The sequence below is a fragment of the Streptomyces sp. NPDC048106 genome (assembly GCF_040706415.1).
GTDB lineage: Bacteria > Actinomycetota > Actinomycetes > Streptomycetales > Streptomycetaceae > Streptomyces.
The window spans coordinates 1-56,036 of sequence record NZ_JBEZND010000050.1; the positions used below are offsets into that span (position 1 = coordinate 1).

The 56,036-nt window shown below is 72.9% G+C and carries 52 protein-coding genes and 1 pseudogene (1 of these 53 running past the window's edge); 29 read left to right on the top strand and 24 right to left on the bottom strand.

The window, feature by feature from the left end; all coding sequences use genetic code 11:
- Nucleotides 1–174: adenosylhomocysteinase (locus AB0927_RS34895; RefSeq protein ID WP_366671888.1), on the top strand; the 174-nt coding region annotated here is incomplete at its 5' end.
- Nucleotides 175–193: 19 nt separating this feature from the next.
- The gene (locus AB0927_RS34900) at nt 194–874 is read left to right on the top strand and encodes a maleylpyruvate isomerase family mycothiol-dependent enzyme (RefSeq protein ID WP_366671832.1); all 681 of its coding nucleotides are present in this window, start codon (nt 194–196) and stop codon (nt 872–874) included.
- Between the two features lie 47 nt (nt 875–921).
- Here the strand turns inward: AB0927_RS34900 and AB0927_RS34905 are convergent, their stop codons facing one another.
- Complete coding sequence (locus AB0927_RS34905; protein WP_366671833.1) at nt 922–1,662, bottom strand: PIG-L deacetylase family protein; 741 nt, start codon at nt 1,660–1,662, stop codon at nt 922–924.
- A 154-nt stretch (nt 1,663–1,816) separates the two neighbouring features.
- On the opposite strand from AB0927_RS34905, the gene asnB reads away from it, so the two are divergent.
- The 4 genes from asnB (at nt 1,817) to AB0927_RS34925 (ending at nt 7,423) form a co-directional block, all read left to right on the top strand.
- Nucleotides 1,817–3,607 carry an asparagine synthase (glutamine-hydrolyzing) gene (gene asnB / locus AB0927_RS34910; protein WP_366671834.1) on the top strand — a complete coding sequence of 597 codons (1,791 nt, stop codon included), beginning with the start codon at nt 1,817–1,819 and terminating at the stop codon, nt 3,605–3,607.
- 160 nt (nt 3,608–3,767) lie between these two features.
- On the top strand, nt 3,768–5,339 hold the full coding sequence (locus AB0927_RS34915) for a class I tRNA ligase family protein (protein ID WP_366671835.1): 1,572 nt from the start codon (nt 3,768–3,770) through the stop codon (nt 5,337–5,339).
- A 121-nt stretch (nt 5,340–5,460) separates the two neighbouring features.
- Nucleotides 5,461–6,762, top strand: a complete 1,302-nt coding sequence (gene mshA, locus AB0927_RS34920; RefSeq protein ID WP_366671889.1) for a D-inositol-3-phosphate glycosyltransferase — start codon at nt 5,461–5,463, stop codon at nt 6,760–6,762.
- Nucleotides 6,763–7,033: 271 nt separating this feature from the next.
- Entirely contained in the window at nt 7,034–7,423 is a 390-nt protein-coding gene (locus AB0927_RS34925) for a hypothetical protein (protein ID WP_366671836.1), read from the top strand.
- 55 nt (nt 7,424–7,478) lie between these two features.
- On the opposite strand, the gene AB0927_RS34930 is transcribed toward AB0927_RS34925, so the two are convergent.
- From AB0927_RS34930 to AB0927_RS34950, 5 genes are all read right to left on the bottom strand, one after another.
- On the bottom strand, nt 7,479–7,922 hold the full coding sequence (locus AB0927_RS34930; protein WP_366671837.1) for a Fur family transcriptional regulator: 444 nt from the start codon (nt 7,920–7,922) through the stop codon (nt 7,479–7,481).
- A gap of 115 nt (nt 7,923–8,037) precedes the next feature.
- A complete protein-coding gene (locus AB0927_RS34935) occupies nt 8,038–8,979 on the bottom strand; it encodes a LuxR C-terminal-related transcriptional regulator (protein ID WP_366671838.1) in 942 nt (313 codons plus the stop codon).
- A 211-nt stretch (nt 8,980–9,190) separates the two neighbouring features.
- A complete protein-coding gene (locus tag AB0927_RS34940) occupies nt 9,191–10,051 on the bottom strand; it encodes a class I SAM-dependent methyltransferase (RefSeq protein WP_366671839.1) in 861 nt (286 codons plus the stop codon).
- 367 nt (nt 10,052–10,418) lie between these two features.
- Nucleotides 10,419–11,402 carry a M56 family metallopeptidase gene (locus AB0927_RS34945; protein ID WP_366671840.1) on the bottom strand — a complete coding sequence of 328 codons (984 nt, stop codon included), beginning with the start codon at nt 11,400–11,402 and terminating at the stop codon, nt 10,419–10,421.
- The gene (locus tag AB0927_RS34950; protein ID WP_366671890.1) at nt 11,399–11,791 is read right to left on the bottom strand and encodes a BlaI/MecI/CopY family transcriptional regulator; all 393 of its coding nucleotides are present in this window, start codon (nt 11,789–11,791) and stop codon (nt 11,399–11,401) included. The genes AB0927_RS34945 and AB0927_RS34950 overlap by 4 nt, the downstream gene beginning before the upstream one ends.
- 110 nt (nt 11,792–11,901) lie before the next feature.
- On the opposite strand from AB0927_RS34950, the gene AB0927_RS34955 reads away from it, so the two are divergent.
- Complete coding sequence (locus AB0927_RS34955) at nt 11,902–12,081, top strand: hypothetical protein (protein ID WP_366671841.1); 180 nt, start codon at nt 11,902–11,904, stop codon at nt 12,079–12,081.
- 59 nt (nt 12,082–12,140) lie between these two features.
- Here the strand turns inward: AB0927_RS34955 and AB0927_RS34960 are convergent, their stop codons facing one another.
- From AB0927_RS34960 to AB0927_RS34970, 3 genes are all read right to left on the bottom strand, one after another.
- Nucleotides 12,141–12,410 carry a metal-sensitive transcriptional regulator gene (locus AB0927_RS34960; protein WP_366671842.1) on the bottom strand — a complete coding sequence of 90 codons (270 nt, stop codon included), beginning with the start codon at nt 12,408–12,410 and terminating at the stop codon, nt 12,141–12,143.
- Between the two features lie 27 nt (nt 12,411–12,437).
- Nucleotides 12,438–14,702 carry a heavy metal translocating P-type ATPase gene (locus tag AB0927_RS34965; protein WP_366671843.1) on the bottom strand — a complete coding sequence of 755 codons (2,265 nt, stop codon included), beginning with the start codon at nt 14,700–14,702 and terminating at the stop codon, nt 12,438–12,440.
- Nucleotides 14,703–14,821: 119 nt separating this feature from the next.
- Nucleotides 14,822–15,082, bottom strand: coding sequence for a heavy-metal-associated domain-containing protein (locus AB0927_RS34970; RefSeq protein WP_366671844.1), 261 nt, complete (start codon nt 15,080–15,082; stop codon nt 14,822–14,824).
- A gap of 175 nt (nt 15,083–15,257) precedes the next feature.
- On the opposite strand from AB0927_RS34970, the gene AB0927_RS34975 reads away from it, so the two are divergent.
- From AB0927_RS34975 to AB0927_RS35000, 6 genes are all read left to right on the top strand, one after another.
- Nucleotides 15,258–16,205 carry a hypothetical protein gene (locus tag AB0927_RS34975; RefSeq protein ID WP_366671845.1) on the top strand — a complete coding sequence of 316 codons (948 nt, stop codon included), beginning with the start codon at nt 15,258–15,260 and terminating at the stop codon, nt 16,203–16,205.
- 48 nt (nt 16,206–16,253) lie between these two features.
- Nucleotides 16,254–16,808, top strand: a complete 555-nt coding sequence (locus tag AB0927_RS34980) for a GNAT family N-acetyltransferase (protein WP_366671846.1) — start codon at nt 16,254–16,256, stop codon at nt 16,806–16,808.
- A gap of 61 nt (nt 16,809–16,869) precedes the next feature.
- Nucleotides 16,870–18,150, top strand: coding sequence for a phosphonoacetate hydrolase (gene phnA / locus AB0927_RS34985; protein WP_366671847.1), 1,281 nt, complete (start codon nt 16,870–16,872; stop codon nt 18,148–18,150).
- Between the two features lie 88 nt (nt 18,151–18,238).
- A complete protein-coding gene (locus AB0927_RS34990; protein WP_366671848.1) occupies nt 18,239–18,430 on the top strand; it encodes a hypothetical protein in 192 nt (63 codons plus the stop codon).
- A gap of 100 nt (nt 18,431–18,530) precedes the next feature.
- Nucleotides 18,531–20,231 carry a GAF domain-containing SpoIIE family protein phosphatase gene (locus AB0927_RS34995; protein WP_366671849.1) on the top strand — a complete coding sequence of 567 codons (1,701 nt, stop codon included), beginning with the start codon at nt 18,531–18,533 and terminating at the stop codon, nt 20,229–20,231.
- A gap of 76 nt (nt 20,232–20,307) precedes the next feature.
- Complete coding sequence (locus AB0927_RS35000; RefSeq protein ID WP_366671850.1) at nt 20,308–20,478, top strand: DUF5670 family protein; 171 nt, start codon at nt 20,308–20,310, stop codon at nt 20,476–20,478.
- Nucleotides 20,479–20,719: 241 nt separating this feature from the next.
- Here AB0927_RS35000 and AB0927_RS35005 read toward each other — a convergent pair whose 3' ends face one another.
- Together AB0927_RS35005 and AB0927_RS35010 are read right to left on the bottom strand one after the other, a co-directional pair.
- Complete coding sequence (locus AB0927_RS35005) at nt 20,720–21,904, bottom strand: hypothetical protein (protein WP_366671851.1); 1,185 nt, start codon at nt 21,902–21,904, stop codon at nt 20,720–20,722.
- Nucleotides 21,905–22,130: 226 nt separating this feature from the next.
- Nucleotides 22,131–23,093 carry an SDR family NAD(P)-dependent oxidoreductase gene (locus AB0927_RS35010; RefSeq protein ID WP_366671852.1) on the bottom strand — a complete coding sequence of 321 codons (963 nt, stop codon included), beginning with the start codon at nt 23,091–23,093 and terminating at the stop codon, nt 22,131–22,133.
- Nucleotides 23,094–23,169: 76 nt separating this feature from the next.
- Between AB0927_RS35010 and AB0927_RS35015 the strand changes: the two genes are divergently transcribed.
- A complete protein-coding gene (locus AB0927_RS35015) occupies nt 23,170–23,853 on the top strand; it encodes a hypothetical protein (protein ID WP_366671853.1) in 684 nt (227 codons plus the stop codon).
- A gap of 98 nt (nt 23,854–23,951) precedes the next feature.
- Here AB0927_RS35015 and AB0927_RS35020 read toward each other — a convergent pair whose 3' ends face one another.
- Together AB0927_RS35020 and AB0927_RS35025 are read right to left on the bottom strand one after the other, a co-directional pair.
- Entirely contained in the window at nt 23,952–26,570 is a 2,619-nt protein-coding gene (locus AB0927_RS35020) for an MFS transporter (RefSeq protein WP_366671854.1), read from the bottom strand.
- Complete coding sequence (locus tag AB0927_RS35025) at nt 26,567–27,061, bottom strand: MarR family winged helix-turn-helix transcriptional regulator (RefSeq protein ID WP_366671891.1); 495 nt, start codon at nt 27,059–27,061, stop codon at nt 26,567–26,569. Before AB0927_RS35025 ends, AB0927_RS35020 begins: the two co-directional genes overlap by 4 nt.
- 549 nt (nt 27,062–27,610) lie before the next feature.
- Here AB0927_RS35025 and AB0927_RS35030 point away from each other — a divergent pair.
- The 5 genes and pseudogenes from AB0927_RS35030 (at nt 27,611) to AB0927_RS35050 (ending at nt 33,897) form a co-directional block, all read left to right on the top strand.
- Nucleotides 27,611–28,552, top strand: a complete 942-nt coding sequence (locus AB0927_RS35030) for an ABC transporter ATP-binding protein (RefSeq protein ID WP_366671855.1) — start codon at nt 27,611–27,613, stop codon at nt 28,550–28,552.
- A complete protein-coding gene (locus AB0927_RS35035) occupies nt 28,549–29,907 on the top strand; it encodes an ABC transporter permease (protein ID WP_366671856.1) in 1,359 nt (452 codons plus the stop codon). The genes AB0927_RS35030 and AB0927_RS35035 overlap by 4 nt, the downstream gene beginning before the upstream one ends.
- 4 nt (nt 29,908–29,911) lie before the next feature.
- Nucleotides 29,912–32,656 (top strand): bifunctional YncE family protein/alkaline phosphatase family protein, encoded by a 2,745-nt coding sequence (locus AB0927_RS35040; protein WP_366671857.1) that lies wholly within the window; start codon nt 29,912–29,914, stop codon nt 32,654–32,656.
- Nucleotides 32,657–32,748: 92 nt separating this feature from the next.
- Nucleotides 32,749–33,714 carry a GNAT family N-acetyltransferase gene (locus AB0927_RS35045; protein ID WP_366671858.1) on the top strand — a complete coding sequence of 322 codons (966 nt, stop codon included), beginning with the start codon at nt 32,749–32,751 and terminating at the stop codon, nt 33,712–33,714.
- Nucleotides 33,715–33,802: 88 nt separating this feature from the next.
- Nucleotides 33,803–33,897 (top strand): annotated as a pseudogene (locus AB0927_RS35050).
- Nucleotides 33,898–33,913: 16 nt separating this feature from the next.
- Here AB0927_RS35050 and AB0927_RS35055 read toward each other — a convergent pair.
- Nucleotides 33,914–34,336 (bottom strand): hypothetical protein, encoded by a 423-nt coding sequence (locus tag AB0927_RS35055; RefSeq protein ID WP_366671859.1) that lies wholly within the window; start codon nt 34,334–34,336, stop codon nt 33,914–33,916.
- A gap of 168 nt (nt 34,337–34,504) precedes the next feature.
- Here AB0927_RS35055 and AB0927_RS35060 point away from each other — a divergent pair, with 168 nt between their 5' ends.
- The 5 genes from AB0927_RS35060 (at nt 34,505) to AB0927_RS35080 (ending at nt 40,062) form a co-directional block, all read left to right on the top strand.
- Entirely contained in the window at nt 34,505–36,892 is a 2,388-nt protein-coding gene (locus AB0927_RS35060) for a glycosyl hydrolase family 65 protein (protein ID WP_366671860.1), read from the top strand.
- 157 nt (nt 36,893–37,049) lie between these two features.
- Nucleotides 37,050–37,796 (top strand): beta-glucanase, encoded by a 747-nt coding sequence (locus AB0927_RS35065; protein WP_366671861.1) that lies wholly within the window; start codon nt 37,050–37,052, stop codon nt 37,794–37,796.
- A 36-nt stretch (nt 37,797–37,832) separates the two neighbouring features.
- Nucleotides 37,833–38,591, top strand: a complete 759-nt coding sequence (locus AB0927_RS35070; protein ID WP_366671862.1) for a PIG-L family deacetylase — start codon at nt 37,833–37,835, stop codon at nt 38,589–38,591.
- Nucleotides 38,592–38,667: 76 nt separating this feature from the next.
- Nucleotides 38,668–38,883, top strand: coding sequence for a hypothetical protein (locus AB0927_RS35075; RefSeq protein WP_366671863.1), 216 nt, complete (start codon nt 38,668–38,670; stop codon nt 38,881–38,883).
- Nucleotides 38,884–39,024: 141 nt separating this feature from the next.
- Entirely contained in the window at nt 39,025–40,062 is a 1,038-nt protein-coding gene (locus AB0927_RS35080) for a cytochrome c oxidase assembly protein (RefSeq protein ID WP_366671864.1), read from the top strand.
- A 28-nt stretch (nt 40,063–40,090) separates the two neighbouring features.
- Here AB0927_RS35080 and AB0927_RS35085 read toward each other — a convergent pair whose 3' ends face one another.
- Nucleotides 40,091–40,693 (bottom strand): XRE family transcriptional regulator, encoded by a 603-nt coding sequence (locus AB0927_RS35085; protein ID WP_366671865.1) that lies wholly within the window; start codon nt 40,691–40,693, stop codon nt 40,091–40,093.
- Here AB0927_RS35085 and AB0927_RS35090 point away from each other — a divergent pair.
- Both AB0927_RS35090 and AB0927_RS35095 read left to right on the top strand, forming a co-directional pair.
- Complete coding sequence (locus AB0927_RS35090; protein ID WP_366671866.1) at nt 40,692–41,210, top strand: N-acetyltransferase family protein; 519 nt, start codon at nt 40,692–40,694, stop codon at nt 41,208–41,210. The genes AB0927_RS35085 and AB0927_RS35090 overlap by 2 nt on opposite strands.
- 137 nt (nt 41,211–41,347) lie before the next feature.
- Complete coding sequence (locus AB0927_RS35095) at nt 41,348–42,679, top strand: chloride channel protein (protein ID WP_366671867.1); 1,332 nt, start codon at nt 41,348–41,350, stop codon at nt 42,677–42,679.
- 3 nt (nt 42,680–42,682) lie between these two features.
- On the opposite strand, the gene AB0927_RS35100 is transcribed toward AB0927_RS35095, so the two are convergent.
- Nucleotides 42,683–43,237 (bottom strand): YciI family protein, encoded by a 555-nt coding sequence (locus AB0927_RS35100; RefSeq protein WP_366671868.1) that lies wholly within the window; start codon nt 43,235–43,237, stop codon nt 42,683–42,685.
- 118 nt (nt 43,238–43,355) lie between these two features.
- On the opposite strand from AB0927_RS35100, the gene AB0927_RS35105 reads away from it, so the two are divergent.
- A complete protein-coding gene (locus AB0927_RS35105) occupies nt 43,356–44,327 on the top strand; it encodes an alpha/beta hydrolase (RefSeq protein ID WP_366671869.1) in 972 nt (323 codons plus the stop codon).
- Nucleotides 44,328–44,338: 11 nt separating this feature from the next.
- Here AB0927_RS35105 and AB0927_RS35110 read toward each other — a convergent pair whose 3' ends face one another.
- The 5 genes from AB0927_RS35110 to AB0927_RS35130 form a co-directional block, all read right to left on the bottom strand.
- Nucleotides 44,339–46,840, bottom strand: coding sequence for an ATP-dependent Clp protease ATP-binding subunit (locus tag AB0927_RS35110; protein ID WP_366671870.1), 2,502 nt, complete (start codon nt 46,838–46,840; stop codon nt 44,339–44,341).
- 23 nt (nt 46,841–46,863) lie between these two features.
- On the bottom strand, nt 46,864–47,832 hold the full coding sequence (locus AB0927_RS35115) for a Dyp-type peroxidase (RefSeq protein ID WP_366671871.1): 969 nt from the start codon (nt 47,830–47,832) through the stop codon (nt 46,864–46,866).
- Nucleotides 47,833–47,925: 93 nt separating this feature from the next.
- A complete protein-coding gene (locus AB0927_RS35120) occupies nt 47,926–48,264 on the bottom strand; it encodes an NUDIX domain-containing protein (RefSeq protein WP_366671872.1) in 339 nt (112 codons plus the stop codon).
- A gap of 77 nt (nt 48,265–48,341) precedes the next feature.
- The gene (locus tag AB0927_RS35125; protein ID WP_366671873.1) at nt 48,342–49,241 is read right to left on the bottom strand and encodes a YegS/Rv2252/BmrU family lipid kinase; all 900 of its coding nucleotides are present in this window, start codon (nt 49,239–49,241) and stop codon (nt 48,342–48,344) included.
- Nucleotides 49,242–49,276: 35 nt separating this feature from the next.
- Complete coding sequence (locus AB0927_RS35130) at nt 49,277–50,869, bottom strand: FAD-binding oxidoreductase (protein ID WP_366671874.1); 1,593 nt, start codon at nt 50,867–50,869, stop codon at nt 49,277–49,279.
- A 111-nt stretch (nt 50,870–50,980) separates the two neighbouring features.
- On the opposite strand from AB0927_RS35130, the gene AB0927_RS35135 reads away from it, so the two are divergent.
- Nucleotides 50,981–51,589, top strand: coding sequence for a TetR/AcrR family transcriptional regulator (locus AB0927_RS35135; RefSeq protein ID WP_366671875.1), 609 nt, complete (start codon nt 50,981–50,983; stop codon nt 51,587–51,589).
- Complete coding sequence (locus tag AB0927_RS35140; protein WP_366671876.1) at nt 51,586–53,151, top strand: glycerol-3-phosphate dehydrogenase/oxidase; 1,566 nt, start codon at nt 51,586–51,588, stop codon at nt 53,149–53,151. The genes AB0927_RS35135 and AB0927_RS35140 overlap by 4 nt, the downstream gene beginning before the upstream one ends.
- A 92-nt stretch (nt 53,152–53,243) precedes the next feature.
- On the opposite strand, the gene AB0927_RS35145 is transcribed toward AB0927_RS35140, so the two are convergent.
- From AB0927_RS35145 to AB0927_RS35155, 3 genes are all read right to left on the bottom strand, one after another.
- Entirely contained in the window at nt 53,244–54,695 is a 1,452-nt protein-coding gene (locus AB0927_RS35145; RefSeq protein ID WP_366671877.1) for a WGR domain-containing protein, read from the bottom strand.
- Nucleotides 54,696–54,804: 109 nt separating this feature from the next.
- Nucleotides 54,805–55,776: a threo-3-hydroxy-L-aspartate ammonia-lyase gene (locus tag AB0927_RS35150; RefSeq protein ID WP_366671878.1), complete on the bottom strand. Its 972-nt coding sequence runs from the start codon at nt 55,774–55,776 to the stop codon at nt 54,805–54,807.
- Between the two features lie 19 nt (nt 55,777–55,795).
- A protein-coding gene (locus AB0927_RS35155; protein WP_366671879.1) for a PAS domain-containing protein crosses the window boundary here: on the bottom strand, nt 55,796–56,036 show its end. Its footprint extends 422 nt past the window's final position; 241 of the gene's 663 nt are visible here — the last part of the coding sequence; the start codon falls outside the window, past its right edge; its stop codon occupies nt 55,796–55,798.

Sequence of the window (56,036 nt, forward strand, 5' to 3'; positions counted from 1 at the left end):
CCCGACGAGTACCCGACCGGCGTGTACGTGCTGCCCAAGCACCTCGACGAGAAGGTCGCCCGCCTCCACCTCGACGCCCTCGGCGTCAAGCTGACCACGCTGCGCCCGGAGCAGGCCGCGTACATCGGCGTGGAGGTCGAAGGCCCGTACAAGCCGGACCACTACCGCTACTGAGCCGGCGGAGCAGACAGAGATGTCCGAGCACAACCCGTACGCGGCGACGGGCCGGGATCCCGGCCTGCCCGGCCGGCTGCTCCGCGCGGAGCGGGACGCGCTGATGCCGCTGTTGCGCGCCACCCCGCGGGAGCGGTTCGAGCTGCGCACCGCCTGCCCCGGCTGGACCGCGCGGCAGGTCATCGCCCACTGCGGCGCCGCGTTGGTCCGCATCGTCGAGGGCCGGCTCGAGGAGGGCGTGTTCCTGCCGGAGGCCAACGCCAGGGATGTGGCGGAGCGCGAGGACTGGCCGCTCGAGCGCGTGCTGGACGAGCTGGACCGGGGGCTCACGGAAGCCGGCCCGGTCATCGCCCGGCAGGACGACGACCGGCTGGACGCCGTCGCGCTGGGCGAATGGGTGCACGCCGGTGATGTGCGCGAGGCGTTCGGGGAGCGGGGGGCGTACGCCGGGGAGAGCGCGGAGCACGCCCTCCCCCTGCTCACGGCGACCAGCCGCCGGCGCGGGACGCCGGGCCTGTACGCCCATCTGCCGGACCTCCCGGTACCCCTGCCCCTGGGGAATCCCTGCCCGGAGCGTCCCGTCGCCGAGTTCCGCGGCGACATGCCCACCCTGATCCGCATCTACACCGGCCGCCCGCTCGTCGGCACCCGCTATCAGCTGTCGGGTGCCACGGAGAAGGAGCTGTGCATCTACCGGTGAGCCCCCTGCCGGTGACACCGGCTCTCACGCGGCCCTGACGATGGCTCTCACCCCGTCCTGACGATCTGGAAGGCCTCGGCGAGGCGGCCCTGGGGCAGGCCGCCCGCGCCGGCGTGCTCCGCGAGCCAGTCGCGCAGCAGCCCGGCGAGGTCCTCGAAGTGCGCCGTCTGCGAGGTGTGGATGCGCAGCGCCTCGACCTTGCGCTCGAAGACGGTGGTGACGTCGACGTACTGGTTGGGGGTCGGTCCGGTCATGAGCCACAGCTCGGGCACGATCCACGGGTCGAGGCCCTCGCTCTTGAGGAGCTCCGGGTGCGCGAAGGGGTTGCGCGCCTCCGGGTAGACGGCCCGCAGGGCCGCGTCCCCGACCGCCCGGTGGTCCGGGTGCAGGTCCGCGACCCGTTTCCAGTTGATCTCCGGGCTGGGGATGATCGCGCGCTGCGGCCGGACCTGGCGGATCACCCGGCACAGATCGCGGCGCAGTTCGGCGCTCGGCTCCACGAAGCTGTCCCGGTAGCCGAGGAAGCGCACGTCCTGCACCCCGCTGAGCCTGGCCGAATGGACCTGCTCGGCGCGGCGCAGATCGGCCATCGCCTGGCGGGGCAGCCGCTCGTCGTAGCCACCGGCGTCGCCGTCGGTCACGATGCAGTACGTCACGCGGGTGCCCTCGGCGATCCAGCGCATCACCGTGCCGCTGACGCAGAATTCGATGTCGTCCGGGTGGGCGGCCACGACGAGAAGACTCTCCGGCGCGCCGCGGTCTGGGGGCTCGGCCCTGAACTCATCCATGAGATCAACCCTGTTGGGCGGCCACCTGCGGGACAAGGCGGCCCCGGTGGCGCATCGACGCCATGACACCTACGCGCCAGGCCGATATTTGACGGTCCAACGATATTTTGTTGTCTCAAAACAACGTGGGAACCAAGTATCGGAGGCCATCAGCATGTGCAGGATCTTCGGCTCCTTCGCGGTCGCGGCCACCGGCGCCGAGCTGGCCACGGTGTCGGCCCGGCAACGGCACGGGGGGCCGGACGACCGCGGCGTCCTGACCGGCCGCGGCTGGTCGCTCGGCTGCGACCGGCTCGCCGTGACCGATCCGGCGGGCGGCGCCCAGCCCTTCACCCTGCCGACGGCGCCGGGCGTGCTGGCCGTACTGAACGGGGAGATCTACAACCACCGGGAGCTGCGCGGGCAGTTGACCGCGCGCGGCCACCGGTTCCCGGACCGCTGCGACGGCAGTCTGCTGCCCGCCCTGTACACCGAGTTCGGCCCCGGGTTCGCCGACCTGCTGGACGGGATGTTCGCGATCGCCGTCCTCGACCTGCGTGAGCGCCGGCCGCAACTCGTCCTGGCGGTCGACGGGATGGGCATGAAGCCCCTGCACTACCACCAGGGCCCCCGGGGCGCCGTACGGTTCGCCTCCGAGATCCCCGCACTGCTCGCGTTCGACGGGGTGCCCATCGCCCCGCGCGAGGACACCCTCGACACCGTCCTGTCCACCAGGACCCCCTTCGGCACCGAGACCGCCCTGCGCGAGATCCGCGTCCTGCCGCCCGGGAGCGTTGCGGTGGCCCGCGGGAGCGAGGGGCTGCGGATGCTGCGCTGCGGCCCCCGTGCCGCAGCGCCCCGGACCGGGCCGGCGCCCTCCGCCACCGACGTGCTGGACACCCTGCGCCACGAGGTGCACCGGCTCGCCGACATGGACCTGCCGCTGTGCGCCCTGACCAGCGGCGGCCTGGACTCCGCGCTGGTGACCGCCCTCGCCGCGGAACACGCCGAGCCCCTGCACACCTTCCACCTCGGCTACCGCGGCCGCTGGCCGGGAGCCGAGGACACCTACGCGAAGGCCGTCGCCAGGCGCGCCCGCACCCGCCACCACCAGGTCGCCGTCGATCCGGCCGAGCTGCCCTCGCTGCTGACCCGCACGGTGCGCCATCTGGGCCAGCCCAACGCCGATCCCATCACCGTCAGCACCTACGCGCTCTTCAGGGCCGTGCGCGAGGCCGGGTTCACCGCGGCGCTCACCGGGGACGGCGCGGACGAACTCTTCGGCGGCTACGACCGGATCGGCGCCGCGCTTGCCGCGCCCGCCGGGACCGACTGGACGGTGGCCTACGCCGACGCGCTGGCGGCCGCGCCCCGGCTGCTGCGGGAGTGGCTCTACACCGCCGAATACCGGGCGTTCATCGCCGAGCGGGGCTCCGCGGCCGACCGGATCACGGCCGAGCTGCGCGCCTGCGGCACCGAACGGGCCGATGCGCTCCAGCGGTTCGAGACGCGTCGCAGGCTGCCGGCGTACCACTTGCGGCGGGTGGACCATCTGAGCATGGCATGGGCGGTCGAGACCCGGATGCCGTTCTGCCAGCCGGATGTGGTGCGTCTGGCCCGGCGGCTGCCCATCGAACTGCGCACCGGGAAAAGGGCCTTGTACGAGGCCGGGCGGGAGCTGCTCCCGGCCGCCACGCTCCGCCGGCCCAAACAGCCCTTCACGCTGCCCCTGTCCGCGATGCTCGCCGTCGACGGGCCTCTGCTGTGGACCCTGCGCGAACTGCTGTCGCCCGCGCGGCTGAGGGGCACGGGGCAGTTGCGCGCCGACCGGGTGCAGGCGCTGTTCGCCCGGCACGCCGAACGGCCCTCCGAACAGGACGCCCTCGCCCTGTGGGCGCTCGGCGTACACGAGTTGTGGACCGACGTGGTGCAGGGGTTCCGGGTGTCGACGGGCCTCGCGGCGTGATCGGCTGGCGCATCCACGTCACGGCGTGAACGCGCACCGCTCGCGGCGCGATCGGGGTGCCGCCTTTCTGTCACTGTGGAGACAGCCCCCGGAGTGCCACGTCGAGCCCCGCTGACGCTCGCGGCTCAGCAGCGCTCCCCCACCGCCAAGGAGCTCGGCCATGAGCAGCCCACTCTGGATCACCGCCACCCCCCTTGCCAGTGACGGCGAACTGCACATCGGGCACCTCGCCGGACCGTATGTCGCCGCCGACGTCCTCAGCCGCTCCCTGCGCGCGGACGGCCACTGCGTGCTCTTCACCTCGGGCACCGCCGATCACGCCGAGTCCGTGGAACTGCGCGCGCTGCGCGGCGGGCGCAAGCCGCAGGAGGTGGCGGAGGGCTTCCGGACGGCGATCACCGCCGACTGGCTGCGCGCCGGCGTCCGGCTCGACCGTGTGGTCCGTCCGGAACGCGACCGCGGCTACCGCCGGTGGCTCCAGGAACTCTTCCTCGACCTCTACGCACAGGGCGTCATCGTGCCCCGCACCCGGCCTGCGTACTACTGCGAGCCCTGCCGGCAGTGGCTGCACGGCGCGTACGTCACCGGTGCGTGCGGCCACTGCGGGGCGCGCGCCGGGGGCGGGTTGTGCCAGGAGTGCGCCCGGCCCAACGACGGCGAGCTGGTCGATCCGGCGTGCGCGCGGTGCGGTGCGCCGGGCCGCCCGCGCCGCTGCCGCCGCCTCTACCTGCCCCTGGAACCGATGCGGGAGCTGCTCGCCGACCACTGGCGGAGCGCGGGGCTGCCGCCGCGGCTGGCGGTCCTGTGCGAAAGTCTCCTGGAAGACGGGCTGCCCGACGTCCCGGTGGGACAGCCGGGCGAGTGGGGTGTCCCGGTACCCGTGGACGGCTTCGACGGACACCGGGTCGACTCCTGCTTCGAGTCCGCCGCGATGCACCTCTTCGGCTATGGCCACGACCAGCAGCCCTTACCCGAACGGGCCCTGCACTTCTGCGGGTTCGGGCACGCCTTCTCCCATGTGGTCCTGCTGCCCGCGATGCTGGTCGCGCTCGGCCTGAAGCTGCCCCAGGAGTTCCGCGTCAACGAGACCTCCGGCACCGGCGCCGGGGAACAGGACGGCGCTCCCGCGCTGTGGGCGCTGGACCTGCTCACGGATTTCGGGGCGGACACCGTGCGCCGGCACGTCCTGACGGCGCGGCCGCAGGACCCCGGCGGCACCGTCGGGCGCGCGGACCTGGAGCGCACCCGCGCGCTCCTGGACGGCACCTGGAACAACTGGCTGAGCCGGCTGTTCGCCGCCGTCCGCGAAGACAGCGCGGGCCGGGTGCCGGACGCGGAGCCCGGGGGCGAGGGCTGGGCGGCGCTGCGCCACCGGCTGCACCGGGCCGCCGAGGATCTGCGCGAGGCGTACGCACCCGAGGCGTACGATCCCCGGCGCGTGGTCGCCGTACTGGACGAAGTGGTGTGCTGTGCCGCCGACTTCGGGCATGTCAACGCGTTCGAGCGGCACCGGCCGTCCGGTGCGGGGCATCATCTGCCCGCGCTGGCGGCGCAGTTGGCGGTGGCGTCGGCGCTCACCTCCTGGGCCTGGCCGGTGATGCCCGAGGGCGCGGCGCGGCTGGCCCAGGCACTGGACGTGTCGCCGGGCGGTCCGGTGACCCCCGAGGCCCTCGTCCCGCTGTCTCCCGGAACGCGGCTGGCCCCGCCGTCCGGCCCGGTGTTCGGTTTCTGACCCACTGCTCCCGCGCCCGCGGGAGACCAGGTGCCCACCCGTTCCCAGCGAGGAGCGGGTGGGCACCGCGGTTTGCGGTTCCGTCAGCGAAGGAGTCCCTCTCGTGTCCTTGCGTATCGCCATGCTCAGTGTCCACACCTCGCCGCTGCACCAGCCCGGTACGGGTGACGCGGGCGGCATGAACGTCTACATGGTCGAGTTGTCCCGCGCCCTCGCCCGCGAGGGCGCCCGGGTGGACCTGTTCACCCGCTGCCTCGGCGAGGGCCACCCGTCCCGCGTCGCACTCGCCCCCGGGGTCGACGTCCTGCACCTGCCGGCCGGCCCGCGCCGGCCGCTGCCGAAGGAGGCCATGCCGGACCTGGTGCCGGACTTCGCCCGCGCCCTGCTCGCCGCGACCGCCCGCGACCGCTACGACGTGATCCACTCCCACTACTGGCTCGCGGGACAGGCCGGCGCCCCCGCCGCCGAGCGCCGGAACATCCCGCTGGTGCACACGATGCACACCCTGGCCCTGGTGAAGAACGCCTCGCTCGCCCCGGGCGACCGCCCCGAGCCCGGACCGCGCATCCACGGCGAGGCGGCCCTCGCGGCGACCGCCGACCGGCTCATCGCCAACACCACCGACGAGGCACGGGCGTTGGGCGACCTGTACGGGGCCGACGCCGATCGCACCGATGTGGTCACGCCCGGGATCAACGTGCGGATCTTCCACCCGGCGGACGGACGGCGGGCGGCGCGCGCACGGCTCGGTCTGCCGCAGGACGCCTTCGTTCCGCTGTTCGCCGGGCGCATCCAGCCGCTGAAGGGCCCGGACATACTGGTCCGCTCGGTCGCCGCGCTGCTGCGGGAGTCACCCGGGCTGCGCCGGCGGCTGCTCGTGCCCGTCATCGGCGGACTCAGCGGGGCCGGAACGCGGGCGCCGGGCGAGCTGCGGGAGCTGTGCGCGCGGCTCGGCCTGCTGGATGTGGTGCGCTGCCAACCCGCCGCTCCGCAGGCGGAGCTGGCCGACTGGTACCGGGCCGCGGACGTGCTGGTGATGCCGTCGCGCAGCGAGTCCTTCGGGCTGGTGGCGCTGGAGGCACAGGCCTGTGGCACGCCGGTGCTGGCCTCGGCGGTCGGCGGGCTGCCCGCCGCCGTGCGGGACGGGCTGACCGGTCTCCTCGTACGGGGTCACGACCCGGACGACTACGCGCGCGCGTTGCGCTGGTTCGCGGAGCATCCCGCGCACGCGGCGGGCATGGGCCGCGCCGCCGCGGCGCATGCCCGCCGACTGGACTGGGGGTCGACGGCCCGTGCCACACTGGGCAGTTACACTCGTGCGCTGCGGGACCGGGCGACTCAGGTGGGGCAGGAACGGCGGCACGCCCCTGCCCCCGCGGCCGCTTCCTCCCGGAGGTACAAAAGGGCCGCGGTGCCAGCCTAGCATTTCATTTGAGCGGACCAAAGGTGTTGGCTCACCCAAAAAGGATGTCCGGCCTGATTTCTTCGATTGGCCGGATAAAGCCCCCTGTGGTGATTCAATACGGCACCACCAGTCACGGCGCTGTCATATCCGCGCCATGGCAGGTCCACGACTTGCGGAAACATGGACTCCCCGTCCAGGGAGGGCGATTATAGAAATGTCTTCGGAACAAGCCCGGCGGCACGGGCCCGAAGACGGAAATCATCGATCTCTTCCTGGAGGAAAAGTGTCCATGCCTTCCCGCACCGCCGGTTTCCGCACCACCGCCCGCCAGTTCGCCCTCGCCGCCCTTGTCTGTACCGCCGTGGCGGGAGGAACGGTCGCGGCCACCGCCACGGGAACGCACTCCGCGCACCACGCGGTGGCCGACAACAACTGGCCGACCGCGCCCAGCCCCACCCCGGCGGACAACAACTGGCCCAGCACGGCCACGGTCACTCCGGCGGACAACAACTGGCCCACCACCGACCCCACGCCCGCGGACAACAACTGGCCCACGGCCAGCGCCGTTCCGGCCGACAACAACTGGCCCGGCACCTCCGCCGTCCCGGCGGACAACAACTGGCCCACCACCCCCGAGCCGGCGGACAACAACTGGCCGACGCCGCCCGCGGCGGTGTGACGCGGCGCTTTTCCCCGGGCCGGGCGTGACGGGCGACCGTCCCCCGGCCCCTCTGTCAGCCCGCCGCGGAAACCAGGGAACGGCAGTCGGGGCACAGCCCCTTGAAAACAATATCCGCGTCGTTCACATCCCAGTCCGGCAGATCTTTTCGCGGTAGAGCCGGGGCGCTGTGAGCGACGTTTTCCACGCGCCCGCAATGTACACACAGCGCGTGCTGGTGGCGCGGTCCCGCGATTTCGAACACCGCCGGTCTGCCGGGGCGCTCGAATTTCGTCACCAGGCCCGCCTCCAGAAAATGCCGCAGCATTTCGTAGACGGCCTGTGACGTGAGAGTGCCCAGCCGTTCGCGCGCCGTCGCCGTCAGGCCCTCGACGTCGAGATGATCTCCCGACGCGAGCACCTGCAGCACCTCCAGGCGCGGGCTGGTGACCCGCAGCCCCGCATCGCGCAGTTGCTGGATCGCCGCCTCGCGTCCCTGAGCCACCGCTTCGCGTGCCATCTTCCCGCCATCTGGTGAGACCAAAAGTTTGAACGCATCGTACCTCTTGGTCCACCCGGTGCGCCGGGGGCGAGGGAGCCGATGGCCGAGAAGGCCCCGCGCCGGGCGGCGGCGGTCAGTCGAGCCAGCCGAGCCGCGCGGCCCGCACGCCCAGCTCGAAGCGGCTGGAGGCGCCGAGTTCCTGCATCAGCTCGGAGATCATCCGGCTCACCGTCCGCAGCGAGACGCCGAGGCTGCGCGCGACCTTCTCGTCCTTCATGCCCGAGGCCAGCATGCGCAGCGCCGCCCGCTGCTGCTCCGAGAGCCCGTCCCCGCCCCGCGCGGGCAGCACCTGCTCCCCGTACGGCGTCGCGGTGTGCCAGCAGTGCTCGAACAGTGTCTGGTACGAGCGCACGATCGCGGAGCCGTGGGCGAGGATGGCGCCGGCCGAGCCGTCCTCCGGGTCGACCGGAAGGATCGCGAACTGCTCGTCCGCGATGATCATGTTCATGGGGACGACGGGCGAGAGGCGCACCTGGACGCCCAGCTTCGCCTTCATCCGCAGATGCTCCGCGTCCTCGGGCACCGACGTCAGACGCTGGCTGAAAATGGAGCGGATCTGGACGCCCTTCTCGATCTGCCGCCGGTCCCGGTCGAGAGCCCGCTCGGGGATCTCCCGCCCGCGCGCGATCGGGTGCATCGAGGCGAGGCTGCCCTGGACGGTCACCGTGATGTCCTCCAGCACCTGCTGGATGCGCCGGTAGTCGGAGAGGATCTCGATCTCCACGCCGACCGTCTGGGCCAGCGTCTCGGTGCGCAGGAAGTTGCCGGCGAGCGTCTTGAGCGTGTGGTGCGCCCGGTCGGCCTGCTCCAGGTGGTTGCGCAGCCGGGTGCGCTCGCGCTCCAGCAGCCGCAGCAGGGCGATCTCGGGGGCGATGACGGTGACGACGTCGGTCTCCGCCTCGTCGGGCGCGTCCGGTTCGAGGCGGCTCGCGTGCAGTTGGCCGGTCCGGACGACCAGGCCGAGGTCGGTCAGTTCCTCACGACATCGGGCGAGGTCGTCCTCCGATAAGCCCATGTCCGACGCGACTCTGTGCAGGCTCGACGCTCCTTGGGCGCGAAGCTGCCGGTAGAAGGTGAGAGCCAGATCAGTGGATTGCGTCCCTGCCCCGCCACTGCCATTGATCACCGCGACGCGGCCCCCCTTGTGATTGCGTGAAGCTCTCCCATCACACCTTGTCACAGAGAAGGCCAGAGATCTCCGATGCTGCTTAGTAATGTGACACTCGTCACGCACCCGCGCGGCACACCAGCAGCACGCTTCGCGTCCGCTCGTCGAGCCAGTGCTGCCGCTCGTCGACGACGCACAGTCCGGCGGCGCGCAAGTCCCGGTGCAGCGCAAGGGAGTTGACGATCCACTTGTCGGTCGTCACCAGCGAGGCGCGGGTCCCGGCCGGTTCCGAGCGCTCGATGGTGTAGGTGATGTGTTCGCGCATGGCCACCGGGTCGAAGTCCTGTCGCGCCACGACCCATTCGGTGATCCCGTCGAACCGCGGCACCTCGAACGACCGGACGCGGCAGGGGTGTTCGGCCAGTTCCATGGCGTCGTGGGCGGTGTAGTCGAAGGCGAGCGCGCCGTGCGGTCCGAGGAGCCCGGCGATCTCCCGCAGCACACGGGGACGGGACCACGGGGGGACGGCGGCGATCATCGAACCGGCCATCAGGGCGAGCCGGCAGGGCCGGTGCGAGCGGAGGCGGAGCAGATCGGTGCGGGTGGCGGTGATCCGGTCGCGCACGTGGGGGCCGAGGCGGCGGGCCCAGTCGAGCAGCCGGTGCAGGCTGTGCCGGTCCAGGTCGACCGCGTCCACCGTGAAGCCGTGGCGCGCGAGGGGCACGGCGAGCCGGCCCGCGCCCGAGCCCAGGTCGAGCACCGGACCGCCGGTGGCCCTGGCCAGCGCCAGGTACTCCAGGATGTCGTCGCTGAACGGGCCGAGCAGGGCGTCCTGGAGCCACACGTCCTCCCCCGTGAGCGGGGCGAGGCACTCGAGGCCGGGAAGCCGGTCGGGGCGGAGCGGGGACGCGGTGGCGGTCCGGGACGACGGGTCCGGTACGAGCGCGGGCCTCACCGGTGTGCCGGTCTGTGTGTGCATCGCTCCTCCAGGTGGCCTCGGCCTTTCCCGGCCGTCCGGGCGGACCCCGTACCGCCGGGATCACGCCGCCCGACCATCGTGTCCGGGAGCGGCCTCGGCGGTCCAGCCAGGAGGAATGCGCGTTCACGCCAACGCGTGGGTACGCCAGCCCCGCGCCGCTGACCGACCGTGCGGGGCCGTCGTCGGCCTGGCGGGGCGCGGTCGATGAGCGCCGCCGGTGCCGCGGCGGTGGCCGGGTGCGGCGCGCGGGGTGCGGGGTACAAGGGGCGGGGTGCAAGGTGCGGGGCTTGCCCTCCCCGGCGCCGGGGACGCCACCGGTCATGGCGGACCGCACGTCCATGCCCGTCAGGGCAGGTCCTTCACCCGGTCACAGGCCGGGTCCCGGGACGGAGCAGCACACCGCCGCCAGGGCGGACAGGCCGACCGTCAGGGTGAGGACGAGCAGGGCGACACCCAGCACGGTGGGGCGCTCGGTGGGTGGTTGCAGGATGCGCCGCATGCGCAGCAACGCCGACGAGCCGCCCGCCGCCAGGGCGGCGTGCGGCGTCTGTCCGGCCGCGACCGCGTACAGGGCGACGGCGAGCGCCGGGCGCGAACACCGGCGCAACGCGCGGTCGTCGGCGGCCATTTCGAGCAGGAGGGGCACCTCGTCGCCGACGAACCGGGCCAGCGGAAGCCGCTGGGAGAGGACCCCGATGGCCGAGGCGGCGGCCGCGAGAAGGTGGTGGCGGCCCGCGATGTGCGCGCGTTCGTGCTCCAGCGCGGCGGTGAGCTGTTCCCCCGTCAGGGCGCTGACGGCGCCCTCGCTGACCACCACCTGGGGCGCGCGTCCAGGGAGGCAGTAGACGGCGGGGGTGGTGTGCGGCAGCACGGTGGCCCGCAGTTCGGAGCACCAGCTCCCTACCATGCCGAGGAGTTCGGCGTGCCGGTCCCGTCGGCACCGGAAGTCGAACACCTGCCGGGCGAAGGCCAGGGTGAGGGCGAGCGGCGGGCAGGCGGCCGCGGCGAACCCCGCCCACGCGCGGACGCTGGGCCGCCCCAGGCCGTTCAGCATGACGGAGACGCAGCGTCCGCCGCTGGCGAGGAAGCAGCCCTGGATCACCTCGGGCACCCGATGGTCCTCGGCGGCGGGGAAGAACAGTTGCAGGAGCGCGAGGGACAGGGAGGCGGTGAGGACGAGCACCAGCAGTCCCCATAACCCGAGCGCGAGCCGGGGCGTCCGGTGCGTCCAGGGACTGCGGACGAGGAACCGCGGCAGGATCACCCCGGCGGCGACGGCCAGCATCAGCGGCGGCAGGACGTGATGGAACCTGAGCAAGAACTCCCCGGCGTGGTACAGGGGTTCCCTCACGACGGGCTCTCCGGTGGCGCCTCGCCGGCGGGCCGGTGCCCGGCCGCGCGCAGGGCGGCCTCCAGGACGGACACGTCCTGCGGCGACATGCGCTCCACGAAGCGCTGGAGCGCGGCCTGCCGGTCCTCGGTGCTGCCGAGGGCCTCCTGCATCAGGCTCGCGGTGTACTCCTCGCGGCTGCGCAGCACGTCGTACAGCCAGGCGCGCCCGGCCTTCTCGCGCCGGAGCATGCCCTTGCGGTGCAGGATGTCCGCGACCGTCATGACCGTCGTGTAGGCGACCGGCCGAAACCGGTTGATGTCGTCGACGACCTCCCGGACCGTGGCGGGCCGTCCCCAGTTCCAGAGACGATCCATGATTTCGGCTTCCAGACCACCGAGCCGTCGCACCTGTTCCCCTCCGCCGCCCGTCACCGAGGCGCTCCACATCGTAGGACAAGCCTCCCGCGCGCAGAACCACACGGCCCCTCCCCCATACCGGGGAGGGGTATGGTCGACACATGGTGTCCTTCAGCAGACAAGTCGTCGTCGGACGTCCGAGGGCCGCGTGCGCCCGGTTCTGCGGAGTGAGCCTGGGCGAGACCGAACTGGTGCTGCTGCGCCAGGTGTTCGGCCTGTGCCTCGGTCTCGGTCTGCGGCTGCGCGCCGAGTGCGCGCCGGTCGGAACAAGGGAAGGGTGACGCACGAGGGCCCCGGACGGAGCGATCCGTCCGGGGCCCTTCGTCGCGGAGGCCGGCCATCAGGCCCGTACGAGCCGGGCGATGGCGGAGGAGGCCTCGCTGAGCTTGGTCCTGGCCTGTTCACCGCCCTCGACGATGGCCTCCGTGACACAGCAGTTGAGGTGCTCGTCCAGCAGGGCCAGCGCGCAGGACTGCAGCGCGGCGTTGGTGGCGGCGACCTGGGTGAGGACGTCGATGCAGTAGGCGCCCTCCTCGACCATGCGCTGTAGGCCACGGACCTGGCCTTCGATGCGGCGCAACCGTCTGACGATGTCGTCCTGGTGGGCCACGGCGGCCTCCTTGTCCTGGTCCGCGCCTCAGCGGTCCGCGGGCGTGAAGCCGCGCAGCCGGAGGCTGTTGCCGACCACGAAGACCGAGGAGAAGGCCATGGCGGCGCCGGCGATCATCGGGTTGAGCAGGCCACTGGCCGCGAGCGGCAGGGCTGCGACGTTGTAGGCGAAGGCCCAGAAGAGGTTGGACCGGATGGTGCCCAGCGTCTTGCGGGACAGCCGGATCGCGTCCGCCGCCACCCTGAGGTCCCCTCGCACGAGCGTCAGGTCGCCGGCCTCGATGGCCGCGTCCGTACCGGTGCCCATCGCGAGGCCGAGGTCGGCCTGGGCGAGCGCGGCGGCGTCGTTGACCCCGTCACCGACCATGGCGACGGAACGGCCTTCGCCCTGGAGGGACTTGACGACGTCGACCTTGTCCTGCGGCAGCACCTCGGCGTAGACGTGCTCGGGCGCGATCCCGACCTCCGCGGCGACCGATTCGGCGACCGCCCGGTTGTCACCGGTCAGCAGGATGGGCGTCAGGCCGAGCGCGCGCAGCCTGCGGATGGCCTCCGGGCTGGTCTCCTTGATGGCGTCGGCGACCTCCAGCACCGCGCGGGCCTCGCCGTCCCAGGCCACGGTGATGGCCGTACGACCGGCCGCCTCGGCCTGCGCCTTGGTGTGCGCGAGCTTCTCGGTCAGCCCGATCGTCCACTCGGCGAGCAGCTTCTCGCGCCCGACGAGCACGGCGTGCCCTTCCACGACGCCCTGCACGCCGAGTCCGGCGATGTTGGCGAAGTCCTCGGGGGCGGGCAGGGTGCCCACGCGGGCGGCGGCGCCGGCGGCGACGGCCTGGGCGATGGGGTGCTCGGAGGCGTGCTCCAACGCCCCTGCCAGACGCAGCACTTCGGTCTCGTCCGTGCCGTCGGCGGTGTGCACGGCGAGCAGGGTCATGCGGCCGGTGGTGACAGTGCCGGTCTTGTCCAGGACGATGGTGTCGACCTTGCGGGTGGTCTCCAGGACCTCGGGGCCCTTGATGAGGATGCCGAGCTGGGCGCCGCGGCCGGTGCCGACCATGAGCGCGGTGGGCGTGGCGAGGCCGAGGGCGCAGGGGCAGGCGATGATCAGCACGGCGACGGCCGCGGTGAAGGCCTCCGTGATGCCCGCGCCGTTGCCGAGCCAGAAGCCCAGCGTGGCGATGGCCAGCGCGATGACCACGGGGACGAAGACCGCCGAGATCTTGTCGGCGAGGCGCTGGGCCGCGGCCTTGCCGTTCTGCGCGTCCTCGACGAGCTTGGCCATGCGGGCCAGTTGGGTGTCGGCGCCGACGCGGGTGGCCTCGACGACGAGCCGGCCGCCCGCGTTCAGGGTGGCGCCGGTGACGCCGTCGCCGACACCGACCTCGACCGGCACGGACTCGCCGGTGAGCATGGAGGCGTCCACGGCGGACGAGCCCTCGACCACGGTGCCGTCGGTGGCGATCTTCTCGCCGGGGCGGACCAGGAAGCGGTCGCCGACCGTCAGTTCGGCGACGGGCACGAGTTCCTCGCGGCCGCCGCGCAGCACGGTGACTTCCTTGGCGCCCAGTTCGAGCAGGGCCTTCAGGGCGGCGCCTGCCTTGCGCTTGGAGCGGGCCTCGAAGTAGCGGCCGGCCAGGATGAAGGCGGTGACTCCGGCGGCGGCCTCCAGGTAGATGTTGCCGGCGCCGTCGCTGCGGGCGATGGTCAGTTCGAAGGGGTGCCGCATGCCGGGCATGCCGGCCGTGCCGAAGAACAGCGCCCACAGGGACCACAGGAAGGCCGCCGAGGTGCCGACGGAGATCAGGGTGTCCATGGTGGCGGCGCCGTGCCTGGCGTTGGTCCAGGCGGCCTTGTGGAACGGCCACGCGGAGTAGGTGACCACCGGTGCCGCCAGCGTGAGCGACAGCCACTGCCAGTTGTCGAACTGGAGGGCCGGGACCATGGCCATCGCGATGACGGGCACCGCGAGCACGACCGCGGCCGTCAACCGCTCGCGCAGCGGCCGTAGTTCGTCGGTCTCCGCCGCGGCGGCCGAGTCGCCGGAATCCGACCGGGCGCGCGGCGGCTCGGGCTCGCGCGCGGTGTAGCCGGTGGCCTCGACGGTCGCGATGAGGTCGGCGACCTCGATGTCCGCGCTGTAGCTGACCTTGGCCTTCTCGGTGGCGTAGTTGACGGTGGCCTCGACACCGTCCATACGGTTGAGCTTCTTCTCGATCCGGGCGGCGCACGAGGCGCAGGTCATGCCGCCGATGGCGAGTTCGACCTCGGCCGCGCCGGGCGTGGTGGTGGTCATGTCTCTGCTCCTCGGAGCTGGTGGACGTACAGAGCCGGGGCGGGGCACCGCGGGCGGGCAGGCCCCGCCCCGACGTGGGTGGGCCGGGCGGTCGCGCCCGGCACGGGAGGGCCGGCCGGTCAGCCGGCCACCCGGCCGGCGAAGTCGTAGCCGGCGTCGTCGACGGCCTTGGCGATCAGCGCGTCGAGCGCCTCGTCGGCCGCGGCGACGGGGGTCACGGTCACCAGGCCGGTGCCGATCTCCACCTCGACCGCGGCGACCTCGTCCAGACCGCCGACCGCGCGGGTGACGACACCCTGGCAGTGGGCGCTGCCGACACCGTCGACCTTGTACACGACCTTGGCCTGGGCACTGCCGTCAGGGATGCGGGGGTTCGACACGGGTTCCTCCTACGGTCCTGATACCCCCTCGGGGTATCTTGGAGCGGCTCCATGTATACCCCCCACCCGTATTCGGCGCAAGCCTGGATCCAGTTTGACTTCATACCCCCTGGGGGTATGGTGTGGTCACGGTCGGCCGCACACCCAAGCGACCGAGAAGGACGAGGAGTTGGCCATGAACACCGCACTGCGGATCACCGTTTTCGCCGCCGCGCTCGCCGCGACCTTCGGCGCCGCCTACGGGGTCGGCAACGCCGTGGACACCATCACCCCGCAGCAGAAGGGCGGCCACACCGTGCACCACGACAAGAGCGGCGGGCACGACGACATGGCGTCCATGCCGGGCATGCCCGGCATGGACCACGACACCGCGCCCGGCGGTCTGGAGATCTCCGAAGGCGGCTACACGCTCGCCCTGAACACCTCACAGGTGCCGGCGGGCGAGAAGACGGACCTGAGCTTCTCCATCGTGCGGGACGACACCGGCCGCAAGGTCACGGCCTACGAGCAACAGCACGGCAAGGAACTCCACTTCATCGTCGCCGCGCGCGATCTGACGGTCTACCGCCATCTGCATCCGACGCGTGCCGCCGACGGCACCTGGCACACCTCCGTGGATCTGCCCCACGCGGGCGGCTACCGCGTCTTCGCCGACTTCACGCCCAAGGGCGGGGACTCGCTCACGCTGGGCGCCGACCTCGCGGTCGCCGGCCGGTACCAGCCGGTGGAGCTGCCCGCCCCCAGCACGACCGCGAAGACCGACGGCTACGAGGTGCGGCTGGAGGGCACGCCCGTCTCCGGCAAGCCGGCCACGCTGACCCTCACCGTGAGCAAGGACGGTCACCCCGTGGGGAACCTCCAGCCCTACCTGGGCGCCTACGGCCACCTCGTCGCCCTGCGCTCCGGCGACCTCGCCTACCTCCACGTCCACCCGACGGGGGAGCCGGGCGACGGCACGACCAAGCCGGGCCCGAAGGTCTCCTTCATGGTGACGGCCCCGACGGCGGGCGCGTACCGGCTGTTCTTCGACTTCCAGCACGACGGGAAGGTCCGTACGGCGGCGTTCACGGTGCACGCGTCGGGTGCGACCGGGACGCACGGCGCCGGGGCCCACGAGCACTGACTGTCAGGTTGGGCCGGGCCGAGTGACCGATCATGAAGGGACGGACGGATGTTCCCCGAGACAGTGCTGCACACGGACCGCCTGGTCCTCCGCCCCTTCACCGACGCCGACGTCCAGGACACCCAGGCCAGTTGCGCCGACGGCCTCACCCAGCGCTGGCTCCCGCTCCCCCGGCCCTACACCCTGGACGACGCCGCCGCCTGGTGCACCTCCGTCTCCCACGCCCTCCGCGAGTCCGGTGACGGCATCCACTTCGCCGTCACCGATACCCGCACCGAGCGGCTGGTGGGCACCGTCGGCCTCAAGAAGACCGACTGGCGGGCGCTGACGAGCGAGGTCGGCTACTGGATCTCCCCCTGGGCCCGGGGCCACGGCATCGGCGCCGAGGCGACCCGTGCCCTGGCCCGGTGGCTTCTGACCGACCACCGCTTCGAACGCCTCGAACTCCGCGCCGCCACCGCCAACACCGCCTCCCTGAGGACCGCCGCCAAGTCCGGGTTCCACCGCGAGGGCATCCTGCGCAACGCGGGGTTCGTCCATGACGGCCGGGTCGATCTGGTCCTGTTCTCGCTGCTCGCGGACGATCTCACCGCGGGCGAGTGAAAGCGGCCCGCTCACGGACATTGTCGTGTCCGTGAGCCATCACCAGCGGAAGCGGACGTACATGAACACTGCCGACGGCATTACTTCACGGATCCCGGCCGACGGCCGGCTCACCGTCAACGGGCGAAGCTATCCGCGCCCGGGGCGCCCGGTCGTGGTCGTCTGCGTCGACGGCAGCGAGGACGCCTACCACGAACGGGCCATCGCCGACGGGCTGATGCCCTTCACCGAGACGATGCTGGAGCACGGCGGCGATCTGCGCGGCGAGTGCGCCATGCCGTCCTTCACCAACCCCAACAACCTCTCCATCGCGACCGGTGTCCCGCCCGCCGTGCACGGCATCTGCGGCAACTACTTCTACGACACCGCGTCCGGCGAAGAGGTGATGATGAACGCGCCCGAACTGCTGCGCGCGCCCACCCTCTTCGCGGCCTTCTCACAGGCCGGCGCCCGGGTCGCCGTCATCACCGCCAAGGACAAGCTGCGCCGGCTGCTCGGCAGCGGGCTCGCCGAGGGCGGCATCTGCTTCTCCGCGGAGAAGGCCGACCAGGTCACACTCGCCGCGAACGGCATCGAGGAGGTCCTCGAAACCACCGGCTTCGAACTGCCCTCCGTCTACAGCGCGGAGCTCAGCGAACTGGTGCTGGCCGCGGGCCGCGACGTGCTGGAGCGCGACCGGCCCGACCTGATGTACCTCTCGACCACCGACTACATCCAGCACAAACACGCGCCGGGCTCCCCCGTGGCCAACCGCTTCTACGCCATGCTGGACCGCTACTTCGCCCGGATCGACGCCCTCGGCGCGGTGCTCGTCGTCACCGCCGACCACGGGATGAACGCCAAGTCCGATGCCGGGGGAACGGCCCGGGTGGTCTACCTGTCCGACTGGTTCGACGCCCGCACCGGCCCGGGCGCGAGCCGCGTCGTCCTGCCGATCACCGATCCCTACACCGTCCACCACGGCGCCCTCGGCTCCTACGCCACCGTGTATCTGCCCGAGCTCGCGGACCGGACGGCGCTGCGCCGCCAACTCGCCGCCGTGGACGGCGTAAACACCGTCCTCACCCGTGAAGAGGCCTGCGCTCGCTTCGAGTTGCCCGCCGACCGGACCGGCGACCTCGTCGTCGTCGCGGAACGCGACACCGTGCTCGGCACCACCGCGGCCCGCCATGACCTCTCCTGCCTCACCGAGCCGCTGCGTTCCCACGGCGGCCTCAGCGAACAGCGGGTCCCGTTCCTCGTCAACCGGCCCGTCGAACTTCCGCCCGGACACCGGCTGCGGAACTTCGACGCCTTCTGGATCGGCTGCCATCTGGCGGCCGGGGAGCCGCTCACCGGCTGAGACACCATCCGCGACGGGCGCCTTTGGTGCCCTGCGACGCCCCCGTGCCGAGCTGCCGGCCCGGCGCGGGGGACGTACATTCGCACCTATGGAGGAGATGCCGCGGCGCATCGACCCGACCATGGACCGCACCGCCGCCGCGCACCTGCTGGACTGTCTGCCCGACGAGGTCGGCTACTGCCCGCGGTGCCAGGGGCTCACCCGCCGATACGGCCGCCACGCCCAGGTCGTCTGCCCCGCCTGCCGGGCGGCCGAGGCGGCCGAGTCCTCCCACGGCTGACCGGGGCGTCCGCCGGTCGCCCGGGTGACACGGGGCCGGAGGGGAACTCCGTAAGGAGGGACCGTGAAGGCATCCATCGGGTGTGTAAGGGGGCAAGACCATGCCTGGCCGAGGCAGCCCTCAGGAGACGGTGACCAAGGCGCTCGACGCCCTCGGCACGGGCGCCTATCTGGCCGACGAGCAGGGCCGCGTCATCGGCGTGAACCCACGCGCCGAGCGGCTCCTGGCCCGGTCGGCCGCCGCGCTGCTCGGCGGCGACGCCCACGACCTGCTGCACCGCAACGTCAACGGAGAGCTGGTACCCAGGGCCCAGTGCCGGATCCGGGAGGCCGTCCTCGCCGGGGTCCCCGCGCACGGCCGCGAGTGGATGGCACGCGGGGACGGCACCCTGCTGCCGGTGACCTGGCTGGCCACCCCTTGTGAGGTGGGGCTGCCGCGCCCGTCGGCCACCCTGGTGCTGTTCTATCCGGCGGGCCGGGGACAGGATCCCGTCACGCGGTCCCCGGCCCACGGGCAGCTCTCCGATCTGGAGCGGCTGGCGCTGCTCGCCGAGACGACCACCCTGCTCACCTCCACGCTGAACATCGAGGAGGCCCTGCACCGGCTGATCGCCCTGCTCGTGCCCCGGCTCGGCGACTGGGCGGTCATCGACCTGATCCACGAGCGGGACGAGGTACGGCGCTGGGCCGTGGCGCACGCCCGGGAAGGCGACGTACATCTGTGCGAGGACCTCCAGGGCCCCATGCCGCCGGTGACACGGGAGTCGACCATGCCGCTGTCCCGCGCCCTGCGCGGCGTGGGGTCCACCCTTCTGGGTCCCGAGACCTACGAGGGCCCGCCCGACTCCGGCATGGCGGCCGAGCAGCACCGGCTCTTCGAGGTGACCGGCATGCACTCGGCAGCCATCGCCCCCATCCGCAGCGTGCGCGCGGTGCTGGGCGCGGTCACCCTCGGCCGCGCCGACCAGCCCGGGGCATACACCGCCACCGAGCTGGCCCTCCTCGAGGACATCGCGCGCCGCGCGGGCCTCGCCCTGGAGAACGCCCGCCTCTACCAGCGCCAGCGCGTGGTCGCGGAGACCATGCAGCGCCATCTGCTGCCCCAGCTCCCGCGCGTGTCCGGGCTCGCCATGACCTCCCGCTATCTGCCCGCGCCGGACGCCTCGGAGGTCGGCGGCGACTGGTACGACGCGTTCTCCCTGGAAGACGGCGCGACCGCGCTCGCCGTCGGTGACGTCGTCGGCCATGACCTGGACGCGGCGGCCGGCATGGCCCAGATGCGCAACATCCTGCGCGCCTACGCCTGGTCCCGGCAGAAGCCGCCGAGCGAGATCGTGCAGGAGCTGGACCGCGCGACCGTGCGCATCGCGGAGGTGGCCATGGCCACGGCGGTCTTCGGGCGGATGACGGTGAACGACGCCGGCGGGTGCACGCTGGCCTGGACGAACGCGGGCCACCCGCCACCGCTGCTGGTCAGCGCCGACGGCCTCGCCGAGTACCTGACCGACGGACACGGCGCCCTCCTCGGCGTGGTGCCCGAGGAGGACCGCCCCGACGCGACCCGGGAGGTGCCGCCCGGTGCGACGCTGCTCCTGTACACCGACGGCCTGATCGAGTCCCCGGGCCACTCCCTGGACGAGGGCCTCGAACGGCTACGCCGGCACGCCGCGTCCCTCGCCCACCGCCCCCTGGAGTCCTTCACGGACCTGCTGCTGGCACGGACGCGGCCCTCGGACAACGATGACGACGTGGCCCTGCTCGCGGTCCGGGTGCCCGCCACGAACGTGCGCACTTCCCGCTGAGCCGTGGAAGTAACCAGTGATTTGTGTGCTTGCGGGGACGAAGCAAGGGCATTCGGTGGCCAGGAGGTTGATAACAATGGTTCCCCTGCTTCTGGTTCTTCTTCTGGCCCTGGTGCTGTTCGGCGCGGGTTTCGCGCTGAAGGCGCTGTGGTGGATCGCGGTGATCGTGCTGGTGCTGTGGCTGCTGGGCTTCCTCTTCCGGCCCGCGGGCAGCGGCGGCCGCCGGGGGCGCTGGTACCGGTGGTAGACGACACGAGACGGGTCGCGAGACGGTAGGCGACGCGGACGTCGCGGTACTCCCGGCTGGGCACGACCTTCTCCGGGAGGTTGGTCCGCTCGCTGCCGGAGGATGACTCCCGGTCACCGTCGCCGGGGAAGCCGACGGCGGTCCGGGGCTCCTCCGCGAAGCGAAGACGGTCACCGCGGACCGTCGCCTCGAACGAGATGTCCGCTTCCGGGGATCCACCGGATCCCCGGCGGGCGCCCGTTCACGGCGGCTCGTCCCGCCGCTCCCGGACACGGCGGCGGACGGGACGGGCCGACCGCTCGTCATCGCCGCCGCCGTCATCACCACCGTCTCCGTCAGCGGAACGACGGGTACTGCGGGCGGTCCGGCCGCGTTCGGCGCCACCGCTCCTGCCGGCGGCCCTCTTGGCCGACCGCGCCGTCCGCCGGGCCGCACCGCGATCGGCCGCCTTCTTCGCCGCGTCGACCGCTTCTTCCCCGGCGTCGACCGCTTCCCCGACTCTGTCGGCCGCTTCCCCCACCACGTCGACCGTCTCGCCCTCGGTGTCTCCCGCCTTCTTCGCGGTGCGCCCGGCGGCCCGGCCGGTCTCCGGTACCGCCCCGGCGACGTCACCCACGACCGCACCGGCCCGGTCACCGACGTCCGCCACCACGCGCCCGGCTCCGCCGCCGACATCCTCGACGGCACCGCCCGCGCCCCGGCCGACGTCCTCCACGGCGGACCCGGCACCCCGGCCGACATCCTCGACCGCGCCACCCGCGCCCTCGCCGACGGACCGCACGGCGGACCCGGCACCCCGGCCCACATCCCCCACCGCCGAACCCGCGCCCCGGCCCACGTCCTCGACCGCGCGACCCGCGCCCCGGCCGACGTCCTCCACCGCGGACCCGGCACCCCGGCCGACGTCCTCGACGGCTCTGCCCGCCCCGGTGCCGAGTTCGCCGACGGCCAGCCGGGCCCCGCCGCCGACATCGCGCACCGCCGACCCGACGCCCCGCGCCAGCTCCTCCAGGATCTGCGGGTTGCGATCGAGGGTGGTGAGCACCCGGTTGATGATCATCGCGACGTTGTCGAGCCGCACCCTGAGCTGCGCCTGCGCCTCCACGCCCGAGATCCCCAAGTGCACGCGCCCGAGGGAGACATCGGCGCCCACGTTCAGCTTCAGCAGGTCCAGCACCTCGGCCTGGAGCGAGACGCGGGCCCGCAGATCCTCCACCTCCAGGTCGATCTGGTCGACCCTCAGCTCCGGGACGTCGAGGAAGACGTCGGGCTCCGCATCGGCCCGGCCCCTCCGGGCCGCCGACGGCTCGACCTCGTCCTCCTCGTACGCCTCGGGGCCCTCGGACTCGGCCAAGCCCTCGTCGTACTCGTCGTACAGCTCGGGTTCCTCGACGGGCCCGTCGTCGTCCTCGACGTCGTCGCGCATCCTGGCACCTCCGCGAGCTAGGCGGTTTTTGCCCTGTTCGCACCAGTATGAGGGCCACCCCGGAGACCCCCCGCCGCGGAAGGCCCCCGGACGCGGCCGCGCCCCGCGGCGTGCCAACGGTGCACACGGGAGCGCGCGACCGGGAGGCGGCGGCCGGCCGGTGGGCCGGACGGGTGACGGCGGCGGGCGCCGCCTTCGCCGGGACGTGCCCGTCAGTGCGGGCCGGTCAGGACGCGAAGGCGTCCACGCCCGTCAGCTCGGCCGACAGCGCCCACAGCCGGGCCGCCTGCTCCGGGTCGATCGCCCAGCCCTTGACGCCGGCGCGGTCGCCGGTCTCCGGAGCGGGTTCGGCGATGTCGCAGTCCTCCAGGTAGAGGCCGCCGAGCCCGTCGAGCCGGGGCGAGGTCGCCGCCCAGACCTGGGTGGCCGCGCCCTGCTGCGGGGTCTTGAATGCCTCGGGGTGGAGCACCGTGCCGTGCTCGTCGATCCAGCCGCGCTCGATCATCTCCTCCTTGGCCAGGTGCCGTTGGAGCGGGGTGAGGATGCCGCCGGGGTGCAGGGCGAACGCGCGGACGCCGGCGTCCCGGCCGAGCTTGTCGAGGTGGACGGCGAACAGGACATTGGCGGTCTTGGCCTGGCCGTAGGCCTCCCACTTGTCGTAGCCGTGCCGCCAGTGGACGTCGTCCCAGCGGATGCCGGCGGCGTGATGGCCGCGCGAGGACACGGAGACGACCCGGGCACCGCCCGGAGCGATCGCGGGCCACAGCCGGTTGACGAGGGCGAAGTGGCCGAGGTGGTTGGTGGCGAACTGCGCCTCCCAGCCGTCCCCCACCCGCGTCTCCGGGCACGCCATGATCCCGGCGCTGTCGATCACGATGTCCAGGGTCCGCCCGGAGTCGAGGAACCGCTCGGCGAACCCCCGCACGCTCTCCAGGTCCCCGAGATCCAGCTCGTCCATCTCGACCCCGGACAGCCCGGCCAGCGCCTGTTCGGCGGTTTCCGGACGACGCGCCGGTACGACGACCTGGGCACCGGCCCTGACCAGCGAGCGCGTGGTCTCCAGCCCGATGCCCGAGTAACCCCCGGTGACCAGAGCCAGTTTGCCGCCGAGGTCGATGCCCGCCAGGACCTCGTCCGCGGTGCTGGTGGCGCCGAACCCGGACCCGATCTTGTGCTGTGCAGTACTCATGCCGGGAACGCTACGAATTGGAGTGCCCTCCAAGTCAAGCGGCGCACCGAGCCGGCCGGCAACCTAAGGTACCGGCATGCCGATACCCGTACATGCCCTCGTCCACCGGCCGTTGACCGCCGAGGCCGTCGCCGAGCTGGTCGCCCTGCCGTACGTGCCGCCCGTCGGCGAGGACGACGACGCCGTCGAGGAGGAGCTGCGCAGGCGCGGCTGGGCCTGGGAGGACCTGGTGTGCGACTCGTTCCGCACCGGGCACGGGCATGTGCTGTGCAGTGAGTACGTCAGCCCGTTCGGAGAGTGGGAGGCGCGCACCTTCCTCGTCTTCGGGGAGTTGTACCCCGTGGACCCGGACGACACGGCGATGGTCAACGCGACCTGGCTGAACGGGTACATGGAGGGGTGGGAGAAGGTGCCCGGATGGAGCGCCAGGCGGCCCGCCACCGACCTGGACTGCGAGGCCGTCCTCGCGCAGGCGGCGGGGGCGGTGGCCGAGGTGCTCGGCGCGGCCCCCGAGCGGCTCCTCGTGTCCGCGCACACCGTGGGCCCGGGCCCCGCGCTGACCCACCGTGTCTGGCGCACCGCCACCCACGCCCTGATCCTCGGCCCGGCGGCCGACGAGGGCCCCTACGGCTACCTCACCCACCTCCAGCTGTCCGCCACCCCCCTCTCCTGCGCCCCCGGCCTGCCGCCCGCCGCCGCACAGGGCACGGCCGGCGAACAGGCCCTGGCGGACTGGATCACCGCGCACATCGGCTGGTAGCCGCACACCGCCCGCCGGCCCCGGCCGGAATACGGAAGCAGGGCCTGCGATCCGGTGGATCGCAGGCCCTGGTCGGACGGCCCGGGGCGCTGGAAGCGCTACCGGTCGGTGTCCTCGTGGGACAGTTCGACGTCGAAGTCCGTGGTGCCACCGGCGTCCAGGCGTACGGAGGTGGCGACCGGGGCGTATCCGCCGGCGATGACGGTGTACTCGCCGAGGTCGAGGTCGGTGAATCCGTAGGCGCCGTCGGGGCCGGTGGTCGCGGTGCCGAGCACATTGCCGGCCGCGTCCAGCAGCGTCACCTTGGCGTCGCCGAGCGGCCCGCCGGTGGCGGCGCTGATGACACCGTGGAGCTGGGCACCGGCTTCGAGACGGATCTCGCAGGGCTCGGCCGTACCGGGGGCGACCTCGACGGCGACGGCGGCCGGACGGTAGCCCGGCGCGTTCACGGCGAGGGTGTAGCTGCCGGGGACCAGGTCCGTGAGCGAGAAGGCACCGTCATCGGCGGAGGTCGCGGAGGACACGACCTCACCGCGCAGGTCCGTCGCGACCAGCAAGGCACCCGGCAGCGGGTTCCCCCCGGCCGCGTCCTTCACGGAGCCGGCGAGCGCGGCGGCGCTGCCGCCGAGCACGAGGTCGCAGACCACCGGGTCCTCGCCGACCAGCACCGTGACGGCCTGCGGCTGACGGGAACCCGCGGCGCCGATCAGCACATAGGTGCCGGCGCCGGGCACCGACAGCGTGTAGGTGCCGTCCGCGCCGCTGACCGCGCGGTCGAGCTGCCGGCCGCGCACGTCGATCAGGGTGACCACCGCCTGCGCGACCGGGGCGTCCGCACCGTCCAGCACCCGGCCGCGTACGCCCTGCCGGGCGGCGGATCCGGACTCGACGGCCGCGAGGGCCTCCTCGACGGATGCGGGGACGTCCTCGACAGGTGCGGCGGCGGGCGCCGGCGCCGGGGCGTTGTCCGCCGTCACGGCGCTGACCTGGGCGTCCTTCGCCTCGGTGCCCTCGGCCTGCGCGGTGTTCGCCTCCGCGGCCCGTGCCTCCAGTCCGGAGACCTTGCGCAGCGGCACCTCCTTGGTCCACACCGCGACCAGGAAGCCGAGGACCATGATGGCCGCGGCGCACAGGAACACCACGTGCATCGCGTCGGTGAAGCCCTCCTTGAAGGGCTGGGCCAGACGCGGGTCGAGCCGCTGGATGAAGGAGGAGTCGTCCAGCACGCCGGAGCCGCCGCTCGCGGCGGGGTCCTTGAGCATCTTCAGCACGGGCGCGTTCGCCGGGTCGGCGCGCACGGCCGGATCGTGCAGGGCGGCCTGGAACGCGGGGCTCTGGTACGCCGCCCTGAACGCCGAGCTGATCTTGTCGCCGACGGTGCTGAACAGCACGGACAGGAAGATCGCCGTACCGGCGGTGCCGCCCATCTGCCGGAAGAAGGTGGCCGACGCGGTGGCGACGCCCATGTCCTTGGGCTCGACGGAGTTCTGCACGGCCAGGGTCAGGATCTGCATACAGCCGCTGAGGCCGACGCCGAACAGCGCCATGTAGGCCATGGTCTCCGGCAGCGGGCTGTCCCACTGCACCCGGTAGTGGAACAGCACCATGGCGGCGATCAGCAGGAGTGTGCCGACGATCGGGAAGATCTTGTACCGGCCGGTCTTGGAGATGATGCGGCCGACCACCATGGTGCCGGCGATCATGCCGACCATCAGCGGCAGCATCAGCAGGCCGGACTTGGTGGGGCTGACGCCCTTCACGATCTGGAGGTACAGCGGGACCATCATCATCCCGCCGAACATGCCCATACCGATGAGCACGGACAGCAGGCTCATCTTGCTGAACACCGAGCTGCGGAACAGGCGCATCGGGATCAGCGCCTCGTCGCCCATGGCCCGCTCCACGAAGACCCAGGCCACCAGGCCGATCACGCCGACGGCGTAGCAGATGTACGCGTTGGCGGAGGTCCAGCCCCAGCTCTGGCCCTGCTCGGCCACGAGCAGCAGCGGCACCACGCCGATGGTGATGGTGAGCGCGCCCCACCAGTCGATGCGGTGCTCGCGCCGGGTGTGCGGGAGGTTGAGCACCTTGGCGACGACGAAGAGCGCGACGATGCCGATCGGGACGTTGACGAGGAACACCCAGCGCCAGCCCGCGATGGCCAGGATGCTGCTGCGGCCGGCCAGGAAGCCGCCGATCAGCGGGCCGAGGACGCTGGAGGAGCCGAACATGGCGAGCATGTAGCCCTGGTACCGGGCGCGCTCGCGGGGCGGCACGATGTCACCGATGATCGCCAGCGCCAGCGACATCAGACCGCCGGCGCCAATGCCCTGGAAGGCGCGGAAGGCGGACAGCGCGTTCATCGAGGTGGCGAAGGAACAGGCCGCCGAGCCGACGACGAAGATCGTGATGGCCGCGAGGAAGAAGGGCTTGCGGCCGTAGAGGTCGGACAGCTTGCCGTACAGCGGGGTGCTGATGGTCGACGTGATCAGGTAGGCGGTGGTGACCCACGCCTGCGCGCTGAGTCCGTGCAGGTCGTCCGCGATGGTGCGGATCGAGGTACTGACGATGGTCTGGTCGAGGGCCGCGAGGAACATGCCCAGCATCAGGCCGCTGAGGATCGTCATGATCTGGCGGTGCGTCAGCCGGCCGGCCGGTGGTGGCGACGCGGATATCGCTGGGGTTCCCCCGCGAGCCGGGGACGCGGACGTGGTCATGCGTGCAGATCTCCTTGCCTCGCCTCGCCCACCGGGTGCTGCCCGGTCCCGAGGCTCGTGTACGTGCTGTCCACCAGGTCGCCGTTGAGGCGCTTCAGCAGACGGGTGAGAAGGGTGCGGTCCTCGGCCGGCCAGGGCTCCAGGAGGCGGGTCAGTTCCGCCTCGCGGCGGCGTACGGCGTTCTGGTACGCGGCGCGCCCGGCCTCGGTCGCGCCGAGCAGCGAGCCCCGGCGGTCCTCCGGGTCCGGGTGGCGTTCGACCAGCCCCCGGTCCACGAGCGAGCGGACCTGCCGGCTGACCGTCGACAGGTCGAGGAAGACATCCGCCGCCAGGTCGGTCGCGCGGCACCGGCCACAGGTCACCAGCCGGGCGAGCAGCACACGGTCGGCGGCCCCGCACTCGAAGCCGGCGCGCTGGGTCCAGGCGGCGAAGAGCCGCATCAGGCGCACCATCTCGGCGCCCAGGCCGGACGCGGCGGCTTCGGCGCTCATGGCCTCGGCGATCGCCGTCGCGCCGCGCGCCTCCCCGGCGCGGGGTACGTCGTCCGTGCGCACGGCGTTCACGCGTACGGCGTCCGTGCGCGAGGCGTCCTCGTGGCCTCTCCGGCTCTCCGTGCCGATCATCACTCACATTCCGTTGCTTGCGGCTACCAAGTGAGTGTAGGGCCTGGCCGACGCCACCTGTACGCCAGTGTCCGGTCACGCTTCGGCAATACGACGGCCGACGGGATGAGGGGAGCAGGCTACCCGGCCAGGCTGTGCGCCAGGACCGCGCGTCCGGCTGGCCGGGCGACGCGGTACGGCCCCCCGGCCGGGCGGAACGCGCTCTAGGGTGACCGCTGCGGCGCTCGGCCCGTTGGAGCCGGGGGCGCCGGGCACGCACACACGGAGGGGCGGGGGGCAGCGGCTCGGGCCGGTCCGTGTACCGGGCGCGGCAAATCGAACACCTGTCGCCTCCCGTTCCCGGAACGTTCAACTCCCCACCCTGTCAGGGTTCTTCGACATGGGCCTACGGTCCTTGTGATCTTGAAGGAGGAGTTCATGGACGCAGTGCTCGCGGTGCGGGCGCGCGGGATCACGAAGTACTTCGGTGATGTGGTCGCGCTCGACGGCGTGGACCTGGATGTGACCCAGGGTCAGATCCATGGTCTCGTCGGGCCGAACGGCGCCGGCAAGACGACACTGCTCGGCCTGCTGCTGGGGCTGGCCGTCGCGGACGGCGGCGGTCTGGAGATCCTCGGTGTGCCGGTGGGACAGATGCTTTCGGCCGTTGACGGAGTGGCTGGATTTGTCGACGGGCCGGGCCTGTACCCGTCGTTGACCGCCCGGCAGAACCTCGCGGCGCTCGCCTCCCTGCGCGGGCGCGGCGCGCGGACGGCGGGGATCGAGGAGGTCCTCGCGGAGGTGGGTCTGCGGGACGTCGCCGACGACCGGGTGCGCGGCTTCTCGCTCGGGATGCGGCAGCGGCTCGGGCTCGCCGCCGCCCTGCTCACCCGGCCCCGGCTGCTGGTCCTGGACGAACCCGCCAACGGCCTCGACCCGTCGGGCAAGCGGCAGGTGCACCGCGTCCTGAACCGGCTCGCCGCGGACGGGACCAGCGTGGTGCTCTCCAGTCACCGGATGGACGACGTCGAGGCGCTGTGTTCGGAGGTCACCCTCCTCGCCACCGGACGGGTCGTCTTCTCCGGCCCGCTGACCAAGCTGGCCGCCGAGAACCGTGAGCTGGACTACCGGTTGCTCACTTCCGAGCCGGAGGCCGCGCGCCGGCTGGCCGACGAGGCGGACGGCGTGCGGGTCGTCGAGGGCGGCGGGACACACCAGGTGGACCAGGTGCTCGTCGTCCGCGCGCTGGTCCCCGCGCTCGACGAGCTGGTGGCGCGAATCGTGCGATCGGACATCGCGGTGCGCGAACTGACGCCCACCGTATCGCCCTTGGAGGCCGCGTTCCTCGCCCTGACCGAACAGCAGGAGGCCGACCGATGACCGCGATCCTCACCGAGGACGATGTCGCCCCGGCCCCCCGCGTCTCGGTGCGGCGTGGCTACCGCTTCGAGTTGGTCAAGCTGGTCTCGCAATCGCGGGTCCGCCTGCTGGTCCTGGCCTGCTGGATCGCGCCGGCGCTCTTCGTCGCGGCGGTGAGCCGGCAGAGCACGCTTCCCGCGGACACCCTCTTCGGCCGCTGGATGCACGCCACGGGATGGGCCGGACCGCTGGTGGTGCTCGGCTTCTCGGGCACCTGGGCGCTCCCGCTGCTCACGTCGATGGTCGCCGGCGACGTGTTCGCCGCCGAGGACCGGCTCGGCACCTGGCGCCACCTGCTCGTGGCGGTCCGGTCGCCTCGGCGGATCTTCGCGGCGAAGGCACTGTCCAGCCTCACCGTCATCCTGCTGCTCGTTGCCGGACTGGTGTGTTCCAGCGTGGCCGGCGGACTCCTGGCGGTCGGCGGCCACCCACTGGTCGGCCTCGACGGCCGGCTGCTGGCACCGGGGGACGCCGCCGCCAAGGTCCTGCTCGCCTGGGCCTGCGTACTCGCCCCGACCCTGGCCCTCGCCGCGATCGGGCTCCTGGGATCCATCGCACTGGGGCGGTCCCCGATGGGACTGCTGCTGCCCGCCCTCGTCGCGCTGGTGATGCAGCTCGCGCAGATGCTGCCGCTCCCCGTCGCCGTACGCCTCGCCCTGCCCGGCTACGTCTTCATCGCCTGGAACGGTCTGTTCACCGGCCCGGCACAGCTCGGCCCGCTGCTGATCGGTATCGCGGTGAGCCTGGCATGGACCGTGACCGCGACAGTGCTGGCCTACCTGCTCTTCCTGCGGCGTGACTTCACCAACCTGGCGAACGACGGCTCCGCGCGCCGTGCCGTCACCGCCGGACTCCTGCCGCTGGCCGGGCTGCTCGGCGTGACGGTCGCGGTCATCGCCGCGGCGACCCCGTCCACGGGTTCCGGTATCGAGCAGGCCAAGGTGGAGCGGTCGGTCGCCACGGCGTTCGCGCACCTCTACCGCATGCAGACCGACGAACTCAACCGCCCCGCCGTCACCGAAGCGCAGCTGAAGGCCACGGCGACGTGCAGCAAGGGCAACGTCCAGGACCACGCCACGGGGCCGGGCAACGACTGGCACTGCGTCATCTCCTGGCATCTGCCCCACGTCCGGACGACTGGTCAGGCCATCTACCAGCTGGACGTCACCTCAGACGGGCGGTTCGTCGCCGATGGCGACGGACCGAAGGAAGTGAACGGCTACTTCCTGGTGCGGACCCCGACCGGGGACGCGCCGAACCCGATGTGGCAGTTCGACGGAAACGTCGAACTGCTGTCGACCACCCCGAAGGGATAGCTCCATGCAGGTCTCACGCCGCAGACGTGTCGGGAAGGACCAGTCCGGCCTTCTCGGTAACCGTATCCGTCGCATTCCCATGGTGACGGCGGGCATAACCGCTCTGGCCGTCACCGCGGCCGGCACCGCTTACGCGTCGACCCACCAGTTCGGCTTCGCCCAGGTCGGCCAGACCACGGCCAAGGGCCAGGTCATCTCCAGCGACCAGTACCTCGCCCCGTACGGTGACCGCCTGGTCATCAACGACGGCAAGATCATGTCGTCCACGGTCAGCCCCGACGGCGCCTACCTGGCGGCCTCGGTGACCGACGGTGACGCGGCGCTGGTCATCGTGGACCTGAAGTCCTCGAAGGTGGTCCAGCGCATCGGCACCAGCGCGGCCGACGACCTGAAGATCAGCGGCACCGACGTGGGCCAGGAAGGCCCCGTGTACTCGCCCGACGGCAAGCAGCTCTGGCTGGGCCGGTCCGGCGGCTACACCAAGTTCACCGTGAACGCGGACGGCACGCTGTCCAGCCCGCAGAACATCACGATCGCGGCGAGCGGCTCCAAGAACGCGCTGTCGGCCGCGGCCGTCTTCTCGGCCGACGGCTCCACCGTGTACGCCGCCGTCAACGGCCAGAACCGCGTGGTCGCGCTCGACGCCGCGACCGGTGCCGTCAAGCAGAGCTGGAGCACGGGCAACGCCCCGCGCGGCATGGTCCAGGTCGGCGACAAGCTGTACGTCAGCAACGAGGGCGGCCGTCCGGCGAAGTCGGGCGACACCACGATGAACTCGTACGGCACCCAGGTGCCGGCCGACCCGGACACCGGTGCGTCCACCTCGGGCACGGTCAGCGTCATCGACCTGGCCAACCCGACCGCCGCCCCGGCGAGCATCGACGTCGGTCTGCATCCGACCGCCGTGTACGCCAAGAACGGCGTGGTGTTCGTCACCAACACCGCCGACAACAGCGTGTCGGTCATCGACACCAAGAAGGACAAGGTCGTCCAGACCATCGCCACCCAGCCGTGGCCGCAGGCGTCCGTCGGCTACGAGCCCGACGCGGTGACGCTGACCGACGACGGTCGCCTGCTCGTGACGCTCGGCCGTGCCAACGCGATCGCCGTCTACAAGTACTCCTCCGCCCAGGAGCCGGTCTCCTACGTCGGCCTGCTCCCGACGGACTACTTCCCGTCGGAGATCGCCACCGTCGGCGACCAGATCGTCGTCTCCAACACCCGTGGTATCGACGCCCTGCGCAAGAGCTCCAACCACGGCACCCACGACACCACGTCGAGCCTGACCCGGTTCGAGCTGCCGTCCGACGAGGTCGTCAAGAGCCAGACGCACAAGGTCTTCGAGCAGAACGGCTGGACCGCCAACTCGGTCAAGCGGGCCGAGAACAAGGGCAAGGTTAAGCCGGTGGCGGTCCCCGCCCGGCTCGGCAACCCCTCGACGATCAAGCACGTCTTCATGATCGTCAAGGAGAACCGGACCTACGACCAGGTCCTCGGCGACCTGCCGCAGGGCAACGGCGACCCGTCGCTGACGTCGTTCGGCGAGAACGTGACGCCGAACCAGCACGCGATGGCCGAGCAGTTCGGGCTGTACGACAACACGTACGACATCGGCACGAACTCCGCCGAGGGCCACAACTGGCTGATGCAGGCCGACGACCCGGAGTACACCGAGTCCTCGGCCGGTGAGTACACGCGCAGCTACGACACCGAGAACGACGTTCTGGGCCACCAGAAGTCCGGATTCCTGTGGACCGGCGCGCAGGCCGCCGGCAAGAGCGTCAAGGACTTCGGCGAGTTCCAGTCCTCCGAGACCAAGCCGTCCGGCGCGTCCTGGCAGAACCTGTTCTGCGACGCCAAGAACATGCAGTCGACCGGCGCGCAGACCGCCTACCCCATCCAGGTGGGTTCGGCGATCCCGTCGCTCAACAAGGTGTCGGTGCAGGGCTTCCCGATGTTCGACACCAGCGTGCCGGACGTCTACAAGGAGCAGGTCTGGAAGCAGGACTTCGAGAAGAACGGTCCTGCCGACCTGAACATGTTCTGGCTGTCCAACGACCACACCGGTGGTCCGGCGAACTCGGCCGCTCAGGTCGCGGACAACGACCTCGCGGTCGGCCGGATGGTTGACGAGATCTCGCACAGCAAGTACTGGAAGGACTCGGCGATCTTCGTCGTCGAGGACGACTCCCAGGCGGGTACCGACCACGTCGACGGCCACCGTGCCCCGGTCCAGATCATCAGCCCCTGGGCCCAGCACGGCACGGTCGACAGCCACTACTACTCGCAGATCACGATGATCCGCACCATCGAGCAGATCCTCGGGATCGACCCGATGAACCAGAAGGACGCCGCGGCCACCCCGATGACCGCCGCGTTCACCGACAAGCCGGACTACACCCCGTTCACCGCGCTGCCCAACCGCACCTCGCTGACCACGGGCCTGGCGACCACGCCGTCCTGCGGTCCGGACGTCCCGGCCCCGGCGGACCCGGCCGCGGCGCCCGCGCCGACGGGGAAGGTGCCGGCGTCGGAGAAGACCGTCGCGGCGAAGTGGAACACCTGGAAGTCGCAGCAGCGGCTGACCGGCTCCAAGGCCGTGCCTGACTTCGCCAACCCCGAGCAGATGAACCGCTTCACCTGGTACGAGGCCCACGACTGGGCCAAGCCGTACCCGGGCGACAAGAAGATATACGCGCCCAGCGAGGTGCCGGGTGCCTCCATCCCGTCGTCGGAGAACGACGGCTGACGCACCTGACGGTGTGCGGGGCCCCTGGCCGGCGTGACAGCCGGCCAGGGGCCCGCTGTTTCCCGGGCCGCCTCCCGGTGCAGGTTCCCCCCATGTCCGAAGCTTCCTCGGGACAGTGGCCGTCCGGCTACCTCGGCCGCTCCGCCACCGCCGCCGACACCGCCGCGGTGCACCGTCTGGTCAGCGCGTACGAGCACGAACTGCATGGCCGTGTCACGACCGGCGCCGAGCGTGTCACCGCCGATCTCGGTCTGTCCGGGCGGGAATCGTCCGGTGCCGCGGTCCTGGTCCTCGACCGCGCCGGGGACGCCGCGGCCTGGGGCCGGGTGCGGGGGCGGCGGGCCACCGTCCATGTGCATCCCGGCCACCGGGGGCGGGGGCTCGGCGCCTCCCTCCTCGCCTGGACCGAGGCACGGGCCCGGGAGCTGGGAGGCGACCGGCTGGCCCAGACGGTCGCCGACGCCGATCTCGCGGCGACGGCCCTGCTGCGCTCCGGCGGGTACGCCGGGCTGGTCACCGAATGGCTGCTGGAGATGGCGATGCCCGTCGAGCCGGAGGTGCCCGAGCCGCCTGCGGGGATCACCGTGCGGGCGTTTCGCGCGGGCGACGAGGAGGCGGCGTACCGGCTCACCGAGGACGCGTTCGACGAGTGGCAGCAGCGGCGCAAGTCGTACGCCGAGTGGGCGCGGCACACGGTCGGGCGGGCGACGTTCGCGCCGGCGGCGTCACCGGTCGCCTTCGCGGGCGGACGGATGGTCGGTGCGGTGCTGTCGCTGGACCCGGGGGCCGGCGGGCGGCCGGGGGCGGCTCTGGTGCCGGGCGCGCCGGGTGGCGACGAAGGGTACGTCGAGCGGGTCGCGGTCCGTCGCGACCAGCGCGACCGGGGCATCGCCCGGCTGCTGCTGCGACAGACGTTCCGTGCCTTCTACCTGCGGGGGAAGCGGAGCTGCACCCTGTGGACGCATTCGGACACGGGGGCGCTGCCGCTGTACGAGCGGCTCGGGATGACGGTCCGGCGCAGCTCCACGGTGTACGTCAAGGCGCTCGTCGCGGACTAGTGGTCAGGCGCGCGTCAGCGCCGTGTCAGGGGCCGCTGTCATTCTCTTCTTGTGAACGGAACGGGGCGCCGCCCCGGACCGGGAACAAGGAGAGGTGCCCGGAGCGGTTGATCGGGGACCAGCGAGTTCGCCTCAAGGTCGGACCCCCAGGGGTCCACGCAGGTTCGAATCCTGCCCTCTCCGCCGACACGGTCCACCCTCAATCCGCCGCCGGCGGGGACCAGGGCTTGGGCGGGGGCGGCGGCCCCTCCCACGCGCCGCGGAACTTCTCCCTGAGGCTCTTCGACGGTGCCTCCTTCTCCTCCCGTACGTGCATGAGCCGGGCGGTGCTCACGCGTATGTGGTACTGGTGTCCGCGCAGCCCGACGAGGACCACCCACGACCCGTCCTGGGCGAGAAAGGCGTGCCGGGACGGCCGGTCCCCCAGGCTGAGGTACCCGGTCAGGGGTGTCGGCACGTAGTGCAGGGCGGCGTCCTCGGCCACCGCGGCGACCCTGGCCTCGTCCCCCTCGACCCGGTGCGCGGCCGCCAGTCTCCAGTGGTGCAGTTCGAACTCGACGGCGTGCAGGTGTTTCGTCTCCCGTATGTCCTCCTCGATGAGGACGTACCAGTCAGCGCTCATGATCCGCGCATCCTGTCACGGGCCCTCGGTCCGCGTCTCGTCCGAGCGGGTGCCTTCCGGCGTGCCGGGCCGGTGTCCCCCGCCGTCGCTCGCCGGTGGCTCCTAGCCTCGACCCATGCCCCGGCTTCCCGCACGCCTACGCCTGTCTGCGGAACTCCTGGAGTCGCCGTGATCACGCACCCCAGTTACACCGTCGAGCCGTGGTCCCTGCGCGAGACCGAGCTGAACCTGGAGGTGCTCGCCCAGAGCGAGTCGGTGTTCGCGCTGTCGAACGGGCACATCGGCTGGCGCGGCAACCTGGACGAGGGTGAGCCCCACGGGCTGCCGGGCGCCTATCTCAACGGAGTCCACGAGCGGCATCCGCTGCCGTACGCGGAGGCCGGTTACGGCTACCCCGAGTCCGGCCAGACGGCGATCAACGTCACGGACGGCAAGGTCGTCCGGCTGCTCGTGGACGACCACCCGTACGACCTGCGCTACGGTCGGCTGCTGTCCCACGAGCGGGTGCTCGACTTCCGCACCGGTGTGCTCAGCCGCACCGCCCGCTGGACCTCGCCCGGCGGCCGCACGGTCCGCATCACCTCACGGCGGCTGGTGTCCTTCGCCCAGCGCGCGGTGGCCGCCGTCGTCTACGAGGTGGAGCCGGAGGACGGACCGGCCTCGGTGGCCATCCAGTCCGAGCTGGTCGCCAACGAGCAACTCCCCCGTCTCCAGGGCGATCCGCGCGTCGCCGCCGCGACCGAGTCCCCGCTGACGGCGGAGGAGCACTACGCCGAGGAGACCCGGCTGCGCCTGGTGCACCGCACCGAGCGCAGCGGGCTGCGGGTGGGCGCGGCGGCCGACCACCTCGTGGAGGGGCCCGGGGGCACCCACTGGACGGCGCAGTGCGAGCCCGACGTCAGCCGGCTGACGGTGACCGCCGACCTGGTGCCCGGACAGCCGCTGCGGCTGGTCAAGTTCGTGGCCTACGGCTGGTCCGGGGAGCGTTCGCTGCCGAGCATGCACGACCAGGTGGACGGGGCGGTGGCGGTCGCCGTCAGCACCGGCTGGGACGGCCTGGTCGCCGCCCAGCGGGAGTACCTGGACCGGTTCTGGGCCGGTGCGGACGTCGAGGTGGAGGGGGACGCGCAGATCCAGCAGGCGGTGCGGTTCGCCCTGTTCCACGTGTTGCAGGCGGCGGCCCGCGGCGAGGACCGGGCGATCCCGGCGAAGGGGCTGACCGGGACCGGGTACGACGGGCACTCGTTCTGGGACACCGAGTCGTACGTGCTGCCGGTCCTGACGTTCACCGCCCCCGAAGCCGTGGCGTCCGCCCTGCGCTGGCGGCACAGCACCCTGCCCGCGGCCCGTGAGCGCGCGCGTCAACTGGGGCTCGCCGGCGCGGTGTTCCCCTGGCGGACGATCGACGGCGCCGAGTGCTCCGCCTACTGGCCGGCCGGCACCGCCGCCTTCCACATCAACGCGGACATCGCGCTGGCCACGGTCCGGTACATCGCGGCGACCGGGGACGAGGACTTCGAGCGCGGGGTGGGGACCGACCTGCTGGTGGAGACCGCCCGGCTGTGGCGTTCCGTCGGCCACCACGACCCGGAGGGCGTCTTCCACATCGACGGGGTCACCGGGCCCGACGAGTACAGCGCGATCGCCCGGGACAACCTCTACACCAACCTGATGGCACGTCAGAACCTGCTGGCGGCCGCGGACGTGGCCACCCGGCACCCGGACCGGGCCGACGAGCTCGGCGTGGACGACGAGGAGGCGGCGGCCTGGCGGGACGCCGCGGCCCGGATGGCCATCCCGTACAACGGGGCCCTGGGCGTGCACGAACAGTCCGCCGGGTACACGCACTTCCAGCGCTGGGACTTCGAGGCCACCCCGCCCGAGAACTACCCGCTCATGCTCAACTACCCCTATTTCGACCTGTATCGCAAGCAGGTGGTGAAGCAGGCCGACGTGGTGCTGGCGATGCTGGAGTGCCCGTACGCGTTCACCGAGGAGGAGAAGGCACGCAACTTCGCCTACTACGAATCGCTGACGGTGCGCGACTCCTCCCTGTCGGCGTGCTGCCAGGCGGTGCTCGCCGCCCAGACCGGGCACCTCAGGCTGGCGTACGCCTATCTCGCCGAGGCCGCGCTGATGGACCTGGACGACCTGGAGCACAACACCCGCGACGGACTGCACATCGCCTCCCTCGCCGGGACGTGGATCGCCCTCGTCGGCGGCTTCGGGGGCCTGCGCTGGCACCTCGGCAAGGGCGAGCGGCCGGATGTCCTCGGCTTCGCGCCGCGCCTGCCGGAGGCGCTGTCCCGGGTGGTGTTCACGGTGCAGTTGCGCGGGCGCCGGCTGAAGGTGGACATCGGTCCGGCGCAGGTGCGCTACCGGCTGGTGGAGGGCGACCCGGTGACGGTCCTCCACTGCGGCGAACCGCTCACCGTGACCACCGACGCGCCGCAGGACCGCCCGGTCCCGCCTCCGCCGGTGCGCCTGGAGCCGCAGCAGCCCCGGGGGCGGCGCCCGCAGGGGCTGGCCGAGCCGGACGAGACGCCGGAGCAATAGCCGTACGGGCGGCGCGGATCCGTCCCGCGCCGCCCGCGGGAGGGCCGGTGGGAGGGGCCCCGGCCGTTCACCCGGACGGGTGGATGCCGCCAGGAGTCACGGCTCGCACGCATGACCGGCCCCCAGGCGGTGAGACATCGGTCATGGAGACGAACAGATGAACACGGACGAACCGCTGCGGGGTGAGCCGTTACCGGCCGCCGCGCGCTTCCCGGCCGCGTCCGACGTGGTGTTCACGGCGGACTTCACCTCCACGGCCCAGTGGGTCGCGGGCCGTTCGCGGGCGTTCCCGGGCGGCGGCCCGGCGCATCCGGACGACGACAGGCTGGACCGGCTGGTGTCCGACCCCGGCTACTGCCGCTCGGGCGTCTTCCGGGCCACCCGCCGCACGGACGGCCGCTGGGACACCGGGCTGCTGACCACCGAGGGCAGCCGGGAGGGGTTCACCGTGCGGCCGGGCGACGTGCTGGAGACCCGGGTCCGGCTGCCCCGGGAGACCGGCGCCTGGCCGGCGATCCGGACCTGGCGGGACGGCGGCCAGGGGGTGGACGTGTTCGAGTATCACGTGGACATCCCCGGCCACCTGGAGTTCAACAACGGTGTGCGCAGCGCCAGTTGCCACGTCCGGGACGACGCGGTCCGCCCCGGCGCCTGGGTGGACCTGCGCACCGAGTTCGGGCCCCGCTGTGTGATCTGGTCGCTGAACGGCGCCTCGGTCTTCGCGGACCACCGGGGGGTGGGGCAGGCCTGGCGGGCCCATCTCGTCGTCGGCCTCTCGGTGTGCGCCGGGCGCTACCACCCGCCGCTGGATCCCGCGACGAACGAGATATCGTTCGAGGTCAGCTCCCTGACCGTGCGCCGTCCGGCCGGTGGCGGGCGTACCGGGTACGCGCGACCGGTATGAGCTGTCCCCCAGATCCCCGTGCCGAGGTGGTCCGTCGTGTCCGTGCCGAGTCTGCTCGCGGTGTTCGCCCACCCGGACGACGAGTCGCTGTCGGCGGGCGGGGTGCTGGCCCGGCACGCGGCGGCGGGCGCCCGTACCGCGGTCGTCACGGCCACCTGGGCCGCGGGCACCGGGCGGGCGGCCGAGCTGGCCGAGGCGGTGCGGATCCTCGGCGCCGGCGAGCCCCGGCTGCTGGGGTACGCCGACGCGCGGGTGCCGTGGTCGGCGCCGGGCCGCCCACGGTTCCGCGACGCGCCGCTGGACGAGGCCGTACGCCGACTGGTGGCGCACATCCGCGAGTTCCGCCCGGAGATCATCGTCACCCACGACGCGTACGGCGGGCTGACGGGGCACCCGGATCATGTGCACACCCACCGGGTGACCGTGCTCGCCGCCCAGGCGGCCGGGCTCGCGCGGTTCCACCCGGACGCCGGTGACCCCTGGCAGCCGCGCGCCCTGTACCTGGCCACCCATCCGGAGTCGGCCGTCCCGGCGCTGCGGGAGGTGCTCGGTGAGCGCAAGACGGTGTACAGCGTTCCGGACGAACAGGTCACCGCGACGGTCGATGTCGTCCCCTGGCCGGACCGGAAGACCGCGGCCGTCCTCGCGCACCGCTCCGAGGTGGAGCGCGGGGCCGTACCGGGGCTGCTCGCCGGTCTCTCCGCGGCCGAGCGGCGGCGGCTGATGGGCACCGAGTGGTTCATCCGGCACGGCCTCGGCACGAGGGCGCGGGCGCGGACGGAGCTGACCGGCTGACCGCCGAGAGGCGGGCGCACGCCCGATTGGCCATGCTGGGCTGAGAGTGGCAGTTCTGCGCGACAAGGAGCACGGCATGCCGACGGACACGATCGGACGATTCATGGCGGCTCTGGACCGCGATCAGCGGGAGGCCGTCGGCGCGAAGCCGCGCGCCGAGCAGGAGCAGCTGGCCGCGGCCTGGGAGCGGGAGCTGGAGGCGGACGACGAGCTGGACACGCTGGACGAGCTGTCCCCGCCGGCGGCGGAGGCGGAGGCGGCACGCCGGGTCCTGCACCGCGAGGCCGGGTAGCGGGCGCCTCTTTCGCCGGATCCGGCCCGGCGTGGCCGGCGCGCGCCGAGGACGACCCTGCCGACGGGTCCCGCGGCGCCGGCGGCTACTGTCACCTGTCGTCCGGTGTGCTCCCTATAGGCAGGTGGAGGCAGCTTTTCCATGTCTGGTCCCGCGACGGCCGTCCTGGCGGCCGGAAGCCTGCCGGAGCTGACACCCGCACGCGCGCTCGGGTCGTGGCAGCTCGACGTGCCCGCGCTGATCCTGATCGCGCTCCTGGGCGGCCTGTACGGCTGGGGTGTGCTGCGGGTGCGCCGGGCGGGCGGTGCCTGGTCGCCGGGCCGGATCCTGGCCTTCGCGCTGCTGGGGCTCGGCGGACTCGCGGTGGCCACCATGTCGAGTCTCGCGGTCTACGACCATGTGCTGTTCTGGCCGGCCGCGGTGCAGAACGTCCTGCTGGACCTCATCACCCCGCTGGGCCTGGCCCTGGGCGATCCGCTGCGCCTCGCCGTCGAGGCGCTGCCCGGCGACGGCGCCTCCGCGCGGGTGCGGCGGGTGATGACCGGGCGGGTCGTACGGCTGCTCACCTTCCCCCTGGTCAGTACCGCCCTGGTGCTGGGGACCGAGCTGACGGTCTACTTCACGCCGTACTTCTCCACCGCCCTGCGCGTGGGCTGGCTGCACGAGCTGATGTACCTGCACCTGCTGGCGGCCGGCTGTCTCTTCGTGGTGCCGGTCCTCACCCGCGAGGAGGCGCTGCCCAAGTGGTGCAGCCACCCGGTGCGCGCGGCGCTGGTGTTCCTGGACGGCGTCATCGACGCGGTGCCCGGTCTCGTGGTGATGACCCACGGCACGCTGATCGCCGGGGCCTGGTACCTGCACCACGCGCCGGCCTGGTCGCCGGACGTCCAGCACGACCAGCAGATCGGCGGCGGCGCCATGCTGAGCATCGCCGAGCTGGTCGCGCTGCCGTTCCTGCTGGCGATCCTGGTGCAGTGGGCGCGCGCCGAGCGCGTCCAGGCCGCGGCGCTCGACCGGCGTCTGGACCGGGACCTCACGCCGGTGGTGTCCCCGGCGCCCGAGCCCGGCCGGGCCCCGGGCGGGTCCGACGGGGCCGGTGCGGTGCGGGTGCGGCCGTGGTGGGAGACGGAGCAGAACGAGGTGGCGGCGCGGATCCGCCGCCAGCGCGGCGAGGACTGACCTCCGTGGAAGCGTCCCCCACCACGGATCAGGGCCGGGCGCCCCGGGCCAGGATGACGGCGTACCGGCACTCGGCGCCGGTGGTGTTGGCGAAGACGCGCGGGGCGGGGTCGCCGAGTTCGAGAGTGTCCCCCGGGCCGAGTTCGTGGTCCTCCTCGCCGTCGTGGAAGGTCAGCCGGCCGTCGAGGACCCAGACGACCTGTTGCACGAAGGCGAAGGCCGCGGCCGGGTACGGCACCCGGGCCCCGGCGGGCAGCCGGATCTCCGCGACCTCCGCGGGGAAGCGCGGGCCGGTGATCTGACGGCGCCGGTAGCCGGTGGCCGGGTCCTGCCACTCGGGCGCTCCGGTACGACGGCACACGCCCGCTTCCCCCTCCGGGCCTTGGACCGGCCCCGGCTGCGTGCCTTCCGCGAGGGCGAGCAGCGAGGCGACGCTGAGCTGGAAGGCGGCGGACAGCTTGCCGAGGACGACGGCGGTGGGGCTGCTCTCCCCGCGCTCGATCCGGTTGATCATGGCCCGGGAGACCCCGGACGCCTCCGCCAGCCGGGCCAGGGTCCAGCCGCGCCGTTCCCGTTCGGCACGGATCCGGGCCGCGATGCGCCCCACCAGGGGATCTACCATGTTGGACATGCTTCCAATATATGAGAGAGACCGGACGGTGACCGTTCGCCCGGCGTGCGCCGGTGACGCGGAGGCGGTGCGCGAGATCCGCAACCACGCGATCGAGCACTCGACGGCCCTGTGGACCGAGACCGGGCAGTCGCCCGCCGAGGGCGCGGCCTGGCTGGCCCGGCACCTGGAGCGCGGCTCGGCGTTCGTGGCCGAGGCGGACGGCGAGGTGGTGGGGTTCGCCGTGTTCGCGCCGTGGCGGGAGCTGGAGGGATACCGGCACACGGTGGAGGACTCGGTCTACGTCCGCGAGGGCCGGCACGGGCTCGGCATCGGCTCCGCGCTGCTCACCACCCTCATCGAGGCCGCGCGCACGGCGGGCCATCACCTCGTGATCGCCGGTATCGAGGCGGGCAACGGCGCCTCGATCCGGCTCCATGAACGCTTCGGGTTCGAGCACGCCGGCACGGTGCGGGAGGCCGGGATCAAGTTCGGCCGCCGGCTCGATCTGACGCTCATGCGGCTGGCGCTGGACTGAACCGCGGCACCGGACTCCTGGACTCGTCGGGCGTATCCCGAGATGCGGTGCGGGCCGGGCGGCCGTTTACTGAAGCCCGCCCGGTGCGTTGCCGAACGCCACCCATGGGCGCCGTGGGCGGTGGAGGTGGAGCGGGCGTGAGCGGCACGGTCGGGCGGTCCCCCGCGGCCGGCGACCCCGGGCGGGTGCTGCTGAGCCGCGGCTATCTCCGGCTCCTTCCCCTCTCGCTGTGCCTCGGCGTGCCCATCGCGCTCGCCAGCTTCTTCTTCGTCGGCCTCCAGCACTGGCTCCAGCACCAGGTGTGGCAGGAGCTGCCGCACGCGCTCGGGTTCGGGCGCGCCCCCTGGTGGTGGCCGCTGCCCGCGCTGACGCCGGCCGGACTGATCCTCGCCCCCGTCGTCACCCGGCTGCCCGGGGCCGGCGGGCATGTCCCGGTGCACGGTCTGGGCGGCGATCCCATCGGCCCCCGGGCGCTGCCGGGCGTGGCGCTGGCCGCCGTACTCACCCTTCCGCTGGGCGTGACCCTCGGTCCCGAGGCGCCGCTGATGGCGGTCGGGTCCGCGCTCGCCCTGCTCGGGGTGCGCGCGCTGCGGCGGCATCCGGCCGATCCCGCCTCGGTCGCGGTCGTGGCCACCGCGGGGTCCACGGCGGCCATCTCCACCATTCTGGGCGGTCCGGTGGTGGCCGCCATCATGGTCGTGGAAGCCGCCGGTCTCGCCGGGCCCCGGCTCGCCGTGCTGTTGCTGCCGTGTCTGACCGCGAGCGGGGCCGGCGCGCTCGTGTTCACCGGGTTCGGCCACTGGACCGGCCTGTCGATCGGCGCCCTCGCGCTGCCGACGGTGCCGCCGAACACCGTCCCGGACGCGGGCGACTTCCTGTGGGGGCTGCCGGCGGCCGCGCTGATCGCCGTACTCGTCTCGGCGGCCCACGGGCTCGGCGAGCACACCCACCGGTGGACCTCCGCGCGCGGTACGGCGGTGCGCACCGTGGCGTGCGCCATGGCCGTGGGGGTCTGTCTGACGGCGTACGCCCTGCTGACCGGCCGCTCGCCCGAGGAGGCGGCGCTGTCGGGACAGGCGACGCTCGGGCGACTGGCCGAGAACCCGCACGGCTGGTCCGTGCTCGCGCTGGTGGCCCTGGTCGGCTGCAAGGCGCTCGCCTGGGGCGTCAGCCTGGGCAGCCTGCGCGGCGGCCCGATCTTCCCGGCCGTGCTGATCGGGGCGGCGACCGGCCTTGCCTGCGCGGGCCTGCCCGGCCTCGGGGCCACCCCTGCGTTCGCGCTCGGCATCACGGCGGCGACGACGGTCGTCACCGGGCAGCCCCTCACCAGCTGCGTCCTGGCCGTACTGCTGCTCGGCCGCGACGCGTACAACCAGATGCCGCTCATCGTCCTCGCGGCGGTGACCGCCCTCCTCGTCAGCCGTCTGCGGGGCCACCGCCGGTCGGCGCCCACGCCGGCCGACGCATAGGGTTCACTCCGCCCGACCGCCGAACTGCCAGGGGTGGACCTCCACGTCGGCGTAACGGTCCCGGGTCAGCAGGGCACGGGCGGCGGCCGGGTCGGGGGCCCTGAGCAGGGCCGCCGTGCCCAGCCAGGCGGTGGCGTCGTCGGAGAGCAGGGGACCGTAGGCGATGAGATCGTCGCCGCGCCCGGCCGGAACCGTGAGGTCGGCGGCCTCGCCCGCGCCGAGGCCGAGCACCAGGTAGCGGTTACCGCCGGTACGGCCGCCGGGGAAGTCCCACATGGTGCGCCCGAGCAGATTGCGCCAGCGCCGCAGCAGCACGTCCCGGTAGACGCCCGCCTGCCAGCCGGGCTCCTCGAAGGCGAACGCCCGGGCGGTCGCGGCATCCGGCAGGTCCAGGATGTGCACGCTGCCGGTGGGCGCCGAACCGTCCTCCGCGAGCGTCGGACCGCGGGCGATCATCTCCTTGTCGAACCGGTCCATGTAGGCCCAGTGCTCCTCTAGCAACTCCATGCGGAGCGGGAGGGAGCCGGACCGGTCGCGGTGGTGGCAGAGGAATTCCATGGGCACACCCTCTCGCACCGGGGGCGCTCCGCGTGCGGCGCCGGGAGAAAGCGGGCAGGGTGGGGACGGCGGCCGTCCGCCCGCAGGTCCGGTCGCCGGAAGATGCCGAGGAGAAGCGATGTCCGACGCCGTAGCGCCCGCACAGCCGGTACTGGAACCCGCGGCGGCCGAGTTCGCCGCGGCGACCGCGAACCCGCCGTTCCTGTTCGAACTGCCACCCGCGGAGGGCCGCAAGGCGGTCGACGAGGTGCAGTCCGGGGACGTCGGGAAACCGGCGGTCGACGAGGAGTGGATCACCGTCTCGGGCGGGCCGACCGGCAGCGTCCGGGCGCGGATCGTCAGGCCACCCGGGGTCTCCGGCAGCCTCCCGGTCATCCTCTACCTGCACGGCGCCGGCTGGGTGTTCGGCAACGCCCACACCCATGACCGGCTGGTGCGCGAACTGGCCGTCGGGGCGCGGGCCGCGGTGGTCTTCCCCGAGTACGACCTCTCGCCCGAGTCCCGCTACCCCGTCGCCATCGAGCAGAACCACACCGTCGCCCGCTGGGTGGTGGAGCAGGGCGCGACCAAGGACCTGGACGGCTCCCGGCTGGCCGTGGCCGGGGACTCGGTCGGCGGCAACATGAGCGCCGCCCTCACCCTGATGGCCAAGGAGCGCGGCGGCCCCGCGCTGGTCCAGCAGGTGCTGTTCTACCCGGTCACCGACGCGAACTTCGACACGCCGTCGTACCACCAGTTCGCCACCGGCTACTTCCTGCGCCGCGACGGGATGCGGTGGTTCTGGGACCAGTACACGCCCGACGCCTCCGACCGCGCCCAGATCACCGCCTCGCCGCTGCGCGCCACCACCGAGCAGCTCAGCGGCCTGCCGCCCGCGCTGGTCATCACCGGCGAGGCGGACGTGCTGCGCGACGAGGGCGAGGCCTACGCGGCCAAGCTCCGCGCGGCCGGCGTCCCGGTGACCGCCGTGCGGTTCCAGGGCATCATCCACGACTTCGTCATGCTCGACGCCCTGCGCGACACCCACGCGGCACGGACGGCCGTCGACCTGGCGGTCCGCACCCTGCGCCAGGCGCTGCACGCGGGCTGAGGCGGGACGCTTCAGGCGTTCTCGTCGGTCTTGCCGGCCTTGTCGACCGTGCAGTGCAGGGAGTCCTTCACCACGTCGGCGACGATGGTGTCCCCGGGCTCGGCCTCGCCGCTGAGCAGCAGCGTGGCGATGCGGTTGTCGAGCTCCGTCTGGATGGTGCGGCGCAGCGGGCGGGCGCCGAACTCCGGCTGGTGGCCGTGCGCGATGAGCAGCTTCTTCGCGGAGTCCGTGACGTCCAGCGTCATTCCCTGGGCGTGCACCCGGTGTTTGCTCCGGTCCAGCAGATGGTCCACGATCTCCGACAGATCGTCCGCGGTGAGCCCGTGGAAGATGATGATGTCGTCGATGCGGTTGAGGAACTCCGGCAGGAAGCGGTCCCGCAGGTCCTCCATCAACTCGTCCTTCAGTTCCGACACGTCGCCCTTGTGGTCGAGGATGCGGTGCGCGCCGATGTTGGACGTCATGATGACGACGCAGTGCCGGAAGTCGACGGTACGGCCCTGGGAGTCGGTGAGGCGCCCGTCGTCCAGGATCTGGAGCAGGGTGTTGAAGACGTCGGGGTGCGCCTTCTCCACCTCGTCGAACAGCACGACGCTGTACGGCTGCCGGCGCACCTTCTCGGTGAGCTGGCCGGCCTCCTCGTAGCCGACGTATCCGGGCGGGGCGCCGACGAGGCGGGCGACGGTGTGCTTCTCCTGGAACTCGCTCATGTCGAAGCGGACCATGTGGTCCTCCTCGCCGAACAGCAACTCGGCGAGTGTCTTGGCGAGTTCGGTCTTGCCGACACCGGTGGGGCCGAGGAACAGGAAGGAGCCGACCGGCCGGTCGGGGTCGCCCATGCCCGCGCGGTTGCGGCGTACGGCCTGGGAGACCGCGGTGACCGCCTCGTCCTGGCCGACGATGCGGGCGTGCATCGCCTCCTCCAGCTTGAGGAGTTTCTCCTTCTCGCTCGCGGTGAGCTGGGAGACGGGGATCCCGGTGCGCCGGGAGACGACGTCCGCGATGTCGGAGGCGGTGACGGAGACGACGCCCTCCCGGCGCTCCTCGATACCGGCGAGTTCGGCCTCGGTCTCGAAGACCTCCCGCTTCAGTTCCGAGGCCCGCTCGAAGTCCTCGGCGGCCACGGCCTGTTCGAGTTCACGGCGCAGCTTGGCGATACGGTCCTCGCGGCTGACGACCTCGGTGGAGCGGCCGGCGCTGCGCAGCCGTACCCGGGCGCCCGCCTGGTCCATGACGTCGATGGCCTTGTCGGGCAGGAAGCGGTCGGTGACGTACCGGTCGGACATTTCCGCGGCGGCGGCCAACGCGTCGTCGTCGAAGCGGACCTGGTGGTGCGCCTCGTAGACGTCCCGCAGTCCTTCGAGGATCTGCACCGTCTCCTCGACGGTCGGCTCGGGCACCATCACCGGCTGGAACCGGCGCTCCAGGGCGGCGTCCTTCTCCACGTACTTGCGGTACTCGTCGATGGTGGTGGCGCCGACGACGTGCAACTCGCCGCGTGCCAGGGCGGGTTTGAGCATGTTGCCCGCGTCCATGGAGCCCTCGCCGGTGGCCCCGGCGCCGACCACCGTGTGCAACTCGTCGATGAAGAGGATGATCCCGCCGCTCGCGGCCTGGACGTCCTCGATGACGTTCTTCAGCCGCTCCTCGAACTGGCCCCGGTACTGGGCGCCGGCCACCATGCCCGACAGGTCGAGCGCGACGACCCGCTTGTCCTTCAGGATGGCGGGGACCTCGCCGGCCACGATGCGCTGGGCGAGGCCCTCCACGATGGCGGTCTTGCCCACGCCGGGTTCGCCGATCAGCACGGGGTTGTTCTTCGAGCGCCGGGACAGGATCTCGACGGTCTGCTCGATCTCCTCGGCGCGGCCCACCACCGGGTCCAGCCGGCCGGCCCTGGCCTCGTCGGTCAGGTCGCGGCCGAACTCGTCCAGTGCGGTGGCCGGCTCCCTGCGCTCGGCGGGCGCGTTCTCGGTGCGGGCGGCCTGTTCGGCGAGGCCCACCAGCTTCCGGGTGTCCAGGCCCTCGGCCCGCAGCAGCCGGGAGGCACCGGCGTCGCTGTCGCCGAGCAGCGCGGCGAGGATGTGTTCGGGTCCGATGTACGACACCCCGGCCGCCTGGGACTGGGCGAAGGCGGCGCTGAGGGTGCGCTTGGCCGCCGGGGTGAGCCCGGGGCGCGCGGCGGGCTGGCCGGACTCGCGGGGCAGGATTCTCGCGATCTCCTCGGCGAGGGTGTCGGGGTCCACGTCCACCTGGAGCAGGAGCCTGCGCGAGGGCTCGACCTTCGTGGCCGCCCACAGCAGATGCTCGGTGTCGAGGTCGGAGGTGCCGTCCTCGGCGGCCCGCCGGGCGGCCAGGCCGAGGAGTTCCTGTGACGGCTCCGTCAGCAGCCGGCCCATCGGCACCCGCTGCACCGCGGGCGGCGAGGACGCCGGCGACATCCCGAAGAAACGATTCAACAGTTCACTGAACGGATCCGGCGAAGCGAACGGGGCGCCGAACGACATCGACATGAGAACTCCTGGGGCGCAAGGGGTCAGTATTCACTGAAACCCCGCGCCGAGTGGCCCGCAAGCGGAGGCCGGGCGGGGAGATCGTCGAGAAAGGCGAGGGTCGGCACGTGGAAGAGGGAGCCCGTGACCGGCACGGAGAAGTCGAGGATGCGATCGTGCTGTGCGGGGTCCCGACCGAGGAACATGTTCCGCAGCATGGACTCCGTGACCTCGGGCGTGCGGGCGTATCCGATGAAGTAGGTGCCGAACTCGCCGTGCGCGATGTTCCCGAAGGGCATGTTCTCGCGCACGATCCGGCGTTCGTCGCCGTGTTCGTCGGTGACGGTGTTGAGGGCGACGTGGGAGTCGGCGGGTTTCACGTCGTCGGGCAGTTCGATGTTGGCGAGCCTGGTCCGCCCGATGGCCTTCTCCTGTTCCTCGACCGGCAGGGCGTTCCACGCCTTCATGTTGTGCAGGTACTTCTGCACGATCACATAGCTGCCGCCGCGGAACGCGGGGTCCTCGTCGCCGACGAACACCGCGTCGTCGGCGGTCTCGCCCTCGGGGTTCTCGCTGCCGTCCACGAAGCCGAGCAGATCGCGTTCGTCGAAGAACTTGAAGCCGTGCACCTCGTCCACCACGGTGGCCGCGCCGTCGAGCCGTTCGGCGAACAGGCGGGCCAGCTCGAAGCAGAGGTCCATCCGGCGGCAGCGGACGTGGAAGAGGAGGTCGCCGGGGGTGCCCGGGGCCCGGTGGCGAGGTCCCGCCAGTTCCCTGAAGGGGTGCAGGTCGCGGGGGCGCGGCCCGGTGAACAGCCGGCCCCAGGCGGCGGACCCGATGCCGACGACGCAGCTCAGCTCCTCGGGCGGGGCCCGGAAGGCGACCGAACGCCGCAGCGCGGACACGTCCTGGAGCAGGTCCCGGACGGTGTCCTCGCCGCCCTGGTCGATGGTGACGACGAGGAAGACGGCGGCTCTGGCGGGCGGCACGACGACGGGCTGCGACTCGGGCACGGGGACCTGCCTCCTCGTACGGGGCGGAGCCGGACCGTTCCAGCATGACGCGGCCCGGCGGCCCCGGCAGGTCGTGGGCCCGGCCGGCGGGGGTCACACGGGCGTGTGCCCCCCGATGTAGTCGCGCACGGCCGGGGGCAGCGTGATGGACACGGTCTCCTCGATCGGCGTCCAGCGGACCCGCGCGGGCGCGAGCCGGGCGCCCTCCGAGGGGCCCTCGCTGAGGAGTTGGCACACCACGGCCGAGGCGCCGTCCAGCGTCGCCGAGCCGTCGGCCAGGTAGCCGGTGAGTTCGTAGACGACGCGTGCGGCGGCGGCCTTCGCCGTCTCGGCCGGCTGACCGGTGCCCGACGGCAGCTCCCAGTCCTCCGTCTCCCGCACCAGCAGCAGCCGCCCGTCGTACACGACGACGGCCCGTACGAGGTTCTCCATGTGCCCTGCCCCCTTGTCGCGACGACCTCTCCCCCCGTCGTCGCACACCTACCCCGCGTGAGGGGCGGCACACGGGTTCAGGCGGGGTCCGCCGGCCGGTACAGCACCGGCAGGTCCCCCGGCCGTACCCGCACGGTCACCGGCAAGGTGGCCTCCACCTCGCCGTCGGCGCCGTAGGGGACGGGGCGGGTGGCCTCGACGCGCAGCTCCCTGGCGCGCAGGACGCGCACTTCGGGGCGGTGTACGTGGGTGCCGGACTTCAGCTCGTTCATCAGGGTGAAGAACAGCCGGCGGGGCGCCTCCCGGATCATCACGACGTCCAGCAGGCCGTCGTCGACCCGGGCGCCGGGCGCGATCTGCCGGCCGGAGCCGTAGTAGGGGGAGTTGGCGGCGACGACCGTGTAGCCGCGGTGGCGGTGCTCCGCGCCGTCGACGGTGACGCGGTAGTCGGCCGGCCGCCAGGTGGTCACCGCGCGCAGGCCGCCCGCGTAGTAGGAGGCGGAGCCGCGCAGCAGCCGGGCGTGGTTGGCGTGCCGGTTGGCCAGCGCGTCGACCCCGGCGTAGACGCTGCCGAGGACCACGGTGCGCTGGTGGACGGCGGACTCCACCTCGATGGTGTCGACGGGCCGGGGCTCGGCGTGCAGCAGGATGTCGGCGAGCGCGGCGGGGTCGGCCGGCAGATCGAGGGCGCGGGCGAAGTCGTTGCCGCGCCCGGCCGGTACGAGCCCGAAGACGGTCCCGGTGCCGCTCAGCGCGCCGCCGATGCCGCCGGTGATGCCGTCGCCGCCGACGGCCAGCACGATCCGCCCGCGCTCACCGGCCCGGCGGGCGATGTCCTGGGCGTGCGCCAGGCTGTGGCTGTACTCGGTCTCCAGACCGGCCCCGGCCTCCCTCAGCAGGCGGGCCACCTGGAGCAGCGTGGCCGCCGCGGTGGAGCCGCCCGCGGTCGGGTTGACGACGGCGGTGAACTGGCGCATCGGGGGTGCCTCCGGGGCAGGCGGTTCGGGTGGGGTCAGTCGGTGGGCAGCAGGACGCCGGGGTTGAGCAGCCCGTCGGGGTCCAGGCGGCGCTTGACGGCGCGCAGTGCCTCGACGGCCAGCTCTCCGGCCTCCCTGACATACCAGTCCCGGTGGTCGGTGCCCACCCCGTGGTGGTGGGAGATGGTGCCGCCGGCGGCGAGCACGGCCTCGTTGGCAGCGTGCTTGGCGGGCGTCCAGTGGGCCACCGGGTCCTCGCCCTGGGCGCTGACGACGGTGAAGTACAGGGAGGCGCCGTTCTCGTACACGTGGGAGATGTGGCACATCACCAGCGGCGGGGTGCCGGAGCGGGTGAGGGTGTCGGTGAGCGCGGTGCGCACGGCCGCGTACAGCTCGGGGACGCGGGACCAGAAGGCGGCGGTCTCCAGGGTCTCGGCGAAGGCGCCGACGTCGAGGAGGGCGTCGCGCAGGTACGGCGCGGAGAAGCGGCCGTGGGCCCAGCGCTCGCCGGGTTCCGTGCCGAGCGGGGTGCCGCCGCAGGCGGTGAGGACTGCGGCCGCCCGCTCGCGGCGGTGCGCGGTCTCCTCGGCCGTGCCCTCGTAGCCGGTGATGGCGAGGCAGCCGGCGTCGCTCTGGCCGAGGGAGGTGCCGATCTTGTCGGGCGAGGCGAGGCCGATCAGGGTCTCCGTCTCGTCCGACAGGCGCAGCACGGTCGGCCGCGGTCCGTCCTGGGCGAGCCGGCGCAGCGCGGCGGCGCCCTCCTCGAAGGAGGCGAACCGCCAGCCCTCGTAGATCTTCGTCTCGGGGAGGGGCCGGACGCGCACGGTGACGGAGGTGATGACGCCGAAGGCGCCCTCGGAGCCGAGGATCAGCTGGCGCAGATCGGGGCCCGCGGCGGACCGGGGGGCGCGGCCGGTCTCGACGGTGCCCTGGGGAGTGGCGAGGCTGAGGCCGAGGACCATCTCGTCGAAGCGGCCGTAGCCGGCGGAGGCCTGGCCGCTGGAGCGGGCCGCGGCGAAGCCGCCGATGGTGGCCCACTCGAAGGACTGCGGGAAGTGGCCGAGGGTGAAGCCCTGTTCGGCGAGGAGGGTCTCGGCCTCGGGGGCGCGCAGTCCTGGCTGGAGGACGGCGGTGCGCGAGACGGGGTCCAGGGCGAGCAGCCGGTTCATGCGGCGCAGGTCCAGGGCGACGAACGCGCCGCGCTCGGGGGCGAGTCCGCCGACGACGGAGGTGCCCCCGCCGAACGGGACGGCGGCCAGGCCGTGGGTCGCGCAGGCGCGGAGCACGGCGAGGACCTCGTCGTGGGTGGCGGGCAGCACCACGGCCTGCGGCACGTCGGTGACGTCGCCGGTGCGGATGCGCAGCAGGTCGGGGGTGGACTTGCCGCGGGTGTGCCGGACCCGGCTCTCGGCGTCCGTGCGGACGTGTTCGGCACCGCCGGCCGCCTCGGCGAGCGCCGCGAGGGCGGCGGGGCCGGCCGTGGGGGCGGGCAGGCCGAGGTCGTCCAGGGCGAGCGCGGGGGTGCTGCGCGGCTTGACGCCGAGCAGGTCGCGCAGCAGCCCGGTCACCGAGTCGGGCAGCGGTGCCGCCTTGGCCGGGTCGCCCCAGCCGTTCCACAGCATGTCCATTGAACGGTCGTCCTCACAAGGTCGGTGTGCTCGGTCCGGGGCGGTGTGCGGCGGACCGTACGGCGGCGGTCCGCTGGTTCTGCCCGACCCGGGGGCGTTACACTGTTACACATGACGCCTATTCGTCACAATGGTTCGGAAGGCACGGAGAGCGATCCGGTGCTCGACGCGGTGCGCGACTGCGTGCTGGCCGTGGGGGTCCGCCGCACGACCCTCGCCGACGTGGCCCGCCGCGCCGGCGTCTCCCGGATGACCCTGTACCGCCGCTGGCCCGATCTGCGGACCCTGGTGGGCGATCTGATGACCCGCGAGTGGATCGACGTGGCCACCCGCGCGATCCCCGAGCCCGCGCCCGGCCTCGACACGCGCGCCCGGATCGTGGAGGGGATGGTGGTGGGCGTCCAGGCGTTCCGGGCGCACCCTCTGTTCCGCAAGATCATCGACGTCGATCCGGAGCTGCTGCTCCCCTATGTCCTCGACCGGCGCGGGGCGAGCCAACTGGCGCTGCTCGCCCTGCTCTCGGAGAGCCTGCGCGAGGGCCACGCGGACGGCTCGGTACGCCCCTGCCACCCCGAACGGCAGGCCCGCACCCTGCTGCTGACGGTGCAGTCCTTCGCCCTGTCCCTGCGCACCATGACCGACGAGGACGACCCGGAGCTGGACTCCGCCGCCTTCCTCGGCGAGCTGCGCACCCTCCTGGAGAGGATCCTCACGCCATGAGCCACACCGAGGCGATACCCGGCTCGTCCCTCAGCGCGGCCCGGCGTTCCCGGGAACTGACCGAGGCCGCGGACGGCCGGGTGGCCGACGTCCTGGTCGTGGGGCTCGGCGCCACCGGCGCCGGGGTCGCCCTGGACGCGGCGGCCCGCGGTCTGGACGTCGTCGCGGTGGACGCCCACGACCTGGCCTTCGGCACCTCGCGCTGGAGCTCCAAGCTCATCCACGGCGGGCTGCGCTACCTGGCGTCCGCGCAGTTCGAGGTGGCGCACGAGAGCGCGGTTGAGCGGGGGGTGCTGATGACCCGCACCGCCCCGCATCTGGTGGCCGCGCAGCCTTTCGTGCTGCCGCTGACGCCGATGGTGTCGACGGCTCAGGCCTCCATCGCCTGGGCCGGGTTGCGGGCCGGGGACATGCTGCGGCTGGCCGCGCGGACCCCGCGCCAGGTGCTGCCCGCGCCGCGCCGGCTGTCGGCGACGGAGGCGCGGCACCTGGCGCCCGCGGTGCGGGGGGCCGGGCTGCGCGGCGGGCTGCTGTCCTGGGACGGCCGGGTGACCGACGACGCCCGGCTGGTGACCGCGCTGGCCCGCACGGCCGCGGCGCACGGCGCGCGGGTGCTGACCCGGGCGCGGGTGCTGGAGCTGACCGGTACGGGCGCCCGCGTCCGCGACGAACTCACCGGCGAGGAAGGCGAGATCAGGGCCCGCGCCGTGATCAACGCCGCCGGGGTGTGGGCGGGCGGCCTGGTCGAGGGCATCCGGATCCGGCCCTCGCGCGGCACCCATCTCGTCCTGCGCTCGGAACGGCTCGGGGACCTGCCCGCCGGCCTGCACATCCCGATCCCCGGCGAGACCAACCGCTTCGTGCTGGTGCTGCCCCAGGGGGACGGCCGGGTCTACGTCGGCCTCACCGACGAGCCGGTCGAGGGCGGCGTCCCCGATGTGCCGGAGGTGCCGGAGACGGACATCGGCTTCCTGCTGGACGTGCTCGGTTCGGCCCTGGACGTGCCCGTCGCCCGGGACGAGGTCGTCGGCGCCTTCGCCGGGCTGCGGCCCCTGCTCGACACCTCGGCGGACGGCGCGCAGGCCCGCACCTCCGACATCTCGCGCCGGCACGCGGTGCTGACCTCGCCGGACGGCGTGACCACGGTGGTCGGCGGCAAGCTCACCACATACCGCCGGATGGCGCAGGACGCGGTGGACGCCGCGACCGCGGCCCGGGGGCTCTCCGTACCCCCGTCCCCCACCGCCGGCCTGCCGCTGGTCGGCGCCAGCGCGCCCGAACGGCTGCGCGCCCTGCCGGTGCCGCACCGGCTGATCCGGCGCTACGGCACCGAGGCCCTCGCCGTCCACGCCCTCGCCGCCGAGGACCCCGCCCTCGCCGAGCCGGTCCTGCCCGGCCACCCGGTCACCCGCGCCGAACTCGTGTGGGCGGCCCGGCACGAGGGCGCCCTGGACGAGTCCGACCTGCTGGACCGGCGCACCCGCATCGGCCTGGTCCCGCAGGACCGGGAGCAGGCGCTGGGGGTCGCGCGGGAGGTGGTGGCGGAGGGCGTCCGGGGCTGAGGTGCGGCGGGACGCGGCCGTGCGGAGGCGGCGTCTCCGACCCGCGGCCGGGCGGCACGGTTCCGGGAAGCGGCCGTCGGCGCCGCACCGCCTCACACCAGCCGGCGGATGTCTCCCCGCACCCGGTAGAAACCGCCCGCCGCCGGGTGCAGCGCGTCCACGACGTAGCGCGCGCCCGGCACGCGTATCGCGCGCGGGAACTGGACGTTCCAGGAGGAGTCGTAGCCGCCGGAGACCACGTGCACCCGCACCCGGCCGGCCTCCTGGACGCACTCCACGACGACCGTGCCGGACGGGGCCTGGGCCACGGTGGCGACGGCCTCGACGGCCGTGGCCGGGGCGTGGGCCGGGAGGGCGGCGGCGAGTTTGACGTCGCGCACCACCGGCACCGAGCCCTGCTGGGCCGCGCCGATCGCGGCCTCGCTCGCGTCCACGCACGCCAGGGAGCCGTCCGTGGTCACCAGGTACAGCCGCTCGTCGCGGTACTGCATCGACAGCGCCGAGCCGCTGCCCGTGCCGAGCTTCCACAGCCGGGTGCCGTCTTGGTCGAAGCAGTAGACGGAGGACGAGGAGTCCCCGGCGAACACGAACCGGCCGCCCGGTGAGGTGGCGCACGAGTACACCGCGCTGTCGCAGGCGTACGTCGCCTCGATCGCGCCGGTCGCCTTCGACAGCCGCTGCACCACGCGCTGCCCGGTGCCCGCGTACACCACGTCGTCCTCCTGCCAGCCGAACAGCACCCCGCCGCGGGTGCGGGTGTGCCACAGTTCGCCGCCGCCGTCGGGGCGGTAGGCGGTGACGCCCCGCTGGTGGCCGTGGTAGACGGCGTGGTCGTCGGCGCGCACCATCCAGGCGTGCTCACCCTGGCTGCGGCGGGCCCACTGGTGTTCGTCCTCGTGGTCGATGACCGTGAGCCGGCCCGCGCGGTCCGAGACGTTCAGCACGCCCTCGTGGATGTCCAGCCAGAAGATGTCGACGTCGGCGGTGATGTCGTAGGCGGCGAAGGGCACTTTGGCGGACAGATCGTAGACCTTGCCGTCGTCGCAGCCCGCGTAGATCCAGAAGTCGTCGGCGACCAGGCACTTGACGCCGTCCGGCAGGCCGAAGCGGGCCAGCACCGCGCCCTCGTGGTCCAGGGTGTAGACGTCGCCCGCCTGGTTGCCGACCCAGCAGTGCTCGTCGTCCACATGGATGCCGAACGCCGCCGAGCCGGTACGGAACCGCCACAGCACCGGCGCCACGGCGCGGGCGGTGGACGGGGCCGAGCTGACCTGACGCCGGGTCACCGGCCGCGGGGCCCGGCCGCCCGGCACCGCCGGGGCGTACCCCTTGCGGACCTTCTCCCCCACCTTCTTCGCCGCGGCGGCCCGCGCCTTCTGCACGGTCGGGAACGTGCTGGTCTGCGTCTGGCCGCCGGACCCGATCCGGCCGTACCGCACCGTCACCACCAGCCCGTCCACGCTCACCTCGTAGAACTTGTGCGCGCCGCCGCTCTCCTGGGACAGCTCCAGATACGTCGTCTCCCCCGCGGACACCGCAGACATGGCACACCCCTCCCCACAGCGGACCAGCGGCCGTACCCGCGGGTCCTCACTGGTCACACCGTAGGCGGGGGCACTGACAACCGACCGGACGGCGAGGGCGGCCCACCACTCAGCCGCCGAGCAGCTCCGTGAAGCGGCGCGCGTCGATGTTGCCGCCCGAGGCGATGATGCCGACGCGGGGCGGGAGGTCGTCGACGCGGCCCGCGAGGAGGGCGGCCAGGCCGGTGGCGCCGCTGGGCTCGAAGACGGTCTTGAGGCGGTCGAAGGCGAAGCGCATGGCGTCGAGGATCTCGGCGTCGGTGACCAGGGCGACGGAGTCGGCCAGGTGCCGGTTGATGCTGAAGGTCAGCTCGCCGGGGACCGCGACGGCCTGGCCGTCGGCGATGGTGCGGGGCACCGGGACCGTCACCCGGGCCCCGCTCTCCAGGGACCGCTTGGTGTCGTCGCTGCCCTCCGGCTCCACCCCGATGACCCGGATGTCCCGGTGCAGCCCCTTGGCCGCGACGGCGCTGCCGGCGAGCAGGCCGCCGCCTCCGACGGGCACCAGCAGCGCGTCCAACGGGCCTGTCTCCTCCAGGAGTTCGAGGGCGGCGGTGCCCTGGCCGGCGATGACGTCCGGGTGGTCGTAGGGCGGGATCAGGGTCAGGCCCCGCTCCTCGGCGAGCGCCCGGCCGAGCGCGACGCGGTCCTCGGTGTAGCGGTCGTAGGTGACGATCTCGGCGCCGTACCCGGCGGTGGCCTCCATCTTGGAGCGCGGGGCGTCCTCGGGCATCAGGATGACGGCGCTGGTGCCCAGTTCGCGGGCGGCGAGGGCGGTGGCCTGGGCGTGGTTGCCGGAGGAGAACGCGGCGACGCCCTTGGCCAGTTCCTCGGGCGCGAGCCCGGCGACGGCGTTGTAGGCGCCGCGGAACTTGAAGGCGCCCATGCGCTGGAGGTTCTCGCACTTGATGAACACCTCGGCGCCCACCCGCTCGTCGAGGGTGCGCGAGGTGAGGACCGGTGTGCGGTGGGCGAAACCCTTGATGCGCGCGGCGGCCGCGCGGATGTCGTCGAAGGTCACGGGCAGGTCGGCGCCGGACATGGCGGAGTCCTCTTTCTGTTCATTTCTCTGTGCGGTGCGGTTCGGACGGCGGCTTGGCGTAGTTGTAGACAGTCGCCCGGGACACGCCGAGGAGGTCGGCGATGGTCCGGGCGGCGTCCCGGGACTCGAAGTAGCCGTCTCCGCTGAGCTGTTGCACGAGCGCCTTCTTGTCCGTCCGGCTCAGCGACCGGGGCGGGGCGCCGCGCTCGGCGGAGAACTCCTCCACCGCCCGGCGCAGTTCGCGTGCGTGGCGGTCGCGC

Coding starts and splice junctions, on each gene's coding strand:
- AB0927_RS34900 (WP_366671832.1), top strand. CDS start 194: ATGTCCGAGCACAACCCGTACGCGGCGACGGGCCGGGATCCCGGCCTG.
- AB0927_RS34905 (WP_366671833.1), bottom strand. CDS start 1,662: ATGGATGAGTTCAGGGCCGAGCCCCCAGACCGCGGCGCGCCGGAGAGT.
- asnB (WP_366671834.1), top strand. CDS start 1,817: ATGTGCAGGATCTTCGGCTCCTTCGCGGTCGCGGCCACCGGCGCCGAG.
- AB0927_RS34915 (WP_366671835.1), top strand. CDS start 3,768: ATGAGCAGCCCACTCTGGATCACCGCCACCCCCCTTGCCAGTGACGGC.
- mshA (WP_366671889.1), top strand. CDS start 5,461: ATGCTCAGTGTCCACACCTCGCCGCTGCACCAGCCCGGTACGGGTGAC.
- AB0927_RS34925 (WP_366671836.1), top strand. CDS start 7,034: ATGCCTTCCCGCACCGCCGGTTTCCGCACCACCGCCCGCCAGTTCGCC.
- AB0927_RS34930 (WP_366671837.1), bottom strand. CDS start 7,922: ATGGCACGCGAAGCGGTGGCTCAGGGACGCGAGGCGGCGATCCAGCAA.
- AB0927_RS34935 (WP_366671838.1), bottom strand. CDS start 8,979: ATGGGCTTATCGGAGGACGACCTCGCCCGATGTCGTGAGGAACTGACC.
- AB0927_RS34940 (WP_366671839.1), bottom strand. CDS start 10,051: ATGCACACACAGACCGGCACACCGGTGAGGCCCGCGCTCGTACCGGAC.
- AB0927_RS34955 (WP_366671841.1), top strand. CDS start 11,902: ATGGTGTCCTTCAGCAGACAAGTCGTCGTCGGACGTCCGAGGGCCGCG.
- AB0927_RS34965 (WP_366671843.1), bottom strand. CDS start 14,702: ATGACCACCACCACGCCCGGCGCGGCCGAGGTCGAACTCGCCATCGGC.
- AB0927_RS34975 (WP_366671845.1), top strand. CDS start 15,258: ATGAACACCGCACTGCGGATCACCGTTTTCGCCGCCGCGCTCGCCGCG.
- AB0927_RS34980 (WP_366671846.1), top strand. CDS start 16,254: ATGTTCCCCGAGACAGTGCTGCACACGGACCGCCTGGTCCTCCGCCCC.
- phnA (WP_366671847.1), top strand. CDS start 16,870: ATGAACACTGCCGACGGCATTACTTCACGGATCCCGGCCGACGGCCGG.
- AB0927_RS34990 (WP_366671848.1), top strand. CDS start 18,239: ATGGAGGAGATGCCGCGGCGCATCGACCCGACCATGGACCGCACCGCC.
- AB0927_RS34995 (WP_366671849.1), top strand. CDS start 18,531: ATGCCTGGCCGAGGCAGCCCTCAGGAGACGGTGACCAAGGCGCTCGAC.
- AB0927_RS35000 (WP_366671850.1), top strand. CDS start 20,308: ATGGTTCCCCTGCTTCTGGTTCTTCTTCTGGCCCTGGTGCTGTTCGGC.
- AB0927_RS35005 (WP_366671851.1), bottom strand. CDS start 21,904: ATGCGCGACGACGTCGAGGACGACGACGGGCCCGTCGAGGAACCCGAG.
- AB0927_RS35010 (WP_366671852.1), bottom strand. CDS start 23,093: ATGAGTACTGCACAGCACAAGATCGGGTCCGGGTTCGGCGCCACCAGC.
- AB0927_RS35015 (WP_366671853.1), top strand. CDS start 23,170: ATGCCGATACCCGTACATGCCCTCGTCCACCGGCCGTTGACCGCCGAG.
- AB0927_RS35020 (WP_366671854.1), bottom strand. CDS start 26,570: ATGACCACGTCCGCGTCCCCGGCTCGCGGGGGAACCCCAGCGATATCC.
- AB0927_RS35025 (WP_366671891.1), bottom strand. CDS start 27,061: ATGAGCGCCGAAGCCGCCGCGTCCGGCCTGGGCGCCGAGATGGTGCGC.
- AB0927_RS35030 (WP_366671855.1), top strand. CDS start 27,611: ATGGACGCAGTGCTCGCGGTGCGGGCGCGCGGGATCACGAAGTACTTC.
- AB0927_RS35035 (WP_366671856.1), top strand. CDS start 28,549: ATGACCGCGATCCTCACCGAGGACGATGTCGCCCCGGCCCCCCGCGTC.
- AB0927_RS35040 (WP_366671857.1), top strand. CDS start 29,912: ATGCAGGTCTCACGCCGCAGACGTGTCGGGAAGGACCAGTCCGGCCTT.
- AB0927_RS35045 (WP_366671858.1), top strand. CDS start 32,749: ATGTCCGAAGCTTCCTCGGGACAGTGGCCGTCCGGCTACCTCGGCCGC.
- AB0927_RS35055 (WP_366671859.1), bottom strand. CDS start 34,336: ATGAGCGCTGACTGGTACGTCCTCATCGAGGAGGACATACGGGAGACG.
- AB0927_RS35065 (WP_366671861.1), top strand. CDS start 37,050: ATGAACACGGACGAACCGCTGCGGGGTGAGCCGTTACCGGCCGCCGCG.
- AB0927_RS35075 (WP_366671863.1), top strand. CDS start 38,668: ATGCCGACGGACACGATCGGACGATTCATGGCGGCTCTGGACCGCGAT.
- AB0927_RS35080 (WP_366671864.1), top strand. CDS start 39,025: ATGTCTGGTCCCGCGACGGCCGTCCTGGCGGCCGGAAGCCTGCCGGAG.
- AB0927_RS35090 (WP_366671866.1), top strand. CDS start 40,692: ATGCTTCCAATATATGAGAGAGACCGGACGGTGACCGTTCGCCCGGCG.
- AB0927_RS35085 (WP_366671865.1), bottom strand. CDS start 40,693: ATGTCCAACATGGTAGATCCCCTGGTGGGGCGCATCGCGGCCCGGATC.
- AB0927_RS35100 (WP_366671868.1), bottom strand. CDS start 43,237: ATGGAATTCCTCTGCCACCACCGCGACCGGTCCGGCTCCCTCCCGCTC.
- AB0927_RS35105 (WP_366671869.1), top strand. CDS start 43,356: ATGTCCGACGCCGTAGCGCCCGCACAGCCGGTACTGGAACCCGCGGCG.
- AB0927_RS35110 (WP_366671870.1), bottom strand. CDS start 46,840: ATGTCGATGTCGTTCGGCGCCCCGTTCGCTTCGCCGGATCCGTTCAGT.
- AB0927_RS35120 (WP_366671872.1), bottom strand. CDS start 48,264: ATGGAGAACCTCGTACGGGCCGTCGTCGTGTACGACGGGCGGCTGCTG.
- AB0927_RS35125 (WP_366671873.1), bottom strand. CDS start 49,241: ATGCGCCAGTTCACCGCCGTCGTCAACCCGACCGCGGGCGGCTCCACC.
- AB0927_RS35130 (WP_366671874.1), bottom strand. CDS start 50,869: ATGGACATGCTGTGGAACGGCTGGGGCGACCCGGCCAAGGCGGCACCG.
- AB0927_RS35135 (WP_366671875.1), top strand. CDS start 50,981: ATGACGCCTATTCGTCACAATGGTTCGGAAGGCACGGAGAGCGATCCG.
- AB0927_RS35140 (WP_366671876.1), top strand. CDS start 51,586: ATGAGCCACACCGAGGCGATACCCGGCTCGTCCCTCAGCGCGGCCCGG.
- AB0927_RS35145 (WP_366671877.1), bottom strand. CDS start 54,695: ATGTCTGCGGTGTCCGCGGGGGAGACGACGTATCTGGAGCTGTCCCAG.
- AB0927_RS35150 (WP_366671878.1), bottom strand. CDS start 55,776: ATGTCCGGCGCCGACCTGCCCGTGACCTTCGACGACATCCGCGCGGCC.